We start from the raw sequence: 56,110 nt of genomic DNA on the forward strand, positions 1-56,110 counted from the left end.
GCGCGCGATCCCGATCCGGCGAAGCGTCCGGCGCGATTGATCGTGCTGTGGGGGCCGTGGGACCTCGGGCCGTTGCCCGACGACGGGCCCGACTGGGTGCGGCCGACGGTGGCGAAGCTGCTCGATGGCCAACTCGCACGCGCCGCTTCGCCGCAGCATCACCTCGTCCGCGGCATGCCGCCGACGCTGATCGTGCATGGCAGCGCCGACGAGATCGTGCCGGTCGAGCAGTCGCGTCGCGCCTGCGCCGCGCTGCGTGCGCTCGGCAACGCCTGCACCCTGGTCGAACTGCCGGGGCAGGCGCATGCGCCCGAAGACCCGGTGCAGATCCAGCGCGCGCTGTCCGCCGTCCGCGAGGCGCTGGCGGCGCTCTGAGGCCGGCGCCTGCGGCGTGCCGGCGGCATGGCATCGTTTTCGGGCGCCCGGGCTTGCAATCGTCGCGGGGCGCGGGTTAGGGTTGGGCCATGACCCGCCGTTCCTCCAATCGCAATCGCTCGAACAACCGCAACAATAATTGCGGAAACACCGTGCGCGCGAGGCGAAACGGCGACCAGGCATAAGTTCCAGCGATACCGCCCAGTCCCAGAAACCCGCGCCGAAAGCGCGGGTTTCGCGCTTTCGGACCCGGGGAAACAGAAACCCCCTCAGGAGTTCTCCCATGTGTTCGATTCTCGGTGTGTTCGATCTGCGTCCCGGTGCCGATCTCGGCCCGCTCCGACCGCTCGCGCTGTCGCTCTCCGCGCGACAACGGCATCGCGGTCCCGACTGGTCCGGCGTGCACGTCGAACCGCGCGCGCTGCTGGTGCATGAGCGTCTGGCGATCGTCGATCCCGCCGGCGGCGCCCAGCCGCTGCATTCGGAAGACGGCGATCTGACCCTGGCCGTGAACGGCGAGATCTACAACCATCGCGCGCTCGAAGGCGCGCTGCGCAAGCCGTACGCGTTCCAGACCGGTTCCGATTGCGAAGTGATCAACGCGCTCTACGCCGAGAGCAAGGCACGCGACGCCGGCGACATCGGCGCCTGGCTGGATCGCCTCAACGGCATTTTCGCCTTCGTGCTGTGGGATCGCGCCGCCGGCCGCTTCATCATCGCCCGCGATCCCATCGGCGTGTGTCCGCTGTACTGGGGCCACGACGCCGACGGTCGGGTCTGGGTGGCGTCGGAAATGAAGGCGCTGGTGCGGGTCTGCGACGATGTCGCCCAGTTCCCGCCGGGTCACTGGTTCGACAGCGCCACCGGCGAGCTGCATCGTTACTACGAACGCGCATGGCGCGATCACGACGCGACCGTCGGCGTCCAGGTGTCGCCGCGCGAACTGCGCGAAGCCTTCGAGGCCGCCGTGCATCGGCAGTTGATGAGCGACGTGCCCTACGGCGTGCTGCTGTCGGGCGGACTGGATTCCTCGCTGGTCGCGGCCTGCGCCGCGCGCTTCGCCCGCCGCCGCGTCGAGGACGGCGACCAGAGCGAGGCGTGGTGGCCGCGGCTGCATTCCTTCGCCATCGGTCTCAAGGGCTCGCCGGATCTCGCCGCCGCCGAAGTCGCGGCGAAGGCGCTGGGCACGGTGCATCACGGCTTCACCTATACCTTCGAGGAAGGGCTGGACGCGCTGCCGGAAGTGATCCGCCACGTCGAGACCTACGACGTGACCACGATCCGCGCGTCCACGCCGATGTTCCTGCTCGCGCGCCGGATCAAGGCGATGGGCGTGAAGATGGTGCTCTCGGGCGAGGGCAGCGACGAGGTCTTCGGCGGTTATCTGTATTTCCACAAGGCGCCGAACGCGCGCGAATTCCATGCCGAAACCATCCGCAAGCTCGATGCGCTGTACAACTACGATTGCCTGCGCGCGAACAAATCGATGATGGCCTGGGGCGTGGAGGCGCGGGTGCCGTTCCTCGATACCGAATTCCTCGATGTGGCGATGCGGATGGATGCCACCGCGAAGATGGCGGGCGTGCAGGCGGACGGCTCGCGCAGGATCGAGAAGGCGGTGCTGCGCGAAGCCTTCGAGGGCTATCTGCCCGAGGAGATCCTGTGGCGGCAGAAGGAACAGTTCAGCGACGGCGTCGGCTACGGTTGGATCGACGGGCTGAAGGCGCATGCCGAAGCGCATGTGAACGACGCCGATTTCGCCGCGGCCGCGCAGCGCTTCCCGATCAACCCGCCGCAGACGAAGGAAGCGTATTTCTATCGCCGGATCTTCGACGAAGCGTTCCCCGGCGACGGCTGCGCGCACACGGTGCCGGGCGGCAAGTCGATCGCCTGTTCGTCGCCGGCCGCGATCGCCTGGGATGCCGCGTTCGCGAACGCTGCGGACCCGTCGGGTCGCGCGGTGGCGGGCGTGCATCAGGCGGCGCTGGCAAGCGCGTGATCCTGCCGTAGGAGGACCTTCAGGCGTAGGAGGGCCTTCAGGCCCGAGCTCTTTCGGCAACGGCAAAAAGCTCGGGCCTGAAGGCCCTCCTACAGCGGCTGCTATCGCGAAGGCGCGAGTTTCAACGTGTACACGGTCGTGCCCGGCAGGAACGGCGTCGACCGTCCCTGCACCCAGTCGTCGTGGCCCGCGCCCCAGAACGGCGACAGGAAATGTCCGCTCTGGCCGCCGGGCATGTGGGTGATGCCGTCGGCTTCGTGTCCGGGCGCGACCACCATGCGCTCGGAGGCGCCGAAATCGGGGCCGACCACGCGCGGCATGCCGCCGTCGCCGGCGAGTCGATCGGGCGGCATGCACAGCAGGCGCTTGCCGACCAGAGGGATGGCTTTCGCCAGCGGATGGCAGATCGTGGCGGTGTTGCGCTCGCCCCAGGTACGCGCGGAGATCGGGCCCTGCGCTTTGAGTTCGTCGCGGATCTCTTTCGCGGCGTCTTCCAGCAGCGCGTCCCAGCTCGCGTACTTGCGCGACAGCAGATGCGCCGGACGTTGCAGCAGCAGCGGCCACACCACGCCCTCCAGTTGCTGGAAGGGCGGCATCTCGAAGGCTTCGCCCAGCGCCGCATGCGCGGGTGCGGTCAGGCCTTCGGCGACGCGTTCGTGCACCGCGAGCCGCCATGCGCGGACGATGCGATAGCTCACCGAATCCTGGCTGGCGCGTCCTTCCCAGCGTGTCGACGCGGCGGCCAGTTCGGTCAGGGCCGGCGTTTTCGCGCGCGCGGCGGTGTCGCGCAGCAGCGCGTGCCATTCGCCGAGGAACACGGCGCGGTCGTCGAGCTGCACCGCGAGCAGATCGCGCTCGGTGAACCGTTCGCGTGCGAACAGATCGTTGCGGATCTGCCGCGCGCGCGCGCCGAAGGCGAAGCCGCCGTCGCCCACCTGGGCCAGCGCGGCGCCGTCCAAAGTCCGGTGGTTGGCGGTCCACAGCCGGTGCGCGGCGGGATCGATCAGCTTCGGCGATCGATCGGTGGCGACGGCCCAGGGTGCGCAGACCGCCGCCTGTTCGAGATCGGTCCGCGGTTCATCGGCAGCGCATCCCGGCGCGCGCTGCGCCAGCGGGCCGATCAGCCGCCATGCGATGCGGCCGCTGGCGTCGCCGACGACGAGGTTCTGCGCCGGCACCGCGCTGCGGTCGGCCAGCGCCAGTACGTGATCGAGATCGCGCGCGATCGGGAATTCGGTCAGGCCGAACCCGAGCGCGCCCTTCGCATGCGCGTTCCAGCGCAGCGCGAACAGACGATCGCCCTCGCGATGCAGCACCGGCCCCCAGTCGGTTTCCTCGACCTCGAATTCCACCGGCGCGCCGCCGGCGACGGCGATCACTTCGGCATGCGACTTCGGTTTCACGCAGGTGGATGCGTCGACAGATGCGTCGGTATTCGCGCCGCCGCAGGCGGTGTGGATGCGCCAGTCCGCGGTGTCGGCGTAACTGTTGGTGAAGGCCCAGGCCACATGGGTGTTGCTGCCGACCACCATCGCCGGCAGACCGGGCAGGGTGAAGCCGGTGACGTCGACCTTGCCGCCGGTCGCGCGCGCATCGGCATAGCGCAGGCGCGCGCGGAACCAGATGTTCGGCGCGCGCAGGCCGAGGTGCATGTCGTTGGCGACGATCGCGCGCCCGTCGGCGGTGAGCGCGCCGCTCACCGCGAAGTTGTTGCTGCCCGGCACGATGTCGTCCGCGGCCACGCCGTGGCGTTCGCCGGGCGGGCCGGGCAGCTTGCGCAGATCGACTTCGTCGGCCGTGGGCAGCACCGCGTCGCCGCGCGCCGTGCCCATCAGCGGTGCGTCCCAGCGCGTGCCGTCGCGTGCGAGCAGCGCGTACAGCGCGGGCGGCAGATGCGGCTTGATCCGCCACATCGCCAGTTCGCGCGCATTGCTTGCGTCCTGCAGGTCGAAATACATCGCATAGCCGACCAGCGCAGCGTCTTCGAGCTTCCAGGGCTCCGGCGTCTGCCGCAGCAGCAGATACGGCCACGGCCGGGTGCGCAGCGCGGCGAGCCCGGCGTTCGCACCGGCGGTATAGGCTTCCAGCTGCGGGCGCTTGCCGTCGGCCATCGATGCGAGATCCGCCTGCACGCGCGCACGGATGCGATGCACGCGCTGCTGCTTGTCCTTTTCGATCGCGATCGGGCCGAACAGCGCCGACAGCTCGCCGGCGGCGACGCGACGCATCAGATCCATTTCGAAATAGCGCTCCTGCGCATGCACGTAGCCCAGCGCGCGCATCGCATCGGTCTCGTTGGCGGCGTCGATGGTGACGGTGCCGTTGGCGTCGCGCTGCACCGTGACCGGCGCGGAGAGGCCATCCAGCGCGAGTTCGCCGTCCAGGGACGCGAGACTGCCGCGCACCAGCCACCAACCGGTACCCGCGCCCGCGACTGCGATCAGCAGCAGGAGCAGGGCGATGCGTTTGAGCCATTTCAGCATGCGGAAGGTCCTCGGAAGTGCGGGCGATGCGTCCGTGCGGCGCGGCTCATGCCGTGCGCCGGATCAGATGCAGGCCGTTGGCGATGGAAGCGGCGCACAGCGCGTGCGGGCGGAGCAGCCGATCGAGGCTGTCCGCGGTGTGCACGGTGATGTGGCCGTTGCGCGGGGAGAAATACCAGTGTTCGATGTCGACCGGTTCGAACGCCAGCTCGGTGCCGAGCAGACCGATCGCCGAGGGCGCCATCCGCGACGCGAAATCGGCGATCCAGTCCGCCTGGTCGCGGTGCGGAACGTGCTCGATCACTTCGAAGCTGCAGACCAGCCCGAAACGCCGATCGGGCGGCGCGGCGTCGTGGCGACCGTCATCGTGGCAGCCGTTATCGTGATGAAAGGCGTCGTAGCTGGCCGCATCGAAGCCGCGTGCGCGCAGTTCGGCCGCCATCCGGCCGTTGCCGCCGCCGACATCGAGCACGCTGCGGCTCGCGGCCTCGTAATGCCAGATGCCCGCGATGATCGCCGCGTTGCGCAGCGGTCGTTCTTCGACGAACGGCGGGTCGCAGAAGATGTAGTCGTCGTTGTAGATGTGGCGCGCGAAATCGTCTCGCGTCCAGCGGTCGAGCGCCGCGGTGAACACCAGCCCGCAATCGCGGCAGCGGTGGTAGGGAATCTGCACGCCGGTGTCCGCGAACTGGCGCGCGCCCGCGAAGTGGTCGTTGCCGCTGCGCGCGAATTCCTTGTGTCCCAGCAGGACCGGCCCTGTCGCGCCGCACACGCCGCAATGCGAGGGCGGATCCGGGTCGATGGGGGGCAGCGGCGCAATCGGTCTCATGGCATCCGTTCGGGAGTCGCGACGGTGGCGCCGCGGTCGGGCGATCTTACCCGGTTGCGTGTGGCGGCGATGCGACGCCGGCGCGGCTGCCGGTCGTCGTCAACCGGCGGCGGTCCGGCGCCGCGACAGCCGGTACACGCAGGTGTCCAGCGCGGTGACCCCGTCCTCGACGAATCGCGGCTGGGTCGCGAGGATGTCGCGGCGTTCCAGCAATTCGACCGACCACTGCGGGCCGTAGCGTTCGCGCACTTCGGCTTCGACGACCGGGAACGGCGGGCCGGCCTTTTCGTGCTGCGGATATTCGAGGGTGATCAGCAGGCCGCGGCAATCCGCGGGCAACCGCGGATGCAGTTCGGCGACGTAGCGCTCGCGCAATGCCGGCGGCAATGCGATCAGCGCGGCGCGATCGAAGACCGCGCTGCAGTCGGCGAGGATGGTCGCGTCGAGCGCGAACGCGTCGCCGCAGATCAGTTCGATGTCGCCGGCGCGATGGTGGATGCCATAGCGCGTTTCGAAGATCTCGGGCTGCAATGCGTGCTCGTCGAAGAACTGCGCCACGGCGAGCGGCGACAGCTCCACGCCGAGCACGCGATGGCCCTGCGCCGCGAACCAAAGCATGTCCACCGACTTGCCCGCGAGCGGCACAAAGACCTTGCCGCCCGCCGGTGCGCCGATCGCGGGCCAGTGTTTCTGCAGCAGCGGCGTCGGTTCGGCCTGGTGAAAGCCGATCTCGTTGTCCTGCCAGCGCCGGCGCCAGAAGTCGGGATCCATCATTCCACGCCGAGCGCGTCGACCTTCTGCCAGCCGCGCGGCAGCAGACCGCCGCGACTGCCGCGGGCGCCGATGTAGGGATCGAGCTCCTTGAACGACAGCGACATCGTGCGGGTGCCGGATTTCACCGTCAGCGTGCCGCCCGGCGGCACCACCGCCAGCGCGACCACGCGTTCGGTGCCGCGCTTGGCCTTCGGGATCTCGATGATCTTGTTGCCTTTGCCCTTGTCGAGTTCCGGCAGTTCCGCGAGCGGGAATGCCAGCAGATGGCCGGCGCTGGTGACCGCGACGATCCGGTCGGTATCGATATTGCCGGCCTGCACCGGCGTCAGCACGGTCGAGCCCGGCGTGAGCGAGAGCATCGCCTTGCCTGCCTTGTTGCGGCCGGTGAGGTTCTCGAAGCGGGTGACGAAACCGTAGCCGTGCGACGACGCCAACACGAAGCGGTCGTCGTTGCCGCCGGTGGCCATGGTCTGGAATCCCGTGCCTGCCGGCGGCGAGAACCGCCCGGTCAGCGGCTCGCCGTTGCCGCGCGCCGAGGGCAGGGTATGCGCCAGCGACGAATAGCTGCGGCCGGTGCCGTCGAGGAACGCGACCTGCTGGGTGCTGCGGCCGCGCACCGCGCACAGCAGGCTGTCGCCGTCGCGATAGCTCAGCGCGGCGGCGTCGATGTCGTGGCCCTTGGCCGCGCGGATCCAGCCCTTCTCGCTCAGTACGATCGTCATCGGTTCGCTGGCGACCAGTTCGGTCTCGTCGATGGCCTGCGCGGCTTCGCGCGCGACCAGCGGCGACATCCGCGCGTCGCCGAATTTCTTCGCGTCGGCCAGCAGTTCGTCCTTCAGCAGTTTCTTGAGCTTCGATTTGCTGTCGAGGATCGACATCAGTTTGTCGCGCTCGGCGGCGAGTTCGTCCTGCTCGCCGCGGATCTTCATTTCTTCCAGGCGCGCCAACTGTTTGAGCTTGGTGTCGAGGATGTAGTCGGCCTGGTCCTCGCTCAGGCCGAAGCGCGCGATCAGCGCGGGTTTCGGCTCGTCCTCGGTGCGGATGATGCGGATGACTTCATCGAGATTGAGGAACGCGACCAGCAGGCCTTCCAGCAGGTGCAGCCTGCGCTCCACCTTTTCCAGACGATGCTTCAGGCGCCGGGTCACGGTGTCGCTGCGGAACGCCAGCCACTCGCCGAGCAGCATTTTCAGGTTTTTGACCTGCGGGCGGCCGTCGAGGCCGATCACGTTCATGTTGACGCGATAGCTTTTTTCCAGGTCGGTGGTGACGAACAGATGCCCCATGAGCTGTTCGACATCGACGCGGTTGCTGCGCGGGATCAGCACGATCCGGGTCGGGTTGGCGTGGTCGGATTCGTCGCGGATGTCTTCCAGCCAAGGCAGCTTCTTCGCGCGCATCTGCTGCGCGATCTGTTCGATCACCTTGCTCGGGCTGACCTGGTAGGGCAGCGCGGTGATCACGATGTTCTGCTGTTCCCGCACGAAGGTGGCGCGGGCGCGCACGCTGCCGTGGCCGGTTTCGTACATCGCCTGCAGGTCGGCGACGGGGGTGATGATCTCCGCGGTGGTCGGGTAGTCCGGGCCCCGCACGTGCTCGCAGAGGTCGCGCACGGTCGCATCGGGATCGTCGAGCAGGCGCACGCAGGCGCTGACGATCTCGTTGAGGTTGTGCGGCGGCACGTCGGTGGCCATGCCCACCGCGATGCCGGTGGTGCCGTTGAGCAGCAGATGCGGCAACCGTGCGGGCAGCCAGGTCGGCTCTTCCAGGGTGCCGTCGAAGTTCGGGTCCCAGTCGACCGTGCCCTGACCGAGTTCGCCGAGCAGCACTTCGGCGATCGGCGTGAGCTTGGATTCGGTGTAGCGCATCGCCGCGAACGATTTCGGGTCGTCGCTGGAACCGAAGTTGCCCTGGCCGTCGATCAGCGGATAGCGGTAGGAGAACGGCTGCGCCATCAGCACCAGCGCTTCGTAGCAGGCGCTGTCGCCGTGCGGATGGTATTTGCCGATCACATCGCCGACGGTGCGTGCCGATTTCTTCGGTTTGGCGCCCGCGTTGAGACCCAGCTCGCTCATCGAATAGATGATCCGCCGCTGCACCGGTTTCAGGCCGTCGCCGAGGAAGGGCAGGGCGCGGTCGAGGACCACGTACATCGAATAGTCGAGATAGGCGCGTTCGGCATATTCGCGCAGCGGAATCTGTTCGAAACCGTGAAAGGCGGGGCGGAGCGTGTCGGCCATCGTGGCGTCCGTCGAAACGAAGCGCGAATCTTACCAGTTGCCCGCGAAACCATCGGCGATGCCTCACGGATCGACGATGGTCGCGCTCGCATCCGGCCCGGCGATGGAGTAATTTCCGGGCATGCCGACTCGACCGATGCCCGCACCCGTCTCCGCCCCGCGCAGCGTCGCGGACGCGACGGAGCCGCGCGGATGAGCGGCGCCGAGCGGGACGACCGGGACGCGCGCGCGGACAAGCGCAGGCAGCGCAGCGCGGGCGCGGCCGAGACGGGGCCGACGATGGCCGATCTGGCCGCGATCGCCGGCGTGTCCGCGATCACGGTCTCGCGCGCGCTGCGCGACAGTCCGCTGGTCAATCCCGAGACCCGGGCGCGGATCCGCGAGATCGCGAACCGCCATGGCTATGCCTTCAACATCAGCGCGCGGAATCTGCGCCTCCGCCGCAGCATGACGGTCGCGGTGGTGGTGGAGATGACGCCCAGCCCGGAGCGTCAGATGTCCGGCGCGTATCCGCTGGATCTGCTCGGCGGTATCACCCAGGAATTGACCTCGCACGGTTACAGCGTCCTGCTGACTTCGCTGCAGGCGGCGGCCACGCCCGCGGTGCAGGCGGCCGACGGCGTGATCCTGCTCGGCCAGGGCGCGCATGAGGATGCGATGCACGAAGTGCGGTCCTGGGGCCGGCCGATGGTGGTCTGGGGCGCGGTGAGCCGCCACGAGTCGCAGGTGGTGGTCGGCAGCGACAACCGCGCCGGCGGTGCCCACGTGGCGGAGCGCTTCATCGCGCTCGGCCGTCGGCATCCGGCGTTCCTCGGCGATTCTGCCCACGGCGAGTTCGCCGAGCGCCACGAAGGCTTCGCCGAGGCGCTGGCGCGCGCGGGCATCGTCTCCACGATGGCGACCGTGCCGGCGTTCACGGTCGCCGCGGGTGCCGATGCGACGCGCGCGTTGCTCCACGCGAATCCCGGCATCGATGCGGTGTTCGCGGCCAGCGATCTGCTCGCGATCGGTGCGGTGCGGGCGCTCGTCGAACTCGGTCGCGCCGTTCCCGATGCGGTCTCGGTCGCCGGCTTCGACGACACCCTGCTGGGCGCGACCTACGTCCCGGCGTTGACCTCGGTCCACCAGGATTTCGTGGAAGCGGGCGTCCTGCTCGCCCGCAAGGTGCGCGCGCTGATCGACGGCGACGTCGCGCAGTCCGAGATGTTGCCCACCCGGCTGGTGGTGCGCGCGACCTGATCCGTCGGGCGGCACGGATCACGCACACGGCTGTTGCGTCGCAGCAATCGCGACCTGTCCGATGCCCCGGAAACGCTTCCGGATTCTCCATGAAAGATCTTGAAATCAGTGGCTTGCTGCCAGGCATGGCCTGGCGGCCAGCCTGCTGTCGCATGTCTGCACGGATATTTGTTATCGATATCTTGACATCGATAACATGCGATGCCTAAGGTTGCGCCGCCCATCCGGGGCGAGTCGAAAAGTGCAGGACTGGCGTGAACGAGCCGCAGCGTGGGCAATCGACGATGGACGCAGACAGCAGCCCGGTCCCCGGCCCGATGGACAGCGTGTGGCGGATGCATCGCGCCGGTTTCGACCCGACGCAGGCGGCGCTGGAAGAAACGCTGTTCGCGCTGTCCAACGGATCGCTGGGTGTCCGCGCCGGCTTCGAAGAGGCCGTCGGCCCGACCGACGGCACCTTCCTCGCCGGCGTCCATGCGCGTTCGCCGATCCACTACCACGAGCGGCTCGCCGGATTCGCGCGCAACAGCGATACGCGCGTCCCGGTGGCGGAAGGCAAGGGCATCGCGGTGTTCGTCGACGGCGAACGTCTCGTCGTCAACGCGGCCAGCGTCCTGGCGTGCGAACGCGAGCTGGATCTGCGCGGCGGTCGTCTGCGCCGCCGCATGCGCGTGCGCACCGCTCGCGGCACCACGTTCGAGATCCGCGCCGAGCGGATCGTGCCGCTGGGGTGGCCGGACGTGCTCGCGATCCGCTTCGTGCTGCGTTCGATCGATCACGACGGGAACGTGCTGCTGCTGTCGTCGCTGGACACCGCGCGCCCGGCGCAGTCGCAGGGCGACGACCCGCGCATCGGCGCCGGCAACGCCGAGCGCCTGCATTGCCTCGCGGCGCAGGTCGACGGCGACACCGGCTGGATCCACGAAGCGCGCGGCGACGGCGATCTCCACGTGATCGCCGCGCAGCGGCATGCGCCGGGCCCGGGCCTGCACCCGGCCGGCGACGCCTGCGGCGATGGCCGGGCCGTACAGCGCTTCGCCGCGGAGATGCGGTCCGGGCGGGAAATCGTGCTGGAGAAGTTCGTCGCCTATGCCAGCGGTCCGCGCGTGGAGGGTCTGCGCGCGCGGACCGAAGATGCGCTGCAGCGCGCCTGCGTCGAAGGCGTTCTCGGCATCGGTGCGATCCAGGCGGCGGCGATGGCGGCGTTCTGGATGGATGCCGATATTGCCGTTCCGGGCGATCCGGCGATCGAACGCGCGCTGCGCTTCAATCTCTTCCACATCTTCCAGTCGGCCGGCCGCAACGGCATCGACGGGACCGCCGCCAAGGGCATGACCGGCGAAGGCTACGAGGGACACTGCTTCTGGGACACCGAGGCCTTCGTGCTGCCGGCGATGGCGCTGCTGGTGCCGGACGTCGCGCGGGCGATGCTGTCGTTCCGCCATCGCACGCTGGATGCGGCGCGCGCCCATGCGCGCGAAATGAATCATCCGCGCGGCGCGCTGTATCCCTGGCGCACGATCGCCGGCGACGAATGCTCGGCGCACTATCCCAGCGGGTCCGCGGCCTATCACATCAATGCGGCGGTGGCCTACGCCATCGGCCTGTATCTCGATGCGACCGACGATGTCGGCTTCCTGCGGGATGCCGGCGCGGAAATGCTGTTCGAGACCGCGCGCATCTGGCCCCAGGCGGGTCATTTCAATCCGCGGCGCGCCGGTGCCTTCTGCATCCACGAGGTCACCGGCCCCGACGAATACACGACCCTGGTCGACAACAATCACTACACCAACCGCATGGCCCGGCAGCATCTGCGGCTGGCGGTCGCGGTATGGCATCGGCTGCGCGCGGACGCGCCGGACGCTCTCTCGGCGCTGTCGGCGCGGATCGGACTGGACGATGGCGAAATTGCGCTGTGGGCGCGCGCCGCCGAGGCGATGTACCTCGGCTACGACGCACGCGCCGGCGTGTTCGCCCAGGACGACAGCTTTCTCGACAAGCCGCGCTGGCCGTTTCCGCCCAAGCCGGGCGGGCATCGGCCGCTGCTGCTGGATTACCACCCGCTCACGCTGTACCGGCATCAGATCTGCAAGCAGGCCGACGTGACGATGGCGCTGGTGCTGGCGGGCGACGATGTCGACGTCGCCTGCAAGAAGCGCTGCTTCGACTATTACGAAGCGGTCACCACCCACGACTCCACGCTGTCCGCGCCGGTGCACGCCATCCTCGCCGCGGAAGTGGGGCATGCCGACAAGGCGCTGGGATATTTCCTCGACAGCCTGCGCGTGGATCTCGACGATCTGCACGGCAACACCGCGCACGGTGCGCACATGGCGGCGATGGCGGGCAGTTGGCTGGCGCTGGCGCAGGGGTTCGCGGGATTGCGCGTTCACGACGGCATGCCGGGATTCGCGCCGACCCTGCCGCCCGGCTGGCCCGGTTACGGTTTCGGTCTGCGCTGGCGCGGGCGCCGTCTGCGCGTGGACGTGACCGGTGCCGGGGTCGTCTATCGCCTGCACGAAGGCGAACCGCTGACGATCCGTCACGAAGGACAGACCGTGGAACTGCGCTGCGACGCGCCGCTGAGCCGTGCATTGTCGGACCGCAGGTCCGCCGCGCGCGCATCGTTCCCGCGCCGCTGCGACGCGCTGATCTTCGATCTCGACGGCGTGCTGACGGATACCGCCGAAACCCACTACCGCGCGTGGCGGCGGCTGGCGGACGAGATCGGCGTGCCGTTCGCGCGCGCCGACAACGAGCGGATGAAGGGCGTCGACCGGATGGCCTCGCTCGACATCCTGCTGCAACGCGCGTCGCGCGACTATCCGCCCGCGGAGCGCCTGGCGCTGGCCGCGCGCAAGAACGAATACTACGTGCAGGACATCGGCGGCATCACGCCGGATCGCCTGTTCGACGGCGTCCATGCGCTGCTCGCGGACGCACGCCGACGCGGCCTGAAGCTGGCCGTCGCTTCGGCCAGCCGCAACGCCGCGCTGCTGCTGCGGAATCTCGGCATCGCCGACAAGTTCGATCATGTCGTCGATGCGGCGCACCTCTCCCGCGCCAAACCCGACCCTGAAATCTTCCTCGCCGCCGCACATGCCCTCGGTGTATCCCCCGCCGTGTGCATCGGCATCGAGGACTCGCTCGCGGGCATCGCCGCCATCCATGCGGCGGGGATGTCCGCGATCGGGGTCGGCGATGCCGGGGTTCTGTCTCCGGCGGATGCGGTGGTGCCCGACATCGCCCATCTGCGTCTTTCCGATTTCGTCATTCCCTGAGGCACGCGGTCGCAGAAACCGCGGTCTTTCGGCACATCCACACATCCATTCCCAGGAGGGAACACCATGCGATACACGATTCCGATGCGCTATGCCCTGTCGTTGGCCATCGCCGCGGCGCTGTCGCCGACGCTGGTCGCAGCGCAGGATGCGGGCGCTGCGCCGGCCGGCGCGGACGAGGCCGCGAACGAGAGCGCGAACGAACTCGACGCGATCGTCGTCAGCGGTACCGCGAAATTCCGCGGCCTGAGCAAGCGCGACGCGAGCTTTTCGATCACCACCGCATCGCCCGAACAGATCCAGGAGGCCGCGCCCACCAGCACCGCCGACCTGTTGAAGATCGTGCCCGGCGTGTGGGCGGAATCCAGCGGCGGCGGCACCGGCGCGAACGTGTTCGTGCGCGGCATGCCGTCCGAGGGCGACGCCCCGTTCTTCACGCTGCAGCTCGACGGTTCGCCGATCTATCCGCCGCCGACGCTGTCGTTCCTGGAGAACACGACCCTGTTCCGCATCGACGACACCATCGAACGCGTCGAAGCGCTGCGCGGCGGCCCGAGCCCGGTGTATTCGAACGGCCAGCCGGGCGTCACCGTCAATTTCATCCAGCGCAAGGGCGGCGACGAGCACGACGGTAGCGTGCGCGTGACCCTCGGCAGCGATGCGCTGCGGCGTCTCGACGTGTACGACGGCGGTCCGCTGGGCCGCGCCGACAGCGGCTGGTTCTACAGCGTCGGCGGCTTCTGGCGCGAGACCGACGGCGTGCGCGATCCCGGTTTTCCTGCGGAAAAGGGCGGCCAGCTCAGCGGAACCCTGACCCGGCGCTGGGACGACGGCGAGTTCACCGTGTACGCGCGCCACACCAACGACCGCAACGTGTTCTACACCGGCATCCCGCTGCTGTCCCGCAACGGTGGCGACGATATCTCGGGCTTTCCCGGCATCGATCCGACCAGCGGCACGCTGCTCGGCCCCGATTTCCGGCGCGTGACTCTCCCCACCGGCATCGCCGGGCAGACCATGACCCGCGATCTGGCGGACGGACGCGGCGTCGACATCACCGTGTTCGGTGCGGCCCTGGACTGGAACATCGGGCGCTGGACGATCAGCGACCGCTTCAACGTCCTCAGCGGCGAAGCGCCGACCAACGGCCTGTTCACCGGCGCCAATCCGGTGCGGCTGGCCGACTACATCTCGGACACCTACGGCACCACCGGCAGCGGACGCTTCGTCGATGGCGGCGCCGCGGTCGATCCGAACCAGCAGGTCCTCACCGCCGGCTGGTGGGTGGTCGACAAGGATCTGCGCTCGTTCACCAACGATCTGCGTTTCAGCATCGATTTCGACGAGCGCAATGCGTTGACCTTCGGCCTGTACCATGCGCGCTATTCGTCCGAGGATCGCTGGTGGCTGGGCAACAACATGCTGCTGACCGCGGAAAATCATGCGCGGCGGGTCGATCTGACCCTGGCGGACGGCCGCATCGCCACCCGCGAAGGCTTCGTCGGCACGTCGTTCTACAACATCTTCGGCGACTACGATGGCCGCAATACCGCGTTCTTCGTCACCGACGAGTGGAAAGCCACCGACCGACTGCGCCTCGATGCCGGTATCCGTCACGAGCGCCAGACCGTGGACGGCACCGTGCGCGATCCGGTGTCGGTGGATCTGGACGGCAATCCGAACACGCTGTACGACAACAACACCTCGGTCTCGACCACGCCGCGCAGCATCGATCAGGACGACAGCGCCACGTCGTGGACGGTCGGCGCCAATTACAGCGTCAACGATGCGATGAGCGTGTTCGGCCGGGTGAATTCGGGCTTCAAGTTCCCGTCGTTCGACAACCTGCGCGATCGCGCCACGCAGACCCAGGAGATCGACCAGTACGAAGTCGGCCTCAAGGCGGCCGGCAGCACCTACGAGGTGTACGTCACCGCGTTCTACAACGATTTCGTCGGCCTGCCGTTCCAGGCGTTCGACCAGTCCGGCAACAACATCGTGGTGATCGGCGATTCGAAGGCGAAGGGCATCGAGTTCGAAGGCGCGGTGGGTCCCTTCGGCGGATTCGATCTGGGGTGGAATGCGACCTGGCTCCGGGCCGACTACGGTCGATTCGGCACGTTCAGCGGCAATCAGGTGGTGCGTCAGCCGAAGTTCCGTCTGCGCCTGACGCCCAGTTATCTGTGGACGACCGGCTGGGGCGACGTGAAGGCGTTCGCGACCTACACCCACGTCGGCGATCGCTATTCGGATCCCGCGAACGGGCAGGTGCTGCCGGCGTACGATACCTGGGACATCGGCGCCAGCGCGCACGTCGGCGATCACTGGGAGTTCACCTTCAGCGGCCGCAACGTCACCGACGAGATCGCGCTGACCGAAGGCAATGCGCGCGTGATCGGCAACGCCACCAGCGGCGGTGTGTTCATGGGGCGGCCGATCGAAGGCGCGTCGTGGCAGGTCTCCGCCGCCTATCGTTGGTGATCCGCATGCGGCGCTTCCCGCGGGAAGCGCCGCTGTGGCGGTCGGATGCGTACCGTATGCGCATCCGGTCGAGTGTCCCGATGCCGTCCCCGTGGAGCCACGCATGACCCGTACACGCACGACCCAGGCACTTGCGACGCATGCACGCACGACGCATGCACGCATGATCCTGGCGATGATCCTGACCTACGGGATTTTCGCGATTCTGCTCAACAGCGTCGGTACGCTGATCCTGCAGAGCCAGGCCAGCCTCGGCGCCAGCCGCGCGGCCGCAAGCGTGCTCGATGCGTACAAGGATCTGCCGATCGCGATCGTGTCCTTCCTGGTGGCCTCGTGGCTGCCGCGCTTCGGCTACCGCAGGGCGATGATGACGGGCCTGCTGCTGGTCGCGGTCGCCTGCGTGGGCATGCTGGCGATGAATACCTTCTGGATGGTCAAGCTGCTGTTGGCCGCCACCGGCGTCGCGTTCGCGCTGGTGAAGGTGTCGGTGTATTCCAGCATCGGCCTGCTCACCGACGATCCGAAACGTCATGCCGGTCTGACCAGCACGATCGAAGGCTGGTTCATGGTCGGGGTGCTCGCGGGGCCGTGGCTGTTCGGCGCCTTCATCCAGCGGCAGCGCACGCCGGACGATCCGGTCTGGTTGCAGGCCTATGCCTGGCTCGCGCTGGCCTGCGTGGTCGCGATCGCACTGCTCGCCAGCGTGCGGCTGGACGAATCGCGCGCGCGCGACGAACAGGGTTCGCTCGGCGCGTTCGCCGACATGTTGCGCCTGGCGCTTCGCCCGCTGGTCGCGGTGTTCGTGATTTCCGCATTCCTTTACGTCCTGATCGAACAGAGCATCGGCACCTGGCTGCCGACGTTCAATGCCGACATCCTGCATCTCTCCACGGCGACCAGCGTCGAAATGGCCAGCCTGTTCGCGGCGTTCACCGCGCTTGGTCGTCTGACCGCGGGGCAATTGCTGCGACGCGTGCCCTGGCATGTGCTGCTGTCGACCTGCGTGGTCGCCACCGCACTCGTCATGCTGATCGCCCTGCCGATGGCGGCAGGCGCGCCCGCACCGGCCGGCGAAGGGTGGCGGCATGCGCCGCTCGCCGCGTTCGCGTTGCCCGTCACCGGGTTCTTCCTGGCGCCGATCTATCCGACCATCAATTCGGTGGTGCTCAGCGCGCTGCCGAAGGCGCGTCACGCCGCGATGACCGGTCTGATCGTGGTGTTCTCCGCGCTCGGCGGCACCACCGGATCGTTCGTGACCGGCCAGGTGTTCGCCGGCACCGGCGGACAGTCCGCTTTCCAGCTCACGCTGTTGCCGATGGCGTTGCTGCTGGCCGGCATTCTGTGGCTGAAAGCCCTCGGCGGATCGCGCGACGCCTGATTCCCCGGCCGCGGCGCATCGCCAGGCATCGGGGTCGCGAGTCACCGGGATCGCGTGTCCGCCTCCGGCGGATTTCCGCGTTCTGACCCGTGCTTCGAGCCGCGTGGGCGTTTTCAACCGGCCATGTGCGTCGTCGAGGCCTGGATGCCGATTCAAGGGCGAGAACGTCGCCCGGCGGCCTTCATGGACGTGGGGCGTCGTCGGATCATGGCGGGAGGCGCAGGGGGCCGCCCGTCGCTGTGCGGCGACGGGCCACCCGATCATCCATCTCCCGGAAAACATCAGCATGAAACAAGGAATCAGGACCAGGCTCGCCCTGGCCAGCGCACTGCTCGTCGGCGCCGCCGGTGCCGCCCAATCCGCCACGCTCGTCACCGACTGGAACGACCAGTCGCTGCAGGCCGTCCGCGCCACGCGGATGGCGCCCCCGATCTTCGCCCGCGCCAATGCGATCGTGAACACCGCGATGTACGACGCATGGGCGGCCTACGACAACAAGGCCAACGGCACCCAACTCGGCGGCGAGCTGCGCCGCCCCGCCAACGAACGCACCGACGCCAATCGCCGCAAGGCGATGAGCTACGCCGCATATCGCACGCTGGTCGAACTGTTCCCGACCCGCAAGTCGCAGTTCGACGCCGAAATGGCGCGTCTCGGCTACAACCCGAACGACTTCACCGGCGATCTGTCCACGCCGCAGGGCGTGGGCAACGTGGCCGCGGCCGCGGTGATCCAGTTCCGTCGCGCCGATGGCTCGAACCAGCTCGGCGACATCAACGGCGGCGCGCCCTACAGCGACTACACCGGCTACGTGCCGATCAATACCCCGACCCGGATCATCGATCCCACGCGCTGGCAGCCGCTGGCGGTGCCGAACGGCAGCGGCGGTTTCAACGTCCAGACCTTCCTCACGCCGCATTGGGGCAACGTCAAGGGATTCGGCCTCAGCCGCTACAACCAGTTCGCGGTGCCGGCACCGGCGAAATTGGGGACATTCGAATTCTGGCGCCAGTCGGTCGAAGTCGTCGCCTACAGCGCAACGCTGAGCGATCGCACCAAGACCATCGCCGAATGGTGGGCCGACGGTCCGGGATCGGAAACGCCGCCGGGCACCTGGATCCTGTTCGCGAAGCAGGTGTCGGATCGCAAGGGACATACGCTGGCGCAGGACATCCGCATGCACTTCGCGCTGACCAATGCGATGTTCGACGCCGGCATCGCGGTGTGGGGCTACAAGCGCCAGTACGACTACGCGCGTCCGGTGACCACCATCCACCATCTCTTCAACAACCGGCCGATCCTGGCCTGGGGCGGCGAAGGGCAGGGCACGAAGTGGATCCAGGGGCAGAACTGGCGTCCGTACCAGATCGCGACCTTCATCACGCCGCCGTTCTCCGAACACGTATCGGGCCACAGCACCTTCAGTGCGTCGGCTGCGGAAGTGCTGAAGCTGTTCACCGGCAGCGACAGCTTCCCCAACTCGGTCGTGGTGCCGGCGGGCTTCTCGCTGGTCGAGCCCGGCGTGGTGCCGGCGCAGGATGTCACCTTGTCGTGGCCGACGTTCTCGGCCGCAGCCGACGAGGCCGGCATCTCGCGCCTCTACGGCGGTATCCACTTCCGCAACGGCGATCTCGAAGGCCGCAAACTCGGACGCAGAATCGGTGCGCAGGCGTATGCGTTGAGTCGCGCCTACATCAACGGCACCGCGGGCAACTGACCGTCGCGGGCCGCGCCGCTGCACGGCCCGCGAGCGGAGATTCCGGACGCAAGAGCCGCCTCGTGCGGCTCTTGCGCGTTCGCGCCCTGCCACCGACAGGTTTGCCTGAATGGGCGAAACGGTCGCCCGCGACCGGCGAAACAGCGACTTTCGCCACATAAACCGCGGGTCTTCAACCGCTTCCTGCAGTCGACCCTAAACTTTTTCTTCAATCGCGCGATATGCACTGGGTGGAGGCGGCACGAGGCATGCCGTATCCCCAGCGCCACCACGGCGACTCTCGTCTCCGGGAGTGCCTCGTGCCGCCTCCGCACCCGTCGATGGCGTTCATGTTCGTTGCAGCGTGCCATGCGCAGATCGATCGCATGCGTCGGCACGCATCGTGATGTGCGCGCCTGGCGCAAACGATGAGCGCCGGATCGTGGACACGCACGAAACCCTCTTCATTCGTTGCGGGCTGCGCAGCATCGCGCGTCGCGGGTGCGCATGACAAAACCCGCGCGACTCGCTCTATGATGAGCCCACCCTACCGAGGCTTCAGGATTCGCCATGAATTTCGATAATCTGGACAACGAGGAGCTGTTGCGACTGTCGCTGGATGCGATCAATGGAGGTCGCGATTCGGAGGCGATCTCGATGCTCAAGCAGATGTTGTCGCGCGAGCCGGGACATCTCCATGCCACCTATCTGCTCGCCGCGCAGCATGCGCAGATCGGTCTGTTCGATCGTGCTGAATCCGGATTCCGCACCGTCGTTGCGATGTCTCCCGACTTCTCCATCGCCCGTTTCCAGCTCGGCCAACTGCTGACGATGAAGGGCGCCGCCGACGAAGCGCGCGACGTGCTGTCGCCGCTGTTTTCAGGCGCCGATGCGCTGTCGGCCTACGCGCGCGGCATGTCCGCGCTCGCTGCGGGCGATGCGCAGACCGGCCTGCGCGAACTCGAACAGGGGCTCGCGCTTCCGCAGGAGATTCCCGCGCTGATGAGCGACATGCAGCGCCTGCGCGACAATCTGCTGCAGAGCGCTGCAGCCGAAGCGTCGCCGGTCGCCGCGCCCGAAACGCCGTCGGCGCCGGCCTATCTCGCAGGCTACGGCTACGGCCGTTCCGGCGACGCCGAGTGACGATCGATCGGCTCTCGTCGCTCTCCGCGCAGATCGCCGCGCTGCGCGCGGAGATGTCGCGCAAGAGCGGCGATTCGCGACGCAAGCGCGATGCGGACGATGTCGAAAACGCATCGGTGCCGGCGCACGAAGCGAAACGCGATCCCGACGAACTGCGCAAGCAGCTCGTCGAGATCGTGCGCGGTGTCGGCGTCGACGATGCCGACGCGCTCGAACAGGTGCGCGGACGGGTGGTGAAGGCGGTCCTGCTGTGGGAATTCGGCCAGGAACTGCGCGAGCACGCGGAGTGGCAACCGATGGTGGAGACCATCGCGGGGGCAATGGCGGCCGACGATCGTTTTCGTAATGCTTTCAATCGGTTGATCGTCGATTTGCAGGTTTGACGTGAGCAAAGTGTGACGTTGACAGCCTTCCGGAAGACCGCTAGCGTATGTCCCACGCGATGCGTTAGCGCTTCACTGGAGTTCGGTCTTGCTGACAGGGGATGTTCCTTCGCGTAGGAGCAAAAAGACCTGACAGGCTTTCATGGGGATGAAAGCCTCCGGGGTGACACCACACGGAGACACATCACCTGATGGCCACGCATCAAGGGCGGGCTGCGCGTTTACGGGAGTTTTTCGCGCAGGACCCACATAACCAAGACATCGCCTGCGATCTTGCCGACGCGCTTTCCGCGTCGGGCGAGATCGATGAAGCGATGAAAATCCTCGAATCCTTCACCGAAACCGCAATGCCGTCGCCAGGCGTTCGTTTCCGGCTCGCGCGCTGTCGGCTCGCGACCGGCGCCTACGATGCGGCCGCTGCCGGTTACGCGTCCCTGATCGAATCGGGCAACGACGCCGTCGCCGTCCGCCACGATCTCGCCTTCGCGCAGTTGTGCATGCGCGAACCGCAGGCGGCGATGGCGACGCTCGAATCCGCGCTCGCCGCATTCGGTCCATCGCCTGAACTGCTGATCCTGAAATCGCGCGTCAACGCGATGCTCGGCGACTACGCGCAGGCCGCGCTCGATGCCGATGGCGCGCTCGCGATGCGTCCGGACGATGCGCAGGCGATGGGCGTGAAATCGCTGGCGCTGCTGGACGACAGCCAGCTCGATGCCGCGGCGCAGGCCGCGCGCGATGCGCTCGAACGCGATCCGCAGCAGCACGAAGCGCTGCTGGTCGCATCGACCATCAGCCTGTGGCGACAGGATCTCGATCCTGCGCAGAACTTCTTCGAGCGCGCATTGGCGCGTCATCCCAATTCCGGACGGGCGCTGTCCGGTTACGGCCAGCTGCTGATGCTGCGCAACGATCTGCCGCAGGCGGGCCAAGTGCTCGAACACGCGGTGGTCGCGATGCCGGACCACATCGGCACCTGGCATGCACTTGCCTGGAATCAGCTCCTTCGCGGCGATCGCGAAGGTGCGGAAGTCAGCTACCGGAAGGCCTACGACGTCGATCGCAATTTCGGCGACACCCATGGCGGGCTCGCGCTCGTCGCGGTGCTCCGCGGCGATCTCGACGAGGCCGAACTGTCGGTCAGGCGCGCGTTGCGCCTCGATCCCGATGCCGTGACCGCGCGCTACGCACAGGCGCTGCTCATGGAGGCGCGTGGGGACGCGGACGGTTCGGAAGCTGCGATCGCGAAACTCCTTCCGGATCACAGTGCGTTCGCCGCGCTGCCGGTCCGCGAATTCGCCCAACGACTGAAGAGCACGCTCACAGCCGGTCCGCGCTGACGGGGGTTCCATGGATTCCGATCTCGCCATCCGTCTTCTGACGGACATGTTGCTGTCGGCCGCGAAAATGTCGGCCCCCATCCTGCTGGCCACGCTGGTGGTCGGTTTGATCATTTCGATCATCCAAGTTGCGACGCAGATCCAGGAAATGACCTTGACTTTCGTGCCCAAGCTCATCGTCGTGCTGGTGGTCTGCCTCGGCCTCGGCAGCTGGATGCTCTCGGTCGCGATGGAGCTGTCGACGCGCCTGTTCGAACTGGCGGGGACGCTCTGACCGTGGACCGCATCGAGGACTTCGCCGCGTTGCTGGTGCTGGCGTTCCTGCGCTACGTGCCTGCGGTGGTGCTGCCCGGCTTTTCGCCGCTGCGCTGGGCGCCGGCGCTGGTGCGCATCGTGTTCGCGATGGCGCTGGCATGGCTGACGGTGCTGGCGCTGCCCGACAGTGCGTTCTCTCTGGAAGCGCGCGGCGCCGCAGGCTGGATCACCGCGGCGCTCGGCGAACTCGCGATCGGCATGGTCTTCGGGCTGGTGGTGATGATTCCGCAGGCCGCGCTGCACACATCCGGCTGGTTGATCGACATCCAGGCCGGTCTCGGCGCCGCCACGCTGTTCAATCCGGGCGGGCAGGGCGATCCGCAATCGCTGCTCGGCACCGCGCTGATGCTGCTCGGCACGGTGATGTTCTTCACCCTCGACATGCACTTGGAACTCTATCGCGGCCTCGTCGCCAGTACCCAGGTGCTGCCGATCGGCGGGCTCGGCATGCGCCCGAGCGCCGAAGGCTTCTTCGGCCTGATCGGCAGCAGTTTCCTGCTCGGATTGATGGTCGCGTTGCCGGTGCTGCTGGGCCTGTTCGCGATCGACGTCGGCGTCGCCTACGCCACGCGGTCGATGCCGCAGGCCAACGTGTTCTTCCTCGCGCTGCCGCTGAAGGTGCTGGCCGCGATCCTGCTGCTGGTGGTGTCGCTGCGCTATGCGCCAGCGCTGATGCTGCGCCTCTACCAGGACGCGTTCTCGCGCGTCCCCGCGATGATGGGAGGCTGACCGTGTCGCAGGGCGATCAGGACAAGACCGAAGAGCCGACCCCGTTCCGTCTCGACGAAGCGCGCAAGCGCGGCGAGGTCGCGAAGAGCATCGAAGTCTCCGGCATCGTGGTGATGATCGTCTTCGCGGCGATCGTTGGGCTCACCGGCGCGGGCGTGGCGTTGGCGCTGGCCAACGCGACCCGGCGGATGATCTCGGTCGCCGGCGACGTGAAATCGCTCGACGGCGCCTTCGTCGGCTGGATGTCCAACACCTACGCGCCGGTGTGGCAGGCGCTGACGCCGCTGCTGCTCGGCCTGCTGGTCGCGGCGGTGCTCGGCCATCTGCTGCAGACCGGACCGATCTTCACCACCCATCCACTGAAGCCGGACTTCAAGCGGATGAATCCCATGCAGACCCTCAAGCGCGTGTTCTCGATGCGCACGCTGTGGGAGCTGGGCAAGCTCACGGTCAAGTTCGCGCTGCTCGGCGCGATCTGCTGGGTGATGATCACCCGCGCCGCTGCGCTGGCCGAGGCGGTGGCGATGTCGCTGCCGCAGCGCGCCGGTTCGCTGCTGCACGGCGCCTTCGTCAAGGCTTCGATCTACACGCTGCTGGCGCTCGCGCTGGTGGCGGCGGTGGACATGCTGTTCACCCGCCGCGAGTTCATGAAGAAGATGCGCATGAGCCGCCGCGAGCTGAAGGACGAGATCAAGCGCCGCGACGGCGACCCGGCGGTGAAGTCCAAGCAGAAGCAGCAGTTGCGCGAACTGCTGAAGAAGACCCGCGCGCTGGCCAAGGTGCCGTCGGCCGACGTGATCATCACCAATCCCACGCACGTCGCGGTCGCCCTGCGCTACCGGCCCGGCGAAACGCTGGCGCCGGTGATCCTGGCGAAGGGCGCGGGCGTGCTGAGCGCGCGCATCCGCGCGATCGCGGCGCGGCATCGGGTGCCGATCGTGCGCTCGCCGAAGCTCGCGCGGATGCTGTATCGGGAATGCGAGATCGACGGCATGGTGCCGGCCGATCAGTACGCGGCGCTCGCGCCGATCTATCGTGAAATCTGGGCGTCGAAGCGGGAGATGGGCGGATGAGACAGTTGTTCCTCCAGTTGTGGACCGGCAAGCGCGACATGCTGTTGATCGCGCTGGTCATCGGCGTGCTGGCGGTGTTGTTCGTGCCGATCCCGTCGCCGCTGCTCGACTTCCTGCTGGTGGCCAACATCAGCATGGCGCTGCTGATCCTGCTGGTGACCTTCTTCACCGAAACGCCGCTCAAATTCTCGACCTTTCCGACCATCCTGCTGCTGGTCACGCTGTTCCGGTTGGCGCTCAACGTCTCCGCGACGCGCCTGATCCTGGAAGGCGCGGACGCCGGCCGGGTGATCAACGCGATCGGCGAATTCGTGGTCGGCGGCAACTACATCGTCGGCGCGGTCGTATTCCTGATCCTGGTCGTCGTGCAGTACGTGGTGGTGACCAGCGGCGCACAGCGCGTGGCCGAAGTCGCCGCGCGTTTCACCCTCGACAGCATGCCCGGCAAGCAGATGAGCATCGACGCCGACATGAACATGGGGCTGATCGACGAGCACGAAGCGCGTCGTCGCCGCGCGCTGATCGAGAAGGAGGCGAACTTCTACGGCGCGATGGACGGCGCGACCAAGTTCGTGAAGGGCGACGCCATCGCCGGCATCATCATCATCCTCGTCAACATCGTCGGCGGCCTCGCGATCGGCATCGCCCAGCTCGGTCTGCCCTGGGGCGAAGCGGTGCAGCGGTTCACCCTGCTGACCATCGGCGACGGCATCGTCACCCAGATCCCGTCGCTGGTGATCGCGGTCGCGACCGGCGTGATCATCACCCGCGCCGCCGCCGACGCCCAGCTCGGCGCCGAGATTCCGCGCCAGGTGCTGGCGAATCCGAAGGCATTGATCATCGTCGGCCTCGCGCTGTTCCTGGTGATGCTGCTGCCCGGCTTCCCGAAGGTTCCGGTGATCGTGGTGCTGTTCGCGCTCGGGGGGCTGGTCTGGATGAGCCTGCGCGCGGCGCGCACCGCCGAACAGGCCGAAGAGGATGCCGGCGAAACCACGCCCGCGCAGCAGAAGGCGGGCGACGAGATCCAGCAGTGGATGCGGATCGAGCCGCTGGAAGTGCGCTACGGCGCCGAACTGGCTTCGATGTTCGCCGGCGAGGACAGCGACTTCCAGCAGCGCGTCGCGACGCTTCGCAAACAGATCGCGCAGGATCTCGGCTTCCTGATGCCGAAGCTCAGCGCCACCGCGCGCAGCGAACTGCCGGCGAACGGCTACGAGATCCATTTCCATGGCAATCGCGTCGGCGGCGGCGAGCTGATGCTCGACCACCTGCTGGCGATCAATCCCGGCGGCAGCCGGCAGAAGCTGGAAGGCCCGGACACCCGCGATCCGGCCTACGGTCTGCCCGCGCAGTGGATCGCCAAGACGCTGCGCCAGACCGCGCGCTCCGCGGGCTACACCATCGTCGATCCCGACACGGTGCTGATGACCCATCTCGGCGAAGTGGTGAAGCGCCAGTCCGCCGATCTGCTGACGCGCGCCAGCGTCGAACGCATGCTGCAGCGCGTGCGCGAACAGCACGCCTCGCTGATCGACGAGTTGGTGCCGGGCGTGATGAGCTATTCCGACATCCAGAAGGTGCTGCAGCTGCTGCTGCGCGAGCAGGTGAGCATCCGCAATCTCGAAGCCATCCTCGAAACCCTGGTCGACGCCGGCAAGACCGTGAAGGGCGCGGAAGACCTCGCAGAGCGCGTGCGCGAACGGCTCGGCGCCGCGATCTGCCAGGGGCTGCGCGACAGCAACGGCGATCTGCAGGTGCTGACCCTGGCGCCGGAATTCGAGCGCGCGCTGCTCGCGAACGTGCGTCCGGGCGAACAGCGCGCATCGCCGTTCAACGAAATGTCGCAGCTCGACGCCTTCATGAAGAACATCACCCGCCAGGTCGAAGCGATGATGGGCCGCAACCTGCCGCCGGTGGTGCTGTGCCCGTCGCCGGTGCGCCGTTCGCTGCGCGGACTGCTGCATCGTTCGATGCCCTACGTCGCGGTGATCGGCATGAACGAGATCCCGACCAATCTCCCGGTGCGTTCGTTCGCCGCCATCCATGCCGCTGCCGCCTGAGGACCCCATGACCGATACCCTGCAAGCCATCGCCCGCAGCCTCAGCAACGACGTGCAGACGCTGTCGACGATCAGCCACAACGTCGCCAACATGCATACGCCCGGCTACCGCGGCGTGCGCGCGATCCCCGAATTCAACGTCTCCGGCGTCGATCCGCAGACCGTTGCGGGAACGGCCGCGGAACTCCGCTCGGGCACGGGCCTGTCCACCGCGATCGACCAGCGCGACGGCGTGCTGGCGCAGACCGGCAACGATCTCGACATCGCGCTGCGCGGCCCCGGTTTCTTCGTGGTCGAGCGCGACGGCAGGCACCTGCTGTCGCGCGCCGGCGCGCTGCGCACCGACGCCGAGGGTCGTCTGGTCACCGCCAGCGGCGATGTCGCGGTCGGCTATTCGGGCGCGCTGCAGATGCCGGCCGGCAAGGTCCGCTTCGAACGCGACGGCCAGGTCTTCGTCGCCGATCAGGCGGTCGGCCAGCTGCAGATCGTCGCCGTCGCCGACGCCTCGCGCCTGCATCCGGTCGGCAACGGCGCCTACGCCTACGACGGCGATCTCGTCGAGTGGAAGGGCAGCGTGGTCCAGGGCGCGATCGAACGCGCCAACGTCGACGCCGCCGAAGAGACCGTCCGCCTGATGGAGACGACGCGCCACGCCGAATCGGTGCAGCGCGCGATTTCCATCTACGACAAGGCGATGGACACCGGCATCAACCAGATCGGCGGCAACTGACGGGGGAGGATCTGATTGCGCGCTGATCCTCGCGCGGTCCGCAAATCGCTTCAGGACACGAAACGCTTCAACGCAACACCGAACGCCATTCCACCGCACCACCTCCGCAGTCACGACTTCCGTACAGGGACACCAGCATGATCGACGCACTCTACATCTCGGCCAGCGGCCTGCGCAGCGAGCAGAAACAGATCGACGTGATCTCCAACAACGTCGCCAACATGCATACGCCCGGATTCAAGCGCAGCCGGGTGAACTTCGTGGAAGTGGCCACCGCGGGCGTGTCCGCGGGCATCGGCGCCACGGCCGACTCCAGCGGCAACGGCACCCGCATCCACTCAACCTCGACCATGTTCGCGGCCGGCAACCTGCGCGCCACCCAGAATCCGCTGGATCTCGCCATCGATGGCCACGGTTTCTTCGAATTCGAGGCCGAGAACGGCCAACTCGTCTACAGCCGCGACGGCCAGTTCCGGATCGATGCCGAAGGCCAGCTCGTCAACGTCCAGGGCCTGCGCCTGTCGCGTCCGATCCAGATGCCCGCCGACGCCGAGAACGTGCGCATCGCGCCGAACGGCGAAATCACCGCGATCCTGTCGGGTTCGCCGGACCGCCAGGTGATCGGCCAGATCGAGTTGACCGCGTTCGCCGCGGAAGACGCGCTGGACGTGCTGGGCGACAACCGCTTCGGCGCCACCGACGCCGCCGGCGCGCCGTCCTACGGCCGTCCCGGCGAGGACGGTTTCGGCAGCGTGCAGCAGGGGTACGTCGAGCTGGCGAATGTCGAGATGGTCGAGGAAATGACCGCGCTCGTGCTCGCCCAGCGCGCGTATCAGCTCAACGCGCGCGTGCTGCAGGCGTCCGACCAGATCCTCGAAACCATCAACAACCTCCGCCGCTGATTCCGACGCCGATTCTCGCGCCCGACCGCATGTCCCGCCTTCTCGCCCTCGCCATGGCCGCCGCGCTCGCTTCGCCTTCTCCGGCGACGCAGACGTTGCCGGCCGCGGACATCCAGCGCGAAGTTGATCTCGCGCTGGCGCAGCGTCTGCGCGAGGCGGGCAGCAGCGCGCGGATCGTCGCGATCTCCGGCGTGCGCGATCAGTCGCTGCCCGCCGGTCGCGCGAAGGCCGAGGTCGGCGCGATCGCCGGGCGCTGGCCGCGCGCGCGCGCCGGCGTGCCGGTGCGGCTGACGGTGGATGGCCGCGCGGTTCGCACGGTGACGGCGTGGGTCGAAACGACCGATGTCCGTCGCGTGCTGACCTACGCCGACGCCGCCAACGCCAGGACCGCCGGCGACGCGCTGCGTCTCGCGGCGGGAGACGTGGACATGACATGTTGCGACGGATCCGCGGTCGCGGATGCCGACGCGCTGCGCGGCCAGCGCCTGCGTCGCGCCGTGCGCGCGGGCGCGCCGGTGTTGCCGTCCGATTTCGAACCGATGCCCGACGTGGCGGAGCGCCAGCAGGTGACGATCGAAGTCGTGCGCGGTCCGGTGCGCCTCACCACGATCGGCACCGCGCTCGCGGACGGCCACATCGGACAAACCATCGCGGTGCGTCCCGACGCATCGGACAGCGCGGTCGTCGCGCGAGTCATCGACAAAAAGAAGGTGAGTCTTGAAGAGTAGATCCCCGATGAAACGCCACCACCGGCCCGCCTGGACGGTGGTCCCGGCCCTGGGTCTTGCGCTGCTCGCCACCGCATCGCATGCGGTCGCAGGCGAGGGCGACAGCCAACGCGAAAGCCTCATCGATCCGGGGCGTTATCGCGCTTTGGCCGCGGACCATCGCGCCTACCGTGTCGGTGACATCGTCACCATCCAGGTGCTGGAAGCCACGCGCGCGAAATCGCAGGCGGCCACCGAGGCCGGCAGCGAGCTCGATCTCGGCGTCGGCCTGAGTTCGCCGTCGACGACCTACGACGCCACCCTCGGCCTCAACGGCGGCAACGCCTCCGGCGCGCAGACCACGCGCGTCGGCGAACTGCGCACGCAGGTGTCGGCGCAGGTCATGGCGATCGAAGCCAACGGCAACCTGCGCATCGAAGGCGAGCAGTCGCTGATCGTCAACGGCGAACGCCAGAAGATCCGGATCAGCGGTCTGGTGCGTCCCGAGGACATCAGCGCCGCCAACACGGTCTGGTCGAACCGCATCGCCAATGCCGACCTCGAACTGCTCGGCGTCGGCGTGGTCAGCGAGTCGCAGCGCCAGAGCATCCTTTATCGCGTGTTCAAATGGCTGAGGTTGATGTGATGCGTCCCTTCGCGTTGTTTTCCGCTTTCGCGCTCGCCGCGCTGCTCGCGTCGACCGCCGCCGCGCCGGCCGTCGCCGCCGAGGTCAAGATCAAGGACATCGCCCGCATCGCCGGCGTGCGCGAGAACGCGCTCACCGGTTACGGCCTGGTGTTCGGCCTGTCCGGCTCCGGCGATTCCATCCGCAACCGCGCCACCGTGCAGTCGGTGGCGAACACGCTGCGCAATTTCGGCGTGAACGTCAGCGAAGCCGACATCGCCAGCCGCAACGTGGCCGCGGTGATCGTCACCGCGAAATTGCCGGCCTTCGCCGAGCCCGGCCAGGAGCTGGACGTGCAGGTGGCGTCCTCCGGCGACGCGCGCAGCCTCAACGGCGGCACGCTGATGCTGACGCCGCTGATGGGCCCCGACGCCCGGCTGTACGCGACCGCGCAGGGCGCCATTTCGGTCGGCGGCTATCAGTTCGAGGGCATCACCGCCTCGACCCAGAAGAACCATCCGACCGTCGGCTGGATTCCGTCCGGCGCCACCGTCGAACAGTCCTCGCCGCTGCGCGTGGCCGGCGACGGTCGTTCGCTCAGCGTGCTGCTGAACGAAGCCGATTTCACCAACGCCAACCGCATCGCCGCGTCGATCCGCAGCGCGCTGCCGGGCGTCGCGGTGCGCGCCGAGCATGCGGGCAAGGTCGTGGTCGATTACGGCCGCGTGCCCGACAGCGTGGTCGCCGAAATCGCGCGACTGGAAAACCTCACCATCCAGCAGCAGCGCCGCGCGCGCGTGGTGGTCAACGAACGCACCGGCACCATCGTCGCCGGCGGCGACGTGCGCCTGGGCGCGGTCAGCATTTCGCACGGCAATCTCAACGTCGAGATCCGCACCGATTACACGGTGTCGCAGCCCGGCGGCCTGCTGGTGCGCCCCGGCAGCGGCGTGGCGTCGGTGGTGGTGCCGCGCACGACCCTGCGCACGGACGAAGCCGACGCGCCGCTGGTGAGCATTCCGGAAGGCGCGACCGTCGCCGATCTGGTGGCGTCGCTGCGCGCGGTACGGCTGACGACCCGCGACGTGATCGCGGTGTTGCAATCGATCAAGGCCGCGGGCGCGCTCGACGGCGAGCTGATGATCCAGTGATGAACGATTCCGTACAGCGCGATCCGGCGATGCGCGATCAAACAAACAATCGTCCTGCAACGAGGGGAATGGAATGAGTGCCGAAAACACGATCGATGCCGTGCGTCTGGCCCTGGGCCTGCACGAAGCCCGCGCCCGCGTGGCGGGCATGAATGTCGCCCGCGCCGGCAAGCCCGACGCGACCGCGCTGAAGGTGGATTTTGCCGCGATCGAAGCCGCGCTGCACGAAGTGGCGAAGACCGGCGACGAAGCCGCGGCGGCGCGCCTGATCGAAGCGGCCGCGCGCGAGCTGCAGGCCAGCCGTCCCGAAACCACGCACGACCCGATCCGGCTCGACGAACAGATGGGCCTCATCGCCACCGCCGGTGTCGAATATCAGGCACTCACCGAAGCTCTCAGCCGACAGTTCGGCCTGATGCGCATCGCCATCGCCGGGAGGATCTGAGCATGCCTGTCGATTCCGTGCTCGAAGCGTCGCGCAACGCCATGAACTACGAGCGTCTGCGCATGGATGCCGCCAGCCGCAACATCGCCGGCGCCAACGTGCCGGTCGCGCCGGGCCAGAGCGCGATGCGCTGGCGCGTGGACGGTGCGAATGCCGCCGGCTCGGCCGATTTCGCCGATGCGGTCGGCGCTGCGCCGATGGCGGGTTCGCCCGTGTTGGGCGAGACCGAAGCCACGGTGCGCGAGGTCTACGACCCGGGTCATCCGATGGCCGGCACCGACGGCATGGTCCGCTATCCCGCGGTCGACATGGTCCAGGAAATGACCACGCTGATGACCGCGAGCCGCGGCTACGAAGCCAACGTCCGTTCGTTCAACTTCCTGCGCAACATGCTGCTGCGCGCCATCGAAATCGGAGCCAAGTGATGTCCATCGAAGCGATCTCTCCCACGGGTATCACGCCGTTCGCGGCCGATGTCGCCGCAGCCGACCGCGTTTCCGCCGCCCAGTTTTCCGGTATGCAGGCGTCCGGCGTGCAGGCATCGGGTCTGGATTTCGCATCGATGATCGGCGACGGCCTCAGCCGCGTCGACCAGAGTCTGCGCGCGGCCGACGGCCAGATCCGCAGTCTCGCCGCCGGCGAGAACATCCCGCTGCACGACGTGATGATCTCGATGGAGCGCGCGCGCATGGATCTGATGCTGGTGGTCGAGGTCCGCAATCGCCTGGTGGAGGCCTACCAGGAACTGACCCGCATGCAGCTCTGATCTTCCACGCCGAATCCTCCGCGCAAACGCCCGCCCGCCATCTCCAATAGTCCATCTCCAGGGACGCCGACATGAATCCCCTCAAGTTCTACAACGCCCTCGAACGCGGCGCCCGCATCGGTTTCGCGGTCGGCGTATTCGCCATCGTCCTGATCACCGCGGGCATGCTGTGGTGGCTGCTGTCGCCGCGCGAGCAGCTGATGTTCGGCGGGCTGAAGGAAACCGATGCCGCGGAAATCGTCGAAGCGCTCGACGAATGGAAGGTGCCGCACACCATCGTCGATGGCGGCACCGGCATCGCGGTGCCGGAAGAAGTGATGTACGAAACCCGGATGCGGCTGGTGTCCGCCGGCATCCCGCGCGGCGGCAACGTCGGTTTCGAGTTGTTCGACGATTCCGATTTCGGCGTCACCGAATTCGCCCAGCGCGTGAACTACCAACGCGCGCTGCAGGGCGAGATCGAACGCACCATCGCCGCGCTGCCGGCGGTCGAGTCGGCGCGCGTGCATCTCACGATCCGTCGTCCCGGTCTGTTCGTGGGCGAACAGGAAACCTCGAAGGCCTCGGTTGCGGTCGGATTGCGCCCGGGCGAAACCCTGTCGCGCCAGCAGATCCGCGGCATCCGCAGCCTCGTCGCCGCGGCGGTGGAAGGGCTGAGCCTGCAGCAGGTGACCGTGCTGGATTCCACCGGCGCACTGCTCGCCGGCAGCGGCGGTTCGCCGTCGGGCGGGCAGGCGATGGAAGCGCAGGACGACAGCGAGTCGCAGGCCGAACTGCGGATCCAGTCGCGCATTTCCGAACTGCTCGGCCAGGTGCTGGAAGACGGCGAATACCGCGTCTCGGTCGATGTCGACCTGGACTTCGACGCGGTGCGCCAGGTCAACGAGCGGCCGCTCGGCAACGATGCCGTGATCGCGCGCAAGCGGATCAATTCGCTGGCCGACGAACGCGACGACGCCGCACGCAGCAGCAACGAGGACGTGGAATACCTGCACGGCACGGTGCGCGAGGAGATCTCGCGCGCGCCGGGCAAGATCAAGCGCATGTCGGTCGCGGTGATCCTGCCGACCTCGCTCGGCGAGGGCGACGTGACCCGGATCGAATCGCTGATCGCGGCCGCGGCCGGCATCGACGAGATGCGCGGCGATCGTCTGGAAGTGTCGCGTCTCGGCCGCGGGGAAGGTTTCTCGGCGCGTCGCATCGAAATCGACGAAGCGGCGACCGCGGGCGAAAGCGCGCCGGTGCGGATCGGCTTCGACGTCGCCGCGCTGCCGGCGCTGCCCAAGATCCTGTTCTTCGTCGTGCTCGGCCTGCTGCTGGGCGTGATCGTCGCGTTCGCGATGCAGAAGAAGCCCGCCGCGCTCAGCCCGACCGAACGCGAAGCCGTGCTGGGCAAGATGCGCGCCTGGCTGGCCGAAGGGAACCTCGCCGAAGGCGGCACGAACGAAGGGAGCCGGCCGCGGTGACGCCGACCACCACGACGACCACCACGACGTTGGGTCAGCGCAAGACCGCGCTGATGATGATGACGCTGCGCAAGAGCGACCGTCGCCAGTTGCTGTCGCGCATGCCGCGCGCGGCGGCCGATCCGCTGCGTCGCCTGATCGCGGAGCTCGAATCGATGCCTTGGCCGGTGGCCGACCTCGTCGATGAGTTGCTCGCCGAGGAAGTGCGCGGCCTGACCGCACGCACCTCGCTCGAACTCGACCAGATCGTCGCGCTGTCGCGCCGTTTGCCGCCGGTGTGGTTCGCGCGCGCGCTCGCGGCGTGGCCCGGCATCGATCGCAATTTCTGCGTGTCGCTGCTCGATCCGGCGGTGGCGCTGGAGGTGAAGCAGGAACTGGTGCGCATGGGCACGCTTCCGCCGAAGGTCGCCGATGCGATCAAGGCCGAGGTCGTGGCCCTGCTGTCGTCGCAGGAGGCCGCCTGATGTCCGCCACGCCGACCTCCGCCAAACCGATCTCGGGACGGATCGAACGCGTCGATGCGGATGCGCGCATCGTCGGCCTGGGCGATCTGTTCAAGCCGCGCGAGCCGGTCGTGGCCGCCGAGCAGGCGCCGCCGCCGCCGGATCCTCGCCTGCTGCTGGAACAGGAGCGCGTGCGCGTGCTCGACGCCGCCCGCAAGGACGGCCATGCCGCCGGCATGCGCGATGCCGAGAAGGCGATCGAAACGCGCGCGCTCGCCGCTGAGCGCGAATGGCGCGAGAAGTTCGAGAAGGAAACCGCGCGGCTGGCGGACACCACGCGCCGGCTCGAAGCCTTGATCGCGGCGTTGCCGGATGCGGTCGCCGAGATCGAGCGCCAGGTGGAGACGCTGACCGTCGAAGCGACGTTCGCCGCGACCCTGCGGATCGTCGCCGAAGCGGCGCGCGATGAGGCGATGGTGCTCGACTTCTGCCGCGAGGCGCTGGCCGAATACGCGCTGCGTCCGGTGCGTCTGCGCGTGCATCCCGCACTCGTCGCCGCGGTCGCGGCCACGCTCGCCAGCGACGACATCCGGGTCGAGGGCGATCCGCGCCTCGCACCCGGCCAGTGCCGGATCGAGAGCGAAAAAGGCCTCTACGACATCAGCCTCGCGCATCGTCTCGATGCGTTGAAGGATCAGTTGCTCGCGAGCCTCGACGACAGCGCCACCGATCTTCGCGACGCGCGCGTGGCACGGGAGCCGCGCGCGTGAATCGTTTCCGGGACCGTCTTCTCGCCAATCTCCGCCAGCTGCCGGTCGGCCGCCAGCTCGGACGCATCGTGTCGTACAACGGCCTGGTGATCGAGGCGATCGGCCCGGAAGCACGGCTCGGCGAGCTGTGCGAGATCGAATCCGAACACGAGCCGGGCACCAGCTACATGGCCGAAGTGGTCGGCTTCCGCCAGGAACGCACCCTGCTGATGCCCTACGGCCATCTGGCCGGCATTTCCACCGCCAGCATCATCCGCGCCACCGGCCGGCCGATGACCGTGCCGGTGGGCGATGCGTTGCTCGGTCGCGTCGTCGATGCCTTCAGTCGTCCGCTCGACGATGCCGGCCCGCTGCGTTTCGACGATGCCTATCCGCTGTATCGCGAACCGATCAATCCGATGGCGCGCGCGCCGATCGAACAGGTATTGGAAACCGGCGTGCGCGCGATCGACGGCCTGCTCACGCTCGGCGTCGGCCAGCGCGTCGGCATCATGGCCGGCAGCGGCGTCGGCAAGAGCACGCTGCTCGGCATGCTCGCCCGGCAGGTGGTCGCCGATGTGACCGTGCTCGCGCTGGTCGGCGAACGCGGACGCGAAGTCGGCGACTTCATCGACAACGCGCTCGGCCCGGAAGGCCTCAAGCGTTCGGTGGTGGTCGTGGCCACCTCCGACGAACCCGCGCTGGTGCGCGCGCACGCCGCGCACGCCGCGCATGCGATGGCCGAATACTTCCGCGACCAGGGCAAGTCGGTGCTGTTGATCGTCGATTCGATGACCCGCTTCGCGATGGCGCAGCGCGAGATCGGCCTCGCCATCGGCGAGCCGCCGACCTTCCGCGGCTACACGCCGTCGGTGTTCAGCAAACTGCCGACCCTGCTCGAACGCTGCGGCCGGCTGCGCAGCGGCGGCGCCATTTCCGGCGTCTACAGCGTGCTGGTGGAAGGCGACGACATGAACGAGCCGGTCACCGACCACATGCGCGCGATCCTCGACGGCCATATCGTGCTCGATCGCGATCTCGCATCGCGCGGGCATCATCCCTCGATCGACGTGCTGCGCAGCGCCAGCCGACTGATGAACCATGTCGCCAGCGAAACCGAGCAGGCGGTCGCGCGCGACGTGAAGAAGCAGATGGCGGTGTACGCGGCCTCGCGCGATCTGATCGAGCTCGGCGCGCACCAGCGCGGCGTCAACGCGGCGCTGGACACCGCCATCGACGCCAAGGCGCCGCTGGACAAGGTGCTGCAGCAGACGCCGAAGCAGTTCTCGACGCGCGCGGACAGCCTGCGCCAGTTCGCCGCCGCGCTGAACGTGCCGAAACCGGGAGGCGCCGGATGAGCGCCAAACAATCCACCGCGATCCGCACTCTCGTGCGCTGGCGCGCGTTCCAGGAAGCGCTGGCCGAACGCGAATGCCAGCAGGCGTCCGCGCGCGTGCTCGAAGCGCGCGCCGCGGTCGACGAAGCGGAGTCGGTGGTCGCCGCCATCCGCAACCGTCGCGACGAACTGCTCGGCGCACAGGCTCTCGATCTCGGGTGGCTGCGCGCGGTCGACGAATTCGAACAGCGCGCTGCCGACGAAGTACGCGCACGCAGCGACACGCTCGATGCCGCCAATCGCGTTCGCGAGGAGGCGGTTTCGGAACATCTGCAGGCGCGGTCCCGGAGTCGCGTCGCCGAGACCCGCTGCGACCGCGTGGTCCTGCAGGAAAACGATCTCGAAGAAAAACGTCTGTTCGACCGGATGGCCTCGCTCATCGCGGTCGGCGCTCAGGAGAATCGCCATGATTGATCGCTTGCATCAGACCGCTTCGCCCCTGCCGCCGCGGCCCGCGGCGCAGGAATCCCCGCCGGGCGTGCCCTCGTTCCTGGAATGGGCGCTGTCGAATCCAGACGCGGAATCCGGATCGTTGCCCGATGGCCGATCCGCTCCCGACGGACAGCACGGCGATCCGGGACAGGCCGCGCTCGCGACGCCGCTGCCGCCGGGGATGCTGGAAGCCTCGCTGTTGCCGGCTGCGGTCGATCCCGCGCTGAGCCTGCTGCCGCGGAACCTGCCGGGCGATGCGACGCATGCGAATCCGCCGATGCCGGCGCCGGGCGAACCCGTGCCGCCCACGTCCGCGTTGCCCGGTCCATTCGCGCTCGCGCCGGGCGAACCCGCATCGCACGATCTCGCGGCCGGCATGCCGACGCCGCCCGGTCTCGTTTCCGGCGATCCGGCCGTTGCCGTCGCTGCCGCGACCGATCCGCAGGACGCCGTGACGCGGATGCTGCAATGCCATGTCCGCGGGCCGAACGGCGAGCGCGAAGTGGTGTCGTTGCCGTGGCGTCTCGCCGCCGGTGGTCGACTGGATCAGAGTCTGCGCGCGCCCGGCATGGTCGCGCCCGGCGCGGTCTCGAACCTGGCGCCCGGTGCGATGCCGCCGCCGGGCAATGTGGGCTCGCCGTACTTCGACGCACAGGGCCGTCTGCAGAACGGAATCCTGCCGCCCGGTGTGCTCGCAGCGGGCGAAGGCGTATTGCCGCCCGGCGTGGTGCGCATCACCGCGCGCGGCGCCGAGGCATCGGGTGCGGCGACCATCGGCGCCGCTTCGACGCCGGTGGTGTCGGAATGGCTGTCGCGCTGGATGAAGTGGATCGAACGCGATGGCCACGATCCGGTGGTGCTGTTGCGCGACTACCGCATGGACGGCGACGAGACCCGCCGTGTCGTCGACAGCCTGCGCGCCTTCGCGCGCGAACACGGCGTTTCGCTGGAGCGCGTGGTGGTCAACGGCCACGAGTTCTGGCGCAACCCCGACCGCGATCCAAATGCCAACAGGACAGGGGAGTAAGCGCATGCCGGTCGATGCCATCGGTGGCGTCCTGAATGCCCAGGACACCAACACCACCCAGAACAACACCATCAATCAGGACGATTTCATCCGTCTGTTCCTGACCCAGCTGCAGTTCCAGGATCCGCTGGAGCCGGTGGACAACCGCGAGTTCCTCGCCCAGCTCGCGCAGTTCACCTCGCTGGAGCAATCCCGCCAGACCAGCCAGAACACGACCGATCTGCTGTCGATGAACGCGACCACCCAGGCGGTGGGGCTGCTCAATCGCCAGGTGGAAGTCAGCGGACTGGCGACCGCGTTCACCGGCACGGTCACCGCCGTGCGCTTCACCGCCGATGGCGCTCAGCTCACCGTCGCCAACGGCACCGATGTCCGGACCTCGATCCGCCTGTCCCAAGTCACGCTCGTCAGACCCTGAACACCTTGAGGAGACACCCATGTTCCAAGCACTTTTCAACAGCCTTTCCGGTCTCTTCAGCTTTTCGAGGAGCCTGAACACGGTCAGCAACAACGTCGCCAACATGAACACGCCCGGCTTCCGCGGCAGCGATTCGTTCTTCTCGAACATCGGCGGCGGACGCGGCACCCGGATCTCGGGCGAAGGCCTGCGCACGCAGTCCGGCGACATCCGCCAGACCGGCAACGCCACCGATCTGGCGATCGAGGGCGACGGCTACTTCATCCTCACCGACCTCGCCGGCAATCTGCACTACACCCGCGCCGGCCAGTTCCGTTTCGACAACGACGGCTTCCTCGTCGATTCGGTCAATGGCTATCGCGTGATGGCCTACGATCAGACCGGCAACCTCGCGCCGATCGATCTGGACAACTACCGCTCGATTCCGGCCGTCGCCACCACCAACGTGCGCATCAGCGGCAACATCGCCGCGGTCGCCGCCGGCAGCCCGGTGCAGACCAGCACGGTCAACAACATCCGCGTGTTCGACGCGCAGGGCGGTTCGCACAACCTCACCGCGACCTTCACCAGCAATTCCGCGGTCACTCCGGGCAGCTTCCTGGTGCGCATCACCAACGACGCCGGCACCCAGATCGGTACCGGCGAAGTGCGTTTCGACGCCGGCGGCACGCTGGTGGCGGGCTTCAACACCGTCGCCATCGCCCTGCCGGTCGCGGGCGGCACCACCCAGGCGATCACCATGAACTTCGGCACGCCCGGCGCGCTCGACGGCATGACTTCGCTCAGCGGTCTCGCGAGCAACCTGACGTCGCGCGTGGTCGACGGCCACGGCGTGCTGGGCGCGACCGAAATCAAGTTCAACGAGCGCGGCATCCTCGAACTGATCTACTCGGCTTCCGAGCGTCGCGACGGCCCGCAGATCGCGCTGGCGACCTTCCCGAACGAAGCCTCGCTCTCGCTCGACGGCGGTCGCCTGATTTCCGGCGCCACCATTTCCGACGTCAACTACGGCCGCCCGACCCAGAGCGGCTTCGGTCGCATCGCCGGCGGCAGCCTGGAAATGTCAAACGTCGACCTGACCCAGGAGTTCGCCGACATGATCATCATCCAGCGCGGCTATCAGGCCAGCTCGCGCGTGATGAGCGTCAGCAACGAAATGCTCGAACAGCTCTACAACAGCACCCGGGGCGGCTGATGAGCGTCACGCCCTTCCGCTGGCAGAGCGCATCGCGCATGGAGGCATTGCGCGGGCTGGCGCTCGAGCGCGCCGAGCGCTGGATCGCGCAGTGGACCACGGCCGCCCAGCGGCCGACGGTCGAGGTCGAACTGCTCACGGCGCAGCGCTCCGAGATCGCGGCCGCCGACGTGCGCTGGTACGCGCTCGGCGACGCCGGCGCGACGCTGAGCCTGCGCGTCGCCGGTGCGACCTTCGAGCATCTCGGTTGCAGGCTCGCCGGTCTCGCCGTCGCCGACACCTCCGGGCTGGCGGCGGGCATCGGCCAGCGCGCGTTGACCGATCTGGCCCGCGCCTGCTTTCCGGCGAATGCGCCGACCGCGCTGGCGCCGGTCGCCGGCGTGCCGGCCGCAGCCGACATCGGCGCGCGTTTCGGCGCCATCGGCGTGCAGGTCTCGGTCGGCACGATCCGTTTCGAACTGCACTTCGACTCGGCGCTGTGCGCGGCGCTGGTGCCGGTGCGGATGCCGCCGGGCGAAGCGCTGGTCGCGCGGCGCGACGCGGTGAAAACGATCGACGCCACCTTCGACGCGATGCTCGATCTGGGCACCGCGCCGCTCGTCGATTCGCTGTCGTTCCAGCCCGGCGATGTCATCAAGACCGCCATCCCGATCGGCGCCGGCCTGCGCCTCGTCGCCGGCGACGGCGGCGAGATCCTCCGCGGCACGCTGGTCGCGGAAGACGGTCATCGCGCGCTGAAAGTCGTGAAATCCCATCTCCAGAGGAATCCCCAGAAATGAAAACCAATCTTGCGAAAGATCCGGCCTTCGATGCCGACGCCGATGCCGCGTCGCGCACCGCCACGCTCAGTCGCGACATCGGTCTGATCGGCCATGTCCAGGTGGCGATGACCGCGCAGGTCGGCACGGTCACGATGTCGGTCGAGAAGCTGTTCTCGCTCGCGGCGGGCGACGTGGTGAAGATGAACGAGCTGCTCGAAGCGCCGCTGACGCTGATGCTGGACGGCAAGCCGGTCGCGCGCGGCGAACTGCTGGCGGTCGACGATCACTTCGGCGTCCGCATCATCGAAGTGGCCTGATGCCGACGACCGCATCGGTGTCGCCGGCGACGGCGGCAGCGCCCGCCACCGCGACACCGGCAACGATCCCGGCGACGGCGCCCCCACCGGTGCCGGCGCAGCCCCGCGCCGAGACCGCGCAGCAGCCGATTCCGTACCGCGACGAAGGCGGCGGTCTCGCCGCCGATGCCGGGGGTGCGGTGTTCGCCGCGATCCTGCTGCTGGCGCTGCTGATCGTCGGACTGCAGTTCGCGCGCAAACGCGGCCTGCTCGATCGCTGGATCGTCGCCGCGCCCGCACGCGCCGCCGGCCGTCCGCAGATGCAGGTCGAACAGGCGCTGCGCGTCGGCGCGAAGACGATGGTCTATCGCATCCGCGACGGCGAACGTCGTTACCTGCTGGTCGAGTCGACCGCGCAGACCACCCTGGTACCCGTGTCAGATGTCCAGGCGTCACACCTTCCCGTCGAAGAGATCGAAAACGATGCTGCAGCGACACCCGACGATTCCATGCACGACGACACCGTGCCCGACGACCGTGAGCCCGACGATGCCCGCTGACGCCGCACGACCCGCGACCGCCGCGCGCACCGCGCTGCGCCGTCTGGCGATCGTGGCCCTGGCCTGCCTGCTCGGCGTCGCCGGTGCGGCCATCGCCGCCGATCCGGTCGATACCGTCGGCAATGTCCTCAAACAGGACTATTCGCCGGTGCTGCGCAATTTCGTCGCGCTGTCGCTGCTGTCGCTGATCCCGGTGATGCTGATCGGCATGACCGCGTTCACCCGGATCGTGATCGTGCTGTCGCTGCTGCGTCACGCGCTCGGCCTGCCGCAGACGCCGCCGAACAGCGTCATCATCACCCTGTCGATCTGCCTGACGTATTTCACGATGGCGCCGGTGATCGACGAGGTGAACAAGGTCGCGATCGGCCCGTACATGGCCGAACAGATCGATACCCGCGAAGCGCTGGACCGCGGTGCGGTGCCGCTGCGCCAGTTCATGATCCGGCAGACGCGCGAATCCGACCTGCGCGCGGTGCTGGAAATGGCGCGCGCGCCGGCGCCGAAAACCATCGACGACATCGCCATGCGCCATCTGGCGCCGGCCTTCCTGCTCAGCGAGCTGAAGACCGCGTTCCAGATCGGCTTCGTCATCTTCCTGCCGTTCCTGATGATCGATCTGGTCGTCGGCGCGGTGCTGATGTCGCTGGGCATGATCATGGTGCCGCCGGCAACGATCAGCCTGCCGCTGAAGATATTGCTGTTCGTCCTGATCGACGGATGGGTCCTGGTGTCGCGGGCGCTGTTGAGCAGTTACTGGAGCTAGAGCGCCGCATGTCGCAGGGGATCGAAGCCGTCGCCGAAACGGAACTCTGGCAGCGTTATCGCCGAAGTTCCGACATCGCGGCGCGCGATCATCTGTTCCATCTCTACATGCCCTGGGCGGCCGCGGTCGGCCGCAACGTCTACCGCCGCGTGTCCGTCTACAGCCTCGACTGCAACGATTTCGTCCAGAACGCCGAACTCGGCATGCTCGACGCGATGACCCGCTACGACCCGGAGCGCGGCGTCGATTTCCGCGCGTTCGCCAAGCCCAGGGTCCGCGGTGCGGTCTTCAACGGACTGCGCGCGCTGCTGCGCGAACGCGGCGTGGCTCCGGACGATTCCCGCCATGCGGAGCGCCTGTCGCACTTCCACGGCAACGACGACGATCCCTTCGAGGGCGTGGTCGAGGCGATCATCGGGCTGGGCATCGGCTATCTGCTCGATCACGCCGCGGTCGATCGCGGCGACGATGCCTATGCCTACGTCAAGCGCAGCCAGATCGATTCCCGCCTCACCGCGGCGGTGAGCCGGCTGCCGGAACGCCTGCGCCGTATCGTCGTCGCGCATTACTTCGAGCACATCCCGTTCACCGCGATCGCCGAGGACATGCAACTGACGAAAGGGCGCGTGTCCCAGTTGCATCACGAAGCGCTGACGCGCCTGCGCCACGCCCTTCGCGAACTGCGTTGATCGGATTCGATCGTCGATACCTATCGCTCCGGCGGTCGTCGGGAACGATGCTGAACGCAGGCGATCGTCGATCGTATTTCCCTCTAAACCTTCGCCTCGCAAGCGGGATGAGTGAGTCATGTTCGGGCGCATGACGCCCATCGTCATCTTCAGATCAAAGGGTTCCCCATGGTTGCTGTCTTCACCGGTACCGGTCTCGGCCTGTTCAATTCCTCCCTGACCCAGTTGGGAGGCGCGTCGGGCGGTGCCGGCGGTGTCGGCCAGAGCGGCGAACGCCAGTACGTCAACCTCGCGACCGGCAATCTGCTGCTGCAGGACATCGACGAGTCGATCCTGACGCGGGGGCTGCCGATCGGCTTCGTGCGGACCTACAACAGCCGCGGTCAGGTGACCGAGAGCGGCCGCCAGGTGCAGGTGGGTCAGGACGGCTGGCTGAACATTTTCGAGCGGCGCATCTCGAACCTGACCGGCACGTTGAAACAGCCCGGCAGTACGGTGACACGCACGCTCGCCGATGGCAGCGAAGTGGTGTTTTCCTGGGATACCGGCCGCAACGCCTATGTCTCGATGGCCGGCGATGGCGCGCAGGATCTCATTCTGGTCGATGCGACCGGCGCCACATGGACCTGGTACGACGGTTCGACCATGGACCGCGAGGTTTACGACGCGTCCGGCAGCAACGGCGGCCGGCTCGTGTCGATCGTCAAGGGCAGCAGCGGCGCCAGCTACAACCTGAATTACAACGCCGACACCGGGCGCCTGTTCAGCGTCGTTTCCGGCCTGGATGCCGCGGCCGACGGCCTGTTCTTCGCCTACGACGGCAGCGGTCGCCTGTCCGGCGTGATCACCCGTGAAAACGGCATCGTCCGCGGCCAGGTCTGGTACGCCTACGACATCGTGGGCCGCCTCAGTTCGGTGACCACCGATCTGACGCCGGGGGGCGGCGGTGTCGATCTCGATGTCGCCAACCGGGTCGCGACGATGTCGGCCCAGACGGGCGACGATGCGTGGAGCACGTCGTCCGTCGGCGCGAACGACGGCAAGCTGTTCCGGACGAGCTATCAGTACGTCTCGGAGTCGGCGGAGGATCTGCGCATCGCTTCGGTGATGTACAGCGACGGTACGCTGGTGAGCTTCGGTTACGACGAAGACGGCCGCGTCCTGCGTACCACGGTCGGCGACTTCAACGGCAACGATGCGGATGGCCTCGGGCAGACGACGCTCTACACCTACGGCCAGGAAACGTCGGGACCCAAGTCGGTCGTCGTGCGGGATCCCGCCGGTCGCGACTGGGTGTATCGCTTCGATGCCGCGACGAAGGAACTGCTCGAGATCGTGTCGCCGCAGGTCGACGGCCTGTCCGATGTCACCACCTACAGCTACGACACCGCGGGCAACGTCGTGCAGGTCAAGGTGCAGCGCGGCGCGACGCTGCTGTCGCGCGTCGATTCCGAGTTCAGCGCGCAGGGCAATCTGATCCGGCAGTGGGATCTGCTGGGCAATCGGATCGAGCGAACCTATCAGGGGTATACCGGTCTCGTCACGTCCGAGACGCGATACTCCGCGGTGGATCCCGATGGCGCCGCAACGGCGCAGAACCCCTCGGTCGCCACGGCCTTGACCACGCGTTACGTCTATCAGGGCGTGAAGCTGCGGTTCGTCGTCGATGCGGAAGGCGGCGTCACCGAATATCTCTACGGCGATGGCACCGCCGCCAAGGGCGGTGCCGCGGCTGCCGGCCAGGTCATCGCGATGCGCCGTTTCGTCGGGCTCGCGTCCGAAGCGTCCTACGGTCTCGCCAATCTCACGCCCGCGGATCAGATCTCCATCGGCCAGATGACGACCTGGGTCGTCGGCAAGGAAGCGAAGACCGAACGCACCGACTACCTCTACGACGCCATGGGCCGACTGCAGGAGACCCGTGCCTATGCGCAGGTCGCGCAGACGACGGGCAGCGGCGTGGCGATCGGCGACGGCGTGCTGGATGCCGCGACCGACATCACCCGTTTCAGCTACGACGCGCAGGGCCTGCTGCGCCAGCAGATCACCCAGCGCGGCGCCGGCCGCGCCCTCGGCGGCACACCCGCGAACGAGAGCGAGGTCGTCGACTACACCTACGACGGCATGGGTCGTCTGCTGACCGTGCTCAAGCGCGGACATGGCACCGCGGCGATGCCGGACGAACGCATCGATGCCGTCGGCTACGCGAACTGGGTGGCCGCGAACGACGCGACCACGGTGCTGACGACCTACGTCTACACCGATTCGGGCAACAGCCTCAAGGTGATCTCCGATACCGGGATGACCCGCACCGAAGTGCGCAACGCCAATGGTCAGGTCGTCGCGGTCACCGAAGCGAACGCGCCGAGCAGCCCGAGCGTCACCCGCACCACGCAGTTCCACTACGACGTGGCCGGCCGCCTGATCGCGAACGAGGATGCAGCTGGCGGCCGTCGCTTCTACATCTACGACGAGAAGGGGCGTCTGAAGGCGACGATCGACGCGACCGGCGCGGTGATGGAAACGGTTTACGACGGCATGGATCGGGTGATCGAGACCCGGCGCTACGCCAACCGGGTAACGCCGCAGGCGAGCTGGTGGACGGCGGCGCCGCCGACGGTGCTGTGGCGCAGCGATGCGGGTACGCCGCCGGGCGGCGCGCTGGTGGTGACGGTGGATGCCACGCGCGACCAGGTGACGCAGTCGACGTACGACGGCGCCGGTCGTCTGGCGACGGCAACGGTGGTCGGCGCGAACGACGCCCAGACGCTGCGCACCACCTATGGTTACGACGGCGCCGGTCGGCTGATCCAGACGACGGTGAGCGATGGCGCCGGAACCACGGCGACCGCACGCACCACCCGTTACCTCTACGACAAGGCCGGTCGGCAGACCGGTGTCATCGATCCCGAAGGCTATCTGCTCGAATCCGAATACGACCTTGCCGGCAGGGTGGTGAGAGTCGTCCGTTACGGCTCTCTGGCGGTGGTGGCCTACGGGCAGAACATCACGATCAGCGATGTCCGGCCCTTGACGATGGGCAACGATCTGATCGCGCGCCACATCTACGACGGTCGCGGCAACCGGATCGGCGAATACGACGCCGAGGGCTACCTGACCGAGTACGTGTACGACGAAGCCGGCAACCAGCGCGCGATCAAGCGGTATTCCGTCAAGCCTGTCGGCCTCAGCGGCGACGACTGGATGACCGTCGTGCGCGGCGGTAAGCCCGCCCTCGATGTGCTCAGGAGCCATGCGACCGCCGGCTTGCCGCAGGGCACCGGCTATCGCCTCACCCAGCGCAGCTTCAATGCGCTGGGCCAGGTGACGGTCGAAGCGAACCACGAAGGCACGCTCACCCAGTACACCTACGACGACGCCGGCCGTCTGGTGCAGACCCGCACCGGGAATGTCGAAGCGGAGTATCGCGACGGCCACCTGCGCTACGACGCCTTCGGCAATCTCACCGGCGAACTGACGGGCGAGGGCGCGGCGCTGCTGCTGCCGACGATGACGCCGACGCAGATCGATGCGCTGTACGCGCAGTACGGCGTCCGCCACAGCTACGATCTGGTGGGTCGCCGCACCGAGAGCATCGACGCGGCGGGCAACAAGACCTGGTACTTCCACGATGCCAATGGCCGCCAGACCTTCGTGGTGCGCGGCACGCACGACAGCGCGAACCTGCAGAACGCGCGCGGCGAAGTGACCGAGACCCGCTACGACGCCTTCGGCCAGGTGCTCGACAGCATCGCCTACACCGGCGCGATCACCATCCCGGTGCCGGGCGACCGCGAGAGCGTGAAGGCCACGCTGGCGACGCTGGCGTTCGCCTCGGCGACCGACAGCCGCACGCAGCTCGCCTACGACCGCCGCGGCCTGCTGACCCAGCGGACCGATGCCGAGGGCTACCGCACGACCTACGGTTACAACGCGTTCGGCGAGCAGACCGTGCGCCAGGACTGGGAACTCAACGACAGCCTCCGCCTGACCACGGACACGGTGTACGACAAGCGCGGACAGGCGACGTCGACGACGCAGACCGGCGGCACGCTGACCCGCACGACATCGGCGACCTACGACGCCTTCGGACGCGCGCTCACGCTGACCGACGCGCGCGGCGTGGTGCGGACGCTGAGCTATGACCGCCTGGGCCGCCAGGTCGGGCAATCGATCGATCTGGGCGGCGGCCGCATCGAGGCGGTGGCGACGACCTACGACGCCTACAGCCGGGTGACCACGCAGACCGATGCGCTGGGTCGCGCGACCAGTTATGCCTACAGCGACACGGATCGGACGATGACGGTGATCACGCCCGAAGGCGTGGCGATCACGACCGAGCACGACCGCTTCGGTCAGACGGTCGAAGTGCGGCAGCCGCTGCCGGACGGCACGACGGCGACGACGCGGACGGCCTACGATCGCAACGGCGATGTGGTGAGCGTGACCGATGCGCTGGGCAAAGTGTCGACGAACGTTTACGACGCGCGCGGACTGCTGGGCAGCAGCACGGACGCCAGCGGCCGGATGATCGCGTACGAATACGACGCGGTGGGCCGGGTGCTGAAGCGCCGTGAAGATCCGAACGGTCTGAACCTGACGACGACCTACGCCTACGACGGCCAGGGCCGTCAGGTGCGGGTGACGGACGCCAGCGGTCGGACGACGACGATGGCGTACGACCGTCGCGGCCAGCTGACGGAGACGGTGCGCGACCCGCAGGTGAATGGGGTGGGTCTGGCGCTGAAGACGACCTACACCTGGGACCGCGACGGTCGTCAGCTGACGGTGACCGAAGGCGCGGGCACGGCGAACGCGACCACCGTGCAATACGGTTACGACGTGCTGGGCCGTCGGACGACGGAGACGTCGGCGCCGGGGACGCTGAACCTGACGACGACGTACGCGTACGACGCGAACGACAACGTGACGACGAAGACCGACGCGAGCGGCCGGGTGACGCGCTACGCGTACGATGCCGCGAACCGTCTGCGCTACGTGGTCGACGGGATGGGCGGCGTGACCGAGTCGGTGTACGACCTCGCAGGCCGGACGACGCTGGTGCGGACGTACGCGAAACCGCTGGATCTGACGGGCCTGTCGCTGGCGCCGACGGAGGCGGAACTGTCGACACGGATGACGAATCAGGCGCTGCTGTCCGCGAACGACGAGGCGAACTATCGCATCTACGACAAGGATGGCCGCCAGCGGTACGTGATCGACAACCGCGGCAGCGTCACCGAAACGGTCTACGACGCCGCCGGCCGTTCGATCGCAGTACGTCGCCATTCGGTGCTGATTGCCGCGCACGGCGATTACACCGCATCGCAGGTGGCGCAGGCGCTGCTCGATGCGAAAACCCCGACCTGGCAGACCGCCTTCGACAACCTCTCCACCGCCGGTCTGGATACCACGCAGGTCGGTGCCTACGGCAACGGTCTGGTGCTGCAGAGCGGCCGCTTGGCGTTCACGCCGTCCAACCACACCATCGGTTACGTGCCGTCGATCGGCAGCACACAGGCGCATGCGCTGTCGGCGGGCGTCGTCTACCGCGGCGAGGTGAGCACGGGCGCGGATCTGTCCAACACCTTCCTGTATTTCTCGGTCCAGAACGAGACCACCAACGTACCGACGTCGACGCTGCGGCGCGCGGCGGCCTACTTCGGCAACGGCATGCTGTACAAGGTGGAAAGCGCCGCCAACGGCGACAACATCAACACCGCGGTCGGTACGCTGGCCACCGACACGACCTATGTGGTCGAGGCCGACGTCCACGAAGGCAAGATCGAATACTTCGTGTACGTGAAGGGCAGCGCGCGCGATTCCGGCTTCCGCTTCGAGGTCGCCGCGAGCAGCGAGGAATGGGGGACGCCTGCGCGGTTGCAGGTCTACAGTTATGTCGCGCCCGGTTTGAGCGGCAATGCGCTGTATCTCGACAATCTGTCGGAGACCGTGACCGCCACGGGCCAGGAGACCTATCGATACGACGCGGCCGGTCAGCTGGTCGCGAAGATCGACGCGCTGGGACACGCCGAAACCTACACCTACGATGCCGCGGGCCGTCGCCTGTCGGCGACGGACGCGAGCGGCCGCACCGTGCGCGCCGTGTACGACGCCGCAGGACGCCAGGTGTATGCGATCGACGCCGGCGGCGGCGTCACCCGCACGTGGTACGACGCCGCCGGCCGGACGATCGCGGTACGCAGCTTCGTGCTGCCGATCGCGACCGCCGGTCTCGGCGATGCGACGACCGTCGCGCAGATCGAAGCGCTCGACGTCGAGTCCGCCGCGGATCAGGTGCAATATGCCGCCTACGACGGTGCGGGCCGTGCCCGGTTCCAGTGGAATTCGCTCGGCGAAATCACCGAGATCGCCTACGACGAGGCCGGTCGCGCGACCATGAGCCGTCGCTATGCCGCATCGGCGAATATCGGCGGGCTCGGCGCAGCGCCGACCGCCGGCGATCTGGAAAACGCGATCGCCAGCCAGTCGCTGCGCAACGATGCCCTCGATGAGACGACCTACACGATCCACGACGCCGCGGGCCGCGTCGTGGCCATGGTGGACGGCACCGGCGGCGCGATCCAGCGCAGCTACGACGGCGCCGGACGGATCCTGCGCGAAGTGCGTCATGCGGCCACGCTGTCGCTGACGGCGACGTTGCGCGGCAATCTCTCGAACGGCACGGCGACGCTCGGCGATCTCGCCGTCGTGGCGTCGGCATCGGATATCGCGACGCGGCATGTTTACGATGCGTCGGGTCGTCTCACCTTCAGCGTCGACGGCACGGGCGCCTACGTCCGTCGCTGGTACGACGCGGTGGGTCGCCAGACCGCGCAGGTGCGCTTCTCGGCGCCGATGAGTCTCGCCGGTCTCGGCGATGCGTCGACGGTGGCCGATCTCGATCTGCGGATGACGTGGCCGGCCGACAACGAAGCCACGTACACGATGTACGACGCGTCCGGCCGCGCGAGCTACACGCTGCAGCTCACCTCGCCGACGAGCGCGGCGCTGCACACCGCCAGTTACGATGCCGCCGGACGCCTGCTGCACGAACGCGCATTCGCGGTGCCGGTCGCATTCGATCAGACGCTGGCCGACAAGCTGGTGCAGGGCACGGCAGCGCCCGCGGATCTCGAGATCACCGCTTCGGCTTCGGACGAGGCGACGCGCCATGTCTACGACGCCGCGGGCCGCCTGACCTTCAGTGTCGACGGCAGGGGCGGCTATGTGCGCCGCTGGTACGATGCGGCGGGCCGGCAGACGGCGCAGGTGCGGTTCGCGACGCCGATGAGTCTCGATGGTCTCGGCGATGCATCGACGGTCGCGGACCTCGATGGCCGCATGACCTGGCCGGCCGAGAACGAAACGTCCTACACGGTCTACGACGCTGCGGGCCGCACAGGCTACACGGTGCGGTTGACCTCGCCGTCGACGGCGACGCTGCAGATGGCGCGTCACGACGGCGTCGGTCGCGTGCTGCTGGAGCGTGCCTACACCGCGTCGATGGCGTTCACCCAGGCGCTCGCCGACAAACTGGTGCAGGGCACCGCGACCGATGCGGATTTCGCGGGCTTCATCGCCGCGAACGCCGGCACGGCGCAGTCGCAGCGCCACGTCTACGATGCCGCCGGTCGCGAGGTCTACACGATCGATGCGATCGGTGCCGTCAGCCGTACGTGGTACGACGCGATCGGTCGTGCGACCGCGGTGCGCCGGTTCGCGACGCCCGTGAATCCGGCGACCGTCGGCGATGCGACCACGGTCCTGGCGCTGGACGCGCAGCTGACGTGGACCACGGCCGATCCGACCGAATACCGCGCCTACGACGCGGCCGGACGCGTGCGCATCACCTACAACAGTCTTGGGCTGGTCACGCAGACCGATTACGACGGCGCCGGGCGCGCCACGGTCAGCCGTGCGCATTCGGTCGCCTATTTCCCCGGCGCGACGCTCACCGACAAGTTCTTCGCCGGCACCGCGACGGTGGCGGATTTCGCGACGTTCGCGGCGGCGAACGAGAGCACCGCGCGGGTCCAGTCGACGGTCTACGATGCCGCCGGCCGTGCGCGCTACACGCTGGCGCGCAACTTCGGCACGTGGACGGTGGGCGAGCGTCAGTACGACGGCATCGGTCGGGTTTCGGCCGACATCCGCTACGGCGTGACGATCGCGCACACACCGGGCGAGAGCGAGTCGCAGGTGATCGCGGCGCTGAACGGTGCGCTGAGCAGCGATCCGGCGGTGCGCGCGACCCAGGCGCGGACCACACGTTATCTGTACGACGCGGCGAGCCGCCAGCGCTTCGTGCTGGATGCGGCGCTCGCGGTGAGCGAGCAGCGCTACGACGCCATCGGCCGGGTGCTGGAAACGCGCAGCTACGGCAACCTGCTGGCGAACGGCACGGCGATCGACACCGCCTCGGTGGCGGCGTGGGCGCAGGGACAGAGTCTGGCGGACGTGCGGCGGGTGGCGAACAGCTACGACGCCGCAGGCCAGCTGATCTCGCGCAGCGATGCGTTGGGCAACGCCGAGATCTTCGCCTACGACGGCGCCGGGCGGATGCTCACCCGCACCGATCGCATGGGCGCGGTCTGGACGTATCAGTACGACGCGTCCGGTCGCCGCGTCTCCGAACTCGGCCCGCCGGTGGCGGTGACCACGCTCGATTCCGCCGGCAACGCGCAGATGGCGACCCGGTCCATCCGCACGCGGCTGGAATACGATGCGCTCGGCAATCTCACCCGCCGCATCGAGGATGCGGACACCGCCGGCGCGCGCACGACCGATTACGCGTACGACACCCGCGGCCATCAGATCCGCACGACCCTGCCGGACGCCGGCACGCTGAACGTCGCGACCGGCGCCATCGTCGCCAGCGGCGTGCGCCCGACCATCGAGACGACCTACGATGCGCTGGGTCGCGCGGTGGTGCAGAAGGATGCGGGCGACCGCTACAGCTACAAGGTGTACGACGCACTGGGCCGCGTCGCCTACGAGATCGATCAGGAATCGTACGTCACCGCCTACGGCTACAGCGCCTACGGCGAACAGACCGCGCTGGTCCGCTACGCGACGCAACTGCAGACCGGCGCCGCGGCGTTCGCGTCCGCGAACTGGCAGGCCGGGCAGGCGATCTCGCTCGCGCAGATGCTGGCCACGGGCAGCGTCGTCGCCGACGGCCAGTCCGACCGCACGATCGCCACGACCTACAACGCGCTGGGCCAGAAGACCCTGGTGCAGATGTCGTCGGTGACGTACTACAAGAGCGGCGGTTACGCCGAGCAGGGTTCGCCGATCACCACGTTCCAGTACAACGTCTACGGCGACGTGGTGCGCGAGAACGTGCTGCTCGAAGGCACGATGGACCCGCAGAACGGCAATCCGGTGTGGGCCAGCACCTGGCGCTGGTACGACGCCATGGGCCGCAACACGATCGCGGTCGACGCGGAGGGATACCTCACCGCGACGACGTACAACGCCAACGGCGAGGTGGTGAAGACCGTCGAGCATGCGCGCGCGGTCGCCACCGGTTCCCTGAACACGACGGTGCCGCCGGCGCTGCCGGCGCCGGGCGATGCCGTCGTCGGTTTCGACCGGGAAACCCGCGTCGCCTACGACGCGCTCGGCCGCAAGAGCAGCGAGACCGTGGTCCGGCAGTTCCAGCGCACCGACGGCAGCAGCGGCCAGCGCGACGTGACCACCACCTATGGCTACGACGGCGAAGACCGCGTGACCATGGTCGCCGGCGAGACCGGCACGACGACCACGACCTACGGCCTCGACGGGCGCATGCTGGGCGTGCGCGAGCAGGTGCGCGACGCGGTCACGCTGGCGAGCCAGGGCGCGATCGAAGCGGACCTGTCGAACACCTTGGCCTCGGCGGCGCTGTACGAAGCGCGATCGCCGTACACGGCGATGCACTACGACGCGTTCGGTACCGTGGTGATGACCCGCCGCTACGCCAACGGCATGGTCGGCGACACCGCGGCGGTGGAAAGCGCGCAGGATCAGGTGTCGTACACCCGTTACGACGGTCGCGGCCGCGCGGTGTGGGAGCGCGACGCCGAGGGCAATGCGACCGTGCGCGCCTACGATGCCTCCGATCGCCTCATCGAAGCGCGGACGACGCTCAGCGGCAACGACGGCCGCAGCGCCGACGTGCGCGCGATCGTGACCTACGATCACATCGGTCGCCAGACCTCGATGCGCACCGAACGCACGCAGCGGTTGAACGGCACGGTCCAGTCGGTCTCGAACGATACGCAGGAAAGCGTGGTCTACAACGCGTTCGGCGAGATCGTCGCGAAGACCCACGCCGGCCTCGCCGGCACGCTGAGCTATGTCTACGATGCCGCGGGTCGGCTGGTGGCCGACAACGCCACCGGCGCCATGCGGTACTACGGCTACAACCTCGCCGGGCATCAGGTCCGCGAATCGCACAAGGTCCGGTTGAGCGAAGGCAGCGCCGCGATCGATGCGGTCACCCGCAACCAGACCGACAAGCTGGGGCGTGCGATCGCGGTGACGGTGCCGTCGCACGGCACCGATCCGGCGCAGACCAGCCTCATCCGCCAGACGTTCGACCGCTGGGGCAATGTGCTGACGGTGATCGACGGCCGCGGCTATCAGACCGATTACCAGTACAACCAGGACAACCAGGCGGTGCGCGAAACCCGCCCGCTGGTGTGGGTGGTGGCGGAGAACGGCGCCGGCAGTTGGCAGCGTCCGGTGAATCAGTGGTACTACGACGCGCTGGGACGCCTCGTCGGCACCCGCGATGCCAACGGCAACCTGCGGACGATGGCCTACGACACGGTCGGTCGCAACGTGTCGTCGACCGATGCGCTCGGCAACGTCACCCGCTTCGCCTACGACCTGTTCGGCAATCAGGTGATGACCCAGGACGCATTGGGCACCATCGCGTTCAAGGCGTTCGATCGCAGCAACCGCGTCGTCGCCATCGGCGATTATCTGCCCGACGGCAGCGAACGCACGCGGCAGGTGCTGCAGTCGTACGTGCTGAACGAAGCGGGCGACCGTCTGCGGATGACGGACCGCATGGGTCGCACCCAGCGCTACGACTACGACAGCCAGCAGCGGATGATCCGCAGCCAGACCGCATCCGGCACGTTCATGGAATACGCCTACGATGCGGCTGGCCGCAAGGTCTCGGAAACCAGCGAGATCAGTACCGAGACCGTGGCCGATCGCGACGGCGGCAATGCGACGCTGAACGCGCTGAGCTGGAAGTACGACGTCTTCGGGCGCATCGTCGATCACAATCTGCTGAGCGGTCGCGACTACGATTACGTCTACGACACCGAGTCCGGCCAGCTGATGCGCGAGAGCATCGCCGGCGGCGCCGGGCTCGCCAATGCGACCGGCGGTCACAAGGCCTATACCTACTTCGTCAACGGCCGCGTGCATACGGTCAGCGAGTACGTCGACACCATGGCCGGCACCCCCGGCACGGTGGCGATCTCGACCCACGTCTACCAGTACGATGCCGGCGGCAACCGCATCTACGAGGAAACGACGACCAGGGATGGCCAGAACATGACGGTGCATACCGTCACCCGGACCACCTACGACAGCAACAACCGCGTGCAGCGGGTCACTCAGGACGACCTCAACGAAGCCGGCGCGATCACCAAGCGCGTCTTCGAACTGCAGTACGACTACGACGCCAACGGCAACCGCCGCCGCGTCGTCACCCGGTCCGGCTATGGTCCGAACGTCACCGGCATCGCACTCGTCGATGCCGACCCGATCCTGATCGCGCCGGTGGCCGACCGTGGCGTCAAGAAGGGGCAGGTCAACCAGTTCCGCCTGTTGTTCAGCGATGTGTTCCGCGACCCCGAGAACGATGCGCTCACGCTCACCATCGCCCGCGGCGACGGCAGCGCGCTGCCGTCGTGGCTGCAGGCGAGTCGCGATCCGCAGACCGGCGAGATCGTGTTCACCTCGACCGCCGCCGCCAACGCGCAGAACGAGGATGTCGTCGTCCGTCTCACCGCGGCGCAGACCGGGAATGCCGCCAAGGTCGCCACCACCACGTTCACGGTGAAGCTGCGCGACAACAACGCACCGACGCTCATCGCGAGCAGTCCGATCGGGTTCGACGCGGTCGTGGGTCAGCCGTTCGGGCGCGATCTGTCCGCGGCCGACCTGTTCCGCGACATCGACGCCAACGATACGCTGTCGCTCAGCGTCGTCGGCACCAACTGGCCGTCGTGGCTGACCGCGAACACCCAGGCGCCGGGCACGTTGCGTCTCAGCGGCACACCCACCGCCGTCGGCACCTATACCTTCACCGTGCGCGCCACCGACCAGAGCGGCGTCTCGGTCGACAAGACCGTCACGATCACCAATGTCGTCAATCACGCGCCGACGGTGCCGGCCGCGCCTGCGCCGGTGGTCGCCAAGGTCGGCAAGAGCTTCAGCTGGCTGCGCCCGCTGTCGCAGGTCTTCACCGATCTCGACGGCGATACGCTGCAGGTGACCGCGACCGGCCTGCCGGCGTGGTTGAGCTTCCAGTCGGTGACCGGCGGCGCAGCCCCCGAGCTGCGCATCCAGGGTCTGGTCCCGCCGACCGAGCCCGATGCCGTCGTCTACACCGTGGTGCTGAAGGCCACCGACAAATACGGCGCCACCGCGACGACCGCGCTGCAGATCACCACCGACGGCAATCTCGCGCCGGTGGCGGTGGGCAGCGTCGATCTTCCTGCGCTGCGCATCAACGACAATCTCAACTACACGGCTCCGATTTCGAGCCTGTTCTCCGATCCCGACGGCGACCTGATGACGTTGTACGTCGAGCCGCCGGCGTTCTCGCCGCTGTTCAGCTGGATTCGATTCGAGATGGATCAGGCGGCCGGCACGATCAGGATCTACGGCCAGCCGCTGTCGCCGCTGACCATCGGCACGTTCCCGTTCAAGCTGAAGGCGGTGGATGCCAACGGCGCGGTCGGCGAGATCACCGTCAATGTCAGTGTCGCCGCCGATACCGCGCCGGTCCGCAACACCGCGGTCGCGCTCAACGACGCGACGCTGAGCATCGGCCGCAGCTTCAGCTACACGCTGCCCGCGAATCTGTTCACGGATGCCGATGGCGATTCGATGACACTCTCCGCGTTCTGGCTCAATCGGGTGCAGGAGAGCGTCGGCGACGATCCGCCGCAACTGGTGTGGCTGACGGTGGAGGAGCCGTTGCCCACCTGGATGTCGTTCGACGCCACCACGCGCGTGCTGTCCGGCACGGTGCCGCCGAACCAGCCGACCGGCACGCTGCCGATACGCATCCGCGCGACCGACAGCCGCCAGCTGGTCAGCATGCCGGTACACGATTCCGATGCAGGCCCGGCAGCGTATGCCAGCGATGCCGACATCATCTTCACCCTGCAACCCTGGACCAACAGCGCACCGCAGTACACGCCGAACAAGCTCGGCGGACAGACGCTGGTGCATGGCGGCGCGGTCGATCTGCCGTTGCCGGCGGGCAGCTTCGTCGAACCCGATGGCGAAGCATTGACCTACAGCGCGCAGGTGCAGATCGGCGGCAATTGGGTCGACATCGGCCAGATCGGTCTGGCGATCAACGCCGCCACCGGTCGCATCACCGGCACCGCGGTCAATCTCGTCGGCACGACCATCAACGCGCGTATCGTCGCCACCGATCCGCAGGGTGCGACCGGCACCGGCACGTTCGCGTTCACCATCACCAACACCGCGCCGACGGTCGGAACGATCCCGGCGCAGCAGGTCGGCCGCAACGCGAGCTGGAGTTTCGCGCTGTCCTCGTACTTCAGCGACGTCAACGCCGACGCGTTGACTTACAGCGCGACCGGTCTGCCGGCGGGTCTGACCTTGAACACGTCGACCGGTGCGATCAGCGGTCAGGCCACGGCGGCGCTGGGCAGCTATACGGTGAACGTGAGCGCCAGCGACGGCCGCGGCGGCAGCGCGTCGACGAGCTTCAGCGTGCAGGTCGTGAACAGCGCGCCGGTGGCGCCGAGCGTGTCGAACCAGACGGCGACGGCGGGCACGGCGTGGAGCTGGCAGGCGCCGGCCTTCACGGATCCCAACGGCGACCCGCTGACCTATAGCGCGACCGGTCTGCCCGGGTGGATGAGCTTCAACGCGACCACGCGCACCTTCAGCGGCAACGCCGCGGCGGTGGGCAGCTGGGCGATCACGTTCACCGCGACCGATCCTGCGGGCGTGAGCACCAGCGTGGGCTTCACGGTGAGCACGCCGAACGTGGCGCCGACGGCGACGAGCATTCCGGCGCAGTCGGTGGGTCGCAACGCGGCGTGGAGCTTCGGCACGTCGGGGTATTTCGCGGACGCGAACGGCGATGCGCTCGGCTACAGCGCGAGCGGGTTGCCGGCCGGACTGTCGATCCATGCGACGACCGGCGTCATCAGCGGCACCGCGACGGTGCTGGGCAGCCACACGGTCACCGTGACGGTGGCCGACGGCCGCGGCGGCACCGCGAACGCGGTGTTCACGCTGGCGGTGACCAACAGCGCGCCGGTGTCCGCGATCGCGCTGCCGAACCGCAGCGCGCAGGTGGGCGGTGCCGTGTCGTGGTCGATGACGGCGAACAGCTTCACCGATGCGAACGGCGACACGTTGACGTATGCGCTGTGGGTGGAGATTCCGGCGCACACGCGGTTGGTGTGGAACCCGATGGTGGGCGAGGACGGCGAGTGGGTGGAGCAGAACGTCGCCGCGCAGTGGGTGTCGGGTTCGAGCGCGGGCCT

The 56,110-nt window shown here is 68.0% G+C and carries 40 protein-coding genes (1 of these 40 running past the window's edge); 36 read left to right on the forward strand and 4 right to left on the reverse strand.

Features of this window, described 5'->3' with window-relative positions:
• Together ABD974_RS19260 and asnB are read left to right on the forward strand one after the other, a co-directional pair.
• A protein-coding gene (locus ABD974_RS19260; RefSeq protein WP_345304962.1) for an alpha/beta hydrolase crosses the window boundary here: on the forward strand, nt 1-375 show its 3' portion. 423 nt of this gene lie to the left of the window's left edge; only the last 375 of its 798 coding nucleotides appear in the window; its start codon lies beyond the left edge, outside the window; the stop codon is at nt 373-375.
• A 283-nt stretch (nt 376-658) separates the two neighbouring features.
• A complete protein-coding gene (gene asnB, locus ABD974_RS19265) occupies nt 659-2,374 on the forward strand; it encodes an asparagine synthase B (protein WP_345304963.1) in 1,716 nt (571 codons plus the stop codon).
• A 101-nt stretch (nt 2,375-2,475) separates the two neighbouring features.
• Here the strand turns inward: asnB and ABD974_RS19270 are convergent, their stop codons facing one another.
• From ABD974_RS19270 to parC, 4 genes are all read right to left on the reverse strand, one after another.
• Entirely contained in the window at nt 2,476-4,857 is a 2,382-nt protein-coding gene (locus ABD974_RS19270; protein ID WP_345304964.1) for a penicillin acylase family protein, read from the reverse strand.
• A 46-nt stretch (nt 4,858-4,903) separates the two neighbouring features.
• Entirely contained in the window at nt 4,904-5,686 is a 783-nt protein-coding gene (locus tag ABD974_RS19275) for a class I SAM-dependent methyltransferase (protein WP_345304965.1), read from the reverse strand.
• Between the two features lie 99 nt (nt 5,687-5,785).
• Complete coding sequence (locus tag ABD974_RS19280; RefSeq protein WP_345304966.1) at nt 5,786-6,457, reverse strand: thiopurine S-methyltransferase; 672 nt, start codon at nt 6,455-6,457, stop codon at nt 5,786-5,788.
• Complete coding sequence (parC, locus tag ABD974_RS19285; RefSeq protein WP_345304967.1) at nt 6,457-8,700, reverse strand: DNA topoisomerase IV subunit A; 2,244 nt, start codon at nt 8,698-8,700, stop codon at nt 6,457-6,459. The genes ABD974_RS19280 and parC overlap by 1 nt, the downstream gene beginning before the upstream one ends.
• Before the next feature lie 192 nt (nt 8,701-8,892).
• On the opposite strand from parC, the gene ABD974_RS19290 reads away from it, so the two are divergent.
• The 34 genes from ABD974_RS19290 to ABD974_RS19455 all read left to right on the forward strand — a co-directional run.
• Nucleotides 8,893-9,939, forward strand: coding sequence for a substrate-binding domain-containing protein (locus tag ABD974_RS19290; protein ID WP_345304968.1), 1,047 nt, complete (start codon nt 8,893-8,895; stop codon nt 9,937-9,939).
• Nucleotides 9,940-10,223: 284 nt separating this feature from the next.
• Nucleotides 10,224-13,220, forward strand: a complete 2,997-nt coding sequence (gene pgmB / locus ABD974_RS19295) for a beta-phosphoglucomutase (RefSeq protein WP_345304969.1) — start codon at nt 10,224-10,226, stop codon at nt 13,218-13,220.
• A gap of 66 nt (nt 13,221-13,286) precedes the next feature.
• Nucleotides 13,287-15,701: a TonB-dependent receptor gene (locus ABD974_RS19300; protein ID WP_345304970.1), complete on the forward strand. Its 2,415-nt coding sequence runs from the start codon at nt 13,287-13,289 to the stop codon at nt 15,699-15,701.
• Nucleotides 15,702-15,804: 103 nt separating this feature from the next.
• Nucleotides 15,805-17,079: an MFS transporter gene (locus ABD974_RS19305; protein WP_345304971.1), complete on the forward strand. Its 1,275-nt coding sequence runs from the start codon at nt 15,805-15,807 to the stop codon at nt 17,077-17,079.
• 286 nt (nt 17,080-17,365) lie between these two features.
• A complete protein-coding gene (locus ABD974_RS19310; protein ID WP_345304972.1) occupies nt 17,366-18,796 on the forward strand; it encodes a vanadium-dependent haloperoxidase in 1,431 nt (476 codons plus the stop codon).
• 549 nt (nt 18,797-19,345) lie between these two features.
• Nucleotides 19,346-19,918 (forward strand): tetratricopeptide repeat protein, encoded by a 573-nt coding sequence (locus tag ABD974_RS19315; RefSeq protein WP_345304973.1) that lies wholly within the window; start codon nt 19,346-19,348, stop codon nt 19,916-19,918.
• Nucleotides 19,915-20,301: a hypothetical protein gene (locus ABD974_RS19320; protein ID WP_345304974.1), complete on the forward strand. Its 387-nt coding sequence runs from the start codon at nt 19,915-19,917 to the stop codon at nt 20,299-20,301. The genes ABD974_RS19315 and ABD974_RS19320 overlap by 4 nt, the downstream gene beginning before the upstream one ends.
• Nucleotides 20,302-20,492: 191 nt before the next feature.
• A complete protein-coding gene (locus ABD974_RS19325; protein WP_345304975.1) occupies nt 20,493-21,641 on the forward strand; it encodes a tetratricopeptide repeat protein in 1,149 nt (382 codons plus the stop codon).
• Between the two features lie 10 nt (nt 21,642-21,651).
• Nucleotides 21,652-21,915, forward strand: a complete 264-nt coding sequence (locus tag ABD974_RS19330; RefSeq protein ID WP_345304976.1) for a flagellar biosynthetic protein FliQ — start codon at nt 21,652-21,654, stop codon at nt 21,913-21,915.
• 2 nt (nt 21,916-21,917) lie between these two features.
• A complete protein-coding gene (locus ABD974_RS19335; RefSeq protein ID WP_345304977.1) occupies nt 21,918-22,685 on the forward strand; it encodes a flagellar biosynthetic protein FliR in 768 nt (255 codons plus the stop codon).
• Between the two features lie 2 nt (nt 22,686-22,687).
• Nucleotides 22,688-23,758, forward strand: coding sequence for an EscU/YscU/HrcU family type III secretion system export apparatus switch protein (locus ABD974_RS19340; RefSeq protein ID WP_345304978.1), 1,071 nt, complete (start codon nt 22,688-22,690; stop codon nt 23,756-23,758).
• The gene (gene flhA / locus ABD974_RS19345) at nt 23,755-25,818 is read left to right on the forward strand and encodes a flagellar biosynthesis protein FlhA (protein WP_345304979.1); all 2,064 of its coding nucleotides are present in this window, start codon (nt 23,755-23,757) and stop codon (nt 25,816-25,818) included. Before ABD974_RS19340 ends, flhA begins: the two co-directional genes overlap by 4 nt.
• A 7-nt stretch (nt 25,819-25,825) precedes the next feature.
• Nucleotides 25,826-26,548: a flagellar hook-basal body protein gene (locus ABD974_RS19350; protein WP_345304980.1), complete on the forward strand. Its 723-nt coding sequence runs from the start codon at nt 25,826-25,828 to the stop codon at nt 26,546-26,548.
• Nucleotides 26,549-26,685: 137 nt separating this feature from the next.
• Nucleotides 26,686-27,450 (forward strand): flagellar hook-basal body protein, encoded by a 765-nt coding sequence (locus ABD974_RS19355; RefSeq protein WP_345304981.1) that lies wholly within the window; start codon nt 26,686-26,688, stop codon nt 27,448-27,450.
• 29 nt (nt 27,451-27,479) lie between these two features.
• Complete coding sequence (gene flgA, locus ABD974_RS19360) at nt 27,480-28,178, forward strand: flagellar basal body P-ring formation chaperone FlgA (RefSeq protein WP_345304982.1); 699 nt, start codon at nt 27,480-27,482, stop codon at nt 28,176-28,178.
• A gap of 7 nt (nt 28,179-28,185) precedes the next feature.
• The gene (locus ABD974_RS19365) at nt 28,186-28,803 is read left to right on the forward strand and encodes a flagellar basal body L-ring protein FlgH (RefSeq protein ID WP_345304983.1); all 618 of its coding nucleotides are present in this window, start codon (nt 28,186-28,188) and stop codon (nt 28,801-28,803) included.
• Nucleotides 28,785-29,933 carry a flagellar basal body P-ring protein FlgI gene (locus tag ABD974_RS19370; RefSeq protein WP_345304984.1) on the forward strand — a complete coding sequence of 383 codons (1,149 nt, stop codon included), beginning with the start codon at nt 28,785-28,787 and terminating at the stop codon, nt 29,931-29,933. The genes ABD974_RS19365 and ABD974_RS19370 overlap by 19 nt, the downstream gene beginning before the upstream one ends.
• Nucleotides 29,934-30,006: 73 nt before the next feature.
• The gene (locus tag ABD974_RS19375; RefSeq protein WP_345304985.1) at nt 30,007-30,378 is read left to right on the forward strand and encodes a hypothetical protein; all 372 of its coding nucleotides are present in this window, start codon (nt 30,007-30,009) and stop codon (nt 30,376-30,378) included.
• Nucleotides 30,379-30,380: 2 nt separating this feature from the next.
• A complete protein-coding gene (locus ABD974_RS19380) occupies nt 30,381-30,803 on the forward strand; it encodes a flagellar basal body rod protein FlgC (protein WP_345304986.1) in 423 nt (140 codons plus the stop codon).
• Entirely contained in the window at nt 30,803-31,144 is a 342-nt protein-coding gene (gene fliE / locus ABD974_RS19385) for a flagellar hook-basal body complex protein FliE (protein WP_345304987.1), read from the forward strand. Before ABD974_RS19380 ends, fliE begins: the two co-directional genes overlap by 1 nt.
• 71 nt (nt 31,145-31,215) lie before the next feature.
• A complete protein-coding gene (gene fliF / locus ABD974_RS19390; protein ID WP_345304988.1) occupies nt 31,216-32,610 on the forward strand; it encodes a flagellar basal-body MS-ring/collar protein FliF in 1,395 nt (464 codons plus the stop codon).
• Nucleotides 32,607-33,074, forward strand: a complete 468-nt coding sequence (locus tag ABD974_RS19395) for a hypothetical protein (protein WP_345304989.1) — start codon at nt 32,607-32,609, stop codon at nt 33,072-33,074. Before fliF ends, ABD974_RS19395 begins: the two co-directional genes overlap by 4 nt.
• Nucleotides 33,074-33,823: a FliH/SctL family protein gene (locus tag ABD974_RS19400; RefSeq protein ID WP_345304990.1), complete on the forward strand. Its 750-nt coding sequence runs from the start codon at nt 33,074-33,076 to the stop codon at nt 33,821-33,823. Before ABD974_RS19395 ends, ABD974_RS19400 begins: the two co-directional genes overlap by 1 nt.
• Nucleotides 33,820-35,160 carry a FliI/YscN family ATPase gene (locus ABD974_RS19405; protein WP_345304991.1) on the forward strand — a complete coding sequence of 447 codons (1,341 nt, stop codon included), beginning with the start codon at nt 33,820-33,822 and terminating at the stop codon, nt 35,158-35,160. The genes ABD974_RS19400 and ABD974_RS19405 overlap by 4 nt, the downstream gene beginning before the upstream one ends.
• Nucleotides 35,157-35,612, forward strand: a complete 456-nt coding sequence (locus ABD974_RS19410; protein WP_345304992.1) for a hypothetical protein — start codon at nt 35,157-35,159, stop codon at nt 35,610-35,612. Before ABD974_RS19405 ends, ABD974_RS19410 begins: the two co-directional genes overlap by 4 nt.
• Nucleotides 35,605-36,657: a hypothetical protein gene (locus tag ABD974_RS19415; RefSeq protein WP_345304993.1), complete on the forward strand. Its 1,053-nt coding sequence runs from the start codon at nt 35,605-35,607 to the stop codon at nt 36,655-36,657. Before ABD974_RS19410 ends, ABD974_RS19415 begins: the two co-directional genes overlap by 8 nt.
• Nucleotides 36,658-36,661: 4 nt before the next feature.
• Entirely contained in the window at nt 36,662-37,075 is a 414-nt protein-coding gene (locus ABD974_RS19420) for a flagellar hook assembly protein FlgD (protein ID WP_345304994.1), read from the forward strand.
• A 19-nt stretch (nt 37,076-37,094) separates the two neighbouring features.
• The gene (flgF, locus tag ABD974_RS19425) at nt 37,095-38,270 is read left to right on the forward strand and encodes a flagellar basal-body rod protein FlgF (protein ID WP_345304995.1); all 1,176 of its coding nucleotides are present in this window, start codon (nt 37,095-37,097) and stop codon (nt 38,268-38,270) included.
• On the forward strand, nt 38,270-39,049 hold the full coding sequence (locus ABD974_RS19430; protein ID WP_345304996.1) for a hypothetical protein: 780 nt from the start codon (nt 38,270-38,272) through the stop codon (nt 39,047-39,049). The genes flgF and ABD974_RS19430 overlap by 1 nt, the downstream gene beginning before the upstream one ends.
• The gene (locus tag ABD974_RS19435) at nt 39,046-39,348 is read left to right on the forward strand and encodes a FliM/FliN family flagellar motor switch protein (RefSeq protein ID WP_345304997.1); all 303 of its coding nucleotides are present in this window, start codon (nt 39,046-39,048) and stop codon (nt 39,346-39,348) included. Before ABD974_RS19430 ends, ABD974_RS19435 begins: the two co-directional genes overlap by 4 nt.
• Nucleotides 39,348-39,887 carry a hypothetical protein gene (locus tag ABD974_RS19440; protein WP_345304998.1) on the forward strand — a complete coding sequence of 180 codons (540 nt, stop codon included), beginning with the start codon at nt 39,348-39,350 and terminating at the stop codon, nt 39,885-39,887. The genes ABD974_RS19435 and ABD974_RS19440 overlap by 1 nt, the downstream gene beginning before the upstream one ends.
• On the forward strand, nt 39,877-40,653 hold the full coding sequence (gene fliP, locus ABD974_RS19445) for a flagellar type III secretion system pore protein FliP (RefSeq protein WP_345304999.1): 777 nt from the start codon (nt 39,877-39,879) through the stop codon (nt 40,651-40,653). Before ABD974_RS19440 ends, fliP begins: the two co-directional genes overlap by 11 nt.
• Before the next feature lie 8 nt (nt 40,654-40,661).
• Entirely contained in the window at nt 40,662-41,342 is a 681-nt protein-coding gene (locus ABD974_RS19450) for a sigma-70 family RNA polymerase sigma factor (RefSeq protein ID WP_345305000.1), read from the forward strand.
• 168 nt (nt 41,343-41,510) lie between these two features.
• On the forward strand, nt 41,511-56,110 hold a 14,600-nt coding region (locus ABD974_RS19455), incomplete at its 3' end, for a putative Ig domain-containing protein (RefSeq protein WP_345305001.1).

Origin of the sequence: Lysobacter hankyongensis (assembly GCF_039543145.1) — a bacterium.
Taxonomy (GTDB): domain Bacteria; phylum Pseudomonadota; class Gammaproteobacteria; order Xanthomonadales; family Xanthomonadaceae; genus Lysobacter_I; species Lysobacter_I hankyongensis.

What these genes read in the sequence shown, in the direction of transcription:
- asnB (WP_345304963.1), top strand. Translation starts at nt 659, where the DNA reads ATGTGTTCGATTCTCGGTGTGTTCGATCTGCGTCCCGGTGCCGATCTC.
- ABD974_RS19270 (WP_345304964.1), bottom strand. Translation starts at nt 4,857, where the DNA reads ATGCTGAAATGGCTCAAACGCATCGCCCTGCTCCTGCTGCTGATCGCA.
- ABD974_RS19275 (WP_345304965.1), bottom strand. Translation starts at nt 5,686, where the DNA reads ATGAGACCGATTGCGCCGCTGCCCCCCATCGACCCGGATCCGCCCTCG.
- ABD974_RS19280 (WP_345304966.1), bottom strand. Translation starts at nt 6,457, where the DNA reads ATGGATCCCGACTTCTGGCGCCGGCGCTGGCAGGACAACGAGATCGGC.
- parC (WP_345304967.1), bottom strand. Translation starts at nt 8,700, where the DNA reads ATGGCCGACACGCTCCGCCCCGCCTTTCACGGTTTCGAACAGATTCCG.
- ABD974_RS19290 (WP_345304968.1), top strand. Translation starts at nt 8,893, where the DNA reads ATGAGCGGCGCCGAGCGGGACGACCGGGACGCGCGCGCGGACAAGCGC.
- pgmB (WP_345304969.1), top strand. Translation starts at nt 10,224, where the DNA reads ATGGACGCAGACAGCAGCCCGGTCCCCGGCCCGATGGACAGCGTGTGG.
- ABD974_RS19300 (WP_345304970.1), top strand. Translation starts at nt 13,287, where the DNA reads ATGCGATACACGATTCCGATGCGCTATGCCCTGTCGTTGGCCATCGCC.
- ABD974_RS19305 (WP_345304971.1), top strand. Translation starts at nt 15,805, where the DNA reads ATGACCCGTACACGCACGACCCAGGCACTTGCGACGCATGCACGCACG.
- ABD974_RS19310 (WP_345304972.1), top strand. Translation starts at nt 17,366, where the DNA reads ATGAAACAAGGAATCAGGACCAGGCTCGCCCTGGCCAGCGCACTGCTC.
- ABD974_RS19315 (WP_345304973.1), top strand. Translation starts at nt 19,346, where the DNA reads ATGAATTTCGATAATCTGGACAACGAGGAGCTGTTGCGACTGTCGCTG.
- ABD974_RS19325 (WP_345304975.1), top strand. Translation starts at nt 20,493, where the DNA reads ATGGCCACGCATCAAGGGCGGGCTGCGCGTTTACGGGAGTTTTTCGCG.
- ABD974_RS19330 (WP_345304976.1), top strand. Translation starts at nt 21,652, where the DNA reads ATGGATTCCGATCTCGCCATCCGTCTTCTGACGGACATGTTGCTGTCG.
- flhA (WP_345304979.1), top strand. Translation starts at nt 23,755, where the DNA reads ATGAGACAGTTGTTCCTCCAGTTGTGGACCGGCAAGCGCGACATGCTG.
- ABD974_RS19350 (WP_345304980.1), top strand. Translation starts at nt 25,826, where the DNA reads ATGACCGATACCCTGCAAGCCATCGCCCGCAGCCTCAGCAACGACGTG.
- ABD974_RS19355 (WP_345304981.1), top strand. Translation starts at nt 26,686, where the DNA reads ATGATCGACGCACTCTACATCTCGGCCAGCGGCCTGCGCAGCGAGCAG.
- flgA (WP_345304982.1), top strand. Translation starts at nt 27,480, where the DNA reads ATGTCCCGCCTTCTCGCCCTCGCCATGGCCGCCGCGCTCGCTTCGCCT.
- ABD974_RS19365 (WP_345304983.1), top strand. Translation starts at nt 28,186, where the DNA reads ATGAAACGCCACCACCGGCCCGCCTGGACGGTGGTCCCGGCCCTGGGT.
- ABD974_RS19370 (WP_345304984.1), top strand. Translation starts at nt 28,785, where the DNA reads ATGGCTGAGGTTGATGTGATGCGTCCCTTCGCGTTGTTTTCCGCTTTC.
- ABD974_RS19375 (WP_345304985.1), top strand. Translation starts at nt 30,007, where the DNA reads ATGAGTGCCGAAAACACGATCGATGCCGTGCGTCTGGCCCTGGGCCTG.
- ABD974_RS19380 (WP_345304986.1), top strand. Translation starts at nt 30,381, where the DNA reads ATGCCTGTCGATTCCGTGCTCGAAGCGTCGCGCAACGCCATGAACTAC.
- fliE (WP_345304987.1), top strand. Translation starts at nt 30,803, where the DNA reads ATGTCCATCGAAGCGATCTCTCCCACGGGTATCACGCCGTTCGCGGCC.
- fliF (WP_345304988.1), top strand. Translation starts at nt 31,216, where the DNA reads ATGAATCCCCTCAAGTTCTACAACGCCCTCGAACGCGGCGCCCGCATC.
- ABD974_RS19400 (WP_345304990.1), top strand. Translation starts at nt 33,074, where the DNA reads ATGTCCGCCACGCCGACCTCCGCCAAACCGATCTCGGGACGGATCGAA.
- ABD974_RS19410 (WP_345304992.1), top strand. Translation starts at nt 35,157, where the DNA reads ATGAGCGCCAAACAATCCACCGCGATCCGCACTCTCGTGCGCTGGCGC.
- ABD974_RS19415 (WP_345304993.1), top strand. Translation starts at nt 35,605, where the DNA reads ATGATTGATCGCTTGCATCAGACCGCTTCGCCCCTGCCGCCGCGGCCC.
- ABD974_RS19420 (WP_345304994.1), top strand. Translation starts at nt 36,662, where the DNA reads ATGCCGGTCGATGCCATCGGTGGCGTCCTGAATGCCCAGGACACCAAC.
- flgF (WP_345304995.1), top strand. Translation starts at nt 37,095, where the DNA reads ATGTTCCAAGCACTTTTCAACAGCCTTTCCGGTCTCTTCAGCTTTTCG.
- ABD974_RS19430 (WP_345304996.1), top strand. Translation starts at nt 38,270, where the DNA reads ATGAGCGTCACGCCCTTCCGCTGGCAGAGCGCATCGCGCATGGAGGCA.
- ABD974_RS19435 (WP_345304997.1), top strand. Translation starts at nt 39,046, where the DNA reads ATGAAAACCAATCTTGCGAAAGATCCGGCCTTCGATGCCGACGCCGAT.
- ABD974_RS19440 (WP_345304998.1), top strand. Translation starts at nt 39,348, where the DNA reads ATGCCGACGACCGCATCGGTGTCGCCGGCGACGGCGGCAGCGCCCGCC.
- fliP (WP_345304999.1), top strand. Translation starts at nt 39,877, where the DNA reads ATGCCCGCTGACGCCGCACGACCCGCGACCGCCGCGCGCACCGCGCTG.
- ABD974_RS19450 (WP_345305000.1), top strand. Translation starts at nt 40,662, where the DNA reads ATGTCGCAGGGGATCGAAGCCGTCGCCGAAACGGAACTCTGGCAGCGT.